Source organism: Paenibacillus cineris (assembly GCF_018333335.1).
GTDB classification, from domain to species: domain Bacteria; phylum Bacillota; class Bacilli; order Paenibacillales; family Paenibacillaceae; genus Paenibacillus_AQ; species Paenibacillus_AQ favisporus.
Genome location: NZ_BORU01000004.1, coordinates 519,042 through 567,055 on the forward strand (window position 1 = coordinate 519,042; position 48,014 = coordinate 567,055).

Below are 48,014 nucleotides of genomic sequence, written 5' to 3' on the forward strand. Positions count from 1 at the left end.
AAGGCGTTATCGATGCCGGATTGGCGCATCAGCTGCGGCGCCTGGCCGACGATGCCAAAGGTGTCGGGGAAATATCCCACCTTGGAAATTTGTCCGTAACGGCGGGCGTCCTTATGGCCGATTTGCATGTTGCGGATGTTGGCCTCGCCGCTGGTCAGGAACGCATCCTGCAGAATATACCACGGGCCGATGAAAATGCGGCCTTCGCGGATGTATTTTTCAAGCCGTTCCTTCTGCTCGGGACGCACCTGAAGGTAATCCTCCAGAATGATCGTTTGCCCGTCCAGGTAAAAGCTCTTGTACTCCGTATCGTTCTCCAACGTATCCATAAGCACGTCCATCAGACGGATGAGACGGACATGATGTTTTTCATAGGGCAAATACCATTCCCGGTCCCAGTGAGTATGGGAGATGATATGCGCCTTTCGTTTCGGCTTGTTTGACATAGAAATCGGGTCTCCTTTCCTTGGGCGGCTTGTTCCTGATCGGAACTCTCATCCCCTGCTTGCAGATCAACATATTGGGCTAAGGTCCAGCTTATAGCCAAACCCTGCCCTGGATAAATTTGCACTGTCATAGATGGCCGGATGCTGGCATGGATGACTTACGGACATCATCATCTCCTTCCGCAAGTGTCCATCCATCGCGTACAAATTAACATTCAAAGTAAGTCTGAAATATAACCTATATATAATAGAAGAAAAAAATTTGGCGATCCGTACATCAGACGATTTCTGCAGGCCTGAACCTTCGATTAAAAGTTTATAAAAAACCCCTGCCGATTGCCCAGTTTTGGTGATCAATCCCAAAGAACTCCCCAAATAGGAGGACGCCATGGGCCCAACATTCAAAAGCCGGCTATTGCTGCCAAAATGCCTTTAGCCCAATAAGACTGCGGGCTTCCTGCCGGAATAACACCGGCCCCTAAAAACAACTGTCCATTCACAGTGGACATAAACCTTACCTCCGATACGGCAGTGAGAAGGGGCAGGATCCCTGGATCCAGCACCAAAATTATCCTTTTCCCCCTGCCCTGCAAGGATTGGTTTGATGCCCATCCCGTTTGCCCCGATGGCTCCACCTTTGCAAAAGTTCCTGACGATCGCCTACCCCTTTATTGTACAAATCAACTCAACGTGTTTAATCTACTTGGATGTCAACCTCGTCCGGCCGGTACACGGCCGTAATGCGGCCCTCCCGGTCGGCGGCAAACAACACGCTGCGGTCGCTCTCGAGCGTAAAGCTGTAGACGGCTCCGGTCTGCGGGTCCTTGACCTGTACCGGGGCATCCCAGCCGTACTCGGAGACGAACACGTACAAGCTGCCGTCCTTGAAGCTGAGCTTCCGGCCGTACACGCCCGGCAGGTCCCCGCCGGCCAACCACTCGAGCTCACGCTCCACGCCGGCTGCGGCAGCCGCGTACCGGTACAGCTCAAGGATCGGCTCGTCCCGGCCGTTCAGCTCGAGCGGCAGCGGGCTCCAGATGAGCCGGCCCTTGCCCAGCGGCACGTCCACGAGCGCGTCCATGCTTGCGCCGGTCCCTGCGGCCGGGATTTCCTTCGCCACCTCGGCGATCCGACGGTGCCCAAAGGATACCGGCAGCAGACGGCCATTCACGCCGAGCATTTCCTCCCGGCGCACATTGGCAAGCCGGCGCTCGCCGAGGACGGCGTCGAGGCGCGTCGTCGGACGCCAGTAGGCGTCCAGGCCGAGCGGGCCGGTGGCGAGCAGCGTCGCGCCGGTCTCCTTGACGAGCTCCAGCAGCTCGTCCAGCGCCCGGCTGTCCATGTTATGCGGGCTCGGCAGCAGGATCAGCTTCGGCGCCTTCTGCCGCAGCGCGTCCAGATGGTATTCCGACGCCGCACGGAACGGCAGCTTCAGGTCATAGGCCAGCAGCCGGGTCAGCCGCGTCGTCGACTGGAACGCAAATGCGCGGTTCGAGAAGTCGTTGGAGTACGGGAAGACGGCGACGATGTCCTCGAGCTCCCGGTCCGTAAACAAGTCCCGCGTGGCCGCGATGAAGCGTCCAAAGTCGTAGGATACGTCCGCTTCCGGCTTCTCCGTGCCATCGGCGCGGAGGGCTCCGATATGCGATTCGTTGGCGTTGTCCATATAGAAGTTCGTATTCCAGATCCAGTGGATCGCACCGGCCCCCCCGGTAGAGAAGGCGTAGGCGTATTTCCGCTCCAGAATGCTGCGCAGCTCGGCTTCGGACCGCTTGGCGCGGCCGTCCGGCGTTTCTACGTACATAATGCCGGTTTCCTGAACCAGGTTCGGTTTATCCGGCGTTTTGGTGAAAATGCCGTCCCATACCAGATAGTCGTTCAGCCACCAGGAGTGCACCGTCGTATAATCGACGGCCTGCTCATAGAAGAACGGAGATGGGCGCTGGGCGCCGAGCGCTTCGTCCTGCCCGACGGTCACCAAATGGTCAGGGCACAGCTCCTTGATCGTGCCGACGAGCTGCTCCGCCCACCGGTTGTGCATATCCATCGAGAACAGGCAGTAATCGAGCCATCTCGTTCCCTTCTTGGCTTTGTGCATATCCTGCACGTCGAAGTTGATCTCTTCCGCTTCCGGAATGGATACCGAAGCAAAGTCGGGCAGCTGGTCCGGTGTCATGTTCCATGCTTCCTGGAGGCTGCGGATATCGCCGTGACGGCGCTCCAGCCACTCCACGAACGCCTGGTGCTCAAACGGATCCCGGGCGGAACGCGGTCCCTCCGAGAAAATCCGCGGCGGATCAAACATCGACGGTTCGTTAATCAAATCCCAGTCCACATGCGTCGTGGCCGTGTGGCGGCTGACGATGCTGCGGATGAAGCGTTTCTGGGCCTCGACGCTCTGCGGGTCGAGATAAGGGTTCAGCCCTTCCCACGTCTCCGGCGTAAAGGAGAAGAACGTAAAGGTCACCTGCAGGCCATGGCGCTTGGCTGTCAGGAAGAAGGCGTCGATCGCGCGCAGCACTTCCTCCGAGGCATGGCCGTCGACCTGCATAATATTCCGGTAAGCCGTCCAGACGCCGGTGCGGATCCAGTTGATGCCCGCTTTGGCCATCTGGGCCATGTCCCGCTCCCATACGTCCACGTTCGGCAGGAAGAGGAACTTACGCGCCACGTCGGAGGTCATGTACGTCATGCCCACAACGGGCAGCGGCCGCCCGTCTTTGATGAAATAGTCGCGGCTGCGGGTAATCGGCGAGCCCTCGGCCAGAAGGAGGTCGTCACGGCCCCAGAAGCCCTGGCGCAGCATGCGAATCTCGCCGTCCGGTCCCTCTGCGCGGCACACGATGCGGTACAGCCCGCTCTTCAAGGCCAGAGGCACCGGAATGCGCACGAAGTTCTGCTCCTTCGTCACCTGCGTCTGGAACCGGTGGGTCCAGGCCTCTCCGCGTCCGCCCTCATGGCTTACTTCCAGCTCAAAGCTCCACAGCTCAGGCGCCGCACTGCGCGATTCCCCGCGCTGCAAAATCTGCGTCTGCAGCGTCAGCACGGCGTGTTCCCCGGCTTCGTACGAAGCATAATTCGGCTTCAGCGACAGCTCGGTCACGCCCCGGGCGCAGAAACGCGCCCAGTCGATCAGGTGCGCAGCACCCTTCCCGCTCCAGAACGCTTCGGTCAGCGGCAGGAACACGAACATCCAGCGCGAGCCGGCGAACGTCACGCGGGAGTTCTCCCACAGCACGATCGGCGCGGCGATCTCGCGCCCTTCGGCGCTGAGGCCGGTAAGCAGCGGATAGATCTGCGTGCTCATCGGGCCGGCTGAGCCCATCTGCTGCGGTAAATCGGCGCTTTTGGTCGTATGCGGTACCAGGTTCCAGGCATCTGCCAGCTCAAACAGACCTTCTTGGCCGTTCAGCAGCGGGATGCGGTCCGAAACGGCGAGTTTCGTGACTTTACTTGTGTCAACCCGCAGCGCTTCGTGAATATAGAGTTCCTGATGATAGGCGGTTTGCTCGGTCTCCGACACCCAGGACCCGTTATCCCGTACCACAGGAATTTTAAAAGGCGCCCCGCCTGCACTGATCAGGCTGCCTCCCCGATGCAGGAAGGCGGAAATTTCCGTCCAGGCAGTCTTTGGAAAATAAGGCGCGTGCAAATTGACAAAACAACCTTGATCCACTCCGCGAAGCGCGTCAGCCAGTTCTTCGGCGCGAACGACCGCCACTTCTGCGGCATGCTGGAAGTCTCCGGCCTGCGGGAGCTTGCCCGCAGCCGGGAAATCCGGATCGCATAGAATGATGATATGCCGGCTCATAGCAGACCGTCCTTCATGGCCTTATACACGAGCTGGGAGAACAGGCTGTTAGACCAGGCGAACCATTTTCGCGTAAAAGTGGTCGGATCGTCAGCGTGGAACCCTTCATGCATGAAACCTGTATCCGCATCGGTCGCTTCCAGCATGGCGATCATCTCCAGCTTCTCTTCAGCCGTCTGCGCGGTCAATCCCTGCATGGACAAGGCCATATGCCAGATATAGCCCTCGGGAGTGTGCGGGCTGCCGATGCCCTTGGCCGCTTTGCCCTCGAAGTAGAACGGATTTTCTTTGCTGAGCGCAAACCGTCTCGTATTTTGATAAATCGGATCGTTCGCCGTTGTGTATCCCAAGTAAGGGATGGACATCAGGCCCGGCGTACCGGCGTCGTCCATCAGGCAGTAGTTGCCGTAGCCGTCGGTCTCGTAGGCGTAGATCGGCCCGAACTGCGGATGGCGGTAAATGCCGTACAGCTGAATACCGTAGTTGACTTCGATCTCCAGCTCTTTAAGCTCAGCGAGCATGTCCATATCGCGGAAGACCCACTCGGCGAACTCCTGCATTTGGCGCAGCGCCACGACCGCAAACATATTGCCCGGAATGTTGTAATGGAAGTCGCAAGCGTCGTCGCTGGAGCGGAAGCCCGACCAGATCATACCTGTGTAGTTAACCGGCATGCCCATTCCGTTATTGCGCAGGGAGTCGGTCAGGATGCCGTTGTTGCGCGTAAAGCGGTACGGAGACTTCTCGAAGTGGTGCTGCTCCGTTTTGAACACGTCGATGATGGCGCGCATGGCCTTTTTGAAATTGGCATCGAAAATATCGGTCAGCTCGGTTTCCTTCCAGTACAGGTACGCCAGACGAATGACGAAGCACAACGAATCGATCTCAAATTTGCGCTCCCACACCCATGGGGACATGTCCGTTTCGTCCGTCGTATTCCAGTGCCAGTCATTGGCCGACTCATTGAACGCATTGGCGTACGGGTCGATCAAGACGTAGTGAACATGGCGTTTGATCAAACCGCCGATAATGCGCTGCAGATCCTGGTCTTCCTTAGCAAAAGGTACGTAATGGACGACCTGCTCCACGGAATCGCGCAGCCAGGAGGCTGGGATGTCTCCTGTAATGACGAAGGTCGTTCCGTCGTCCATCAGCTTAGTCGTCGTTTCCAGCGTATTTGGAAAGCAGTTTTTGAACAGCTGCAGCAGCTTCGGCCGGTGGGCCAGCTTCTGCTCGGCTTCTTTAATTACGTCCTGGATCGCCTGCGGCATCTCCAGCGCCGGCATCGGTATTTTAGGAAGTCTGAATTGTTCCAAAGCGATACGCCCCTTTACTTGGCTGAATTGTAGAGTGTAATGATGTCACATCAAATCATCTATTGTTATACGATCTATACCAAACTTCTATATATTGCGTTAATCAACCTGCTTAAGCAGGACGGTTTTAATTTCATAAGGGGCAAAAGACAGTTGCAGTTTCCCCTCCTGAAGCTGCAGCGGATGGGCCGGCTCCTCCAGCGCGTTGGACAGATAAGCCTCTGTGATGGCACCCGGCCATGTCAGCTCGATCTGTTCGCGTCCACCGGTCGATTCATAGAACCGCAGGATGACGCCGCTTCCGTCTTCGGACGGTTTCACCGTGTCGAGCACGACATGCCCACCGGATAGAGAAATCAGCGATCCCGTAGACGGTCGTGAGCCTTGTGCACCGGACTCCGCCTGGCGAACCGGCATGTCCACGTTCAGCTCCGCCGCCTGACGGACGGTGTGCGACTCCCTCCAGCCGCCTTGATGCGGCAGCAAGGAGTAGGTGAAGTCATGCTCGCCAAGGTCTGCCGTCACGTCCGGCCACTTCGGCGCCCGCAGCAGAGACAGACGGATCGTGCTGCCCTGAACGTCATAACCGTATTTGCAGTCGTTCAGCAGGCTGACGCCGTATCCATGCTCCGACACGTCCACGAAGCGGTGTCCGCATACCTCGTACTGCGCCTGCTCCCAGCTCGTGTTCCGGTGGGTGGCGCGCTCAAGGGAACCAAATGGAATTTCGTAGGTCGCCTTATCGGTGACCACATCGACCGGAAAGCCCACTTTCAGAAGCTTGTGCGCCTCGTTCCAGTGAACATGCGTTTTGAAATCGATCCGCCGGTCATGGTGATAGAAAATCATGTCCTGCGTGATTTCGGATTGGCCGATCTTCCAGTTGAAGCGGAGCACGTCTTTAGTGCGTCCGGCCAGAACCAGCCGCTTCTCGAGCAGCTCCGCCTCACCGGCCGGCTGCTGTTCGTAGCGGGTGTCAATGTCCCAAGCGTCCCACAGCGTCGGACGGTCGTGGAAGAAGTAGAACCGGTTGGCGCGTTCCCCTTGCTTCACGACTTCGCGGCCGGCAGCCTTATCCAGCAAGCTGGTAATTTCGCCACGCTCGTTGAACCGCACAAGGTAAGCGGAAGTCTCCCACGTATCGCCGAATGACTGAATCCCCGCGGAGTCAGCATTCACGGCGGCTTCCGGCTTCACCCACACGGTTTTGTAACCCAGTGCCGGTACGTCGGGAACCCGGACGGAGATGCCGCCTTCGACAGCGTCCGTCTCCAGGCGCGTGCCGTGCTTGTCATAAGCGGCCAAGGCGCCTTCGCCTTGTTCGGCTTCGATATGAACCACAGCGCTCCGGCTCCATCCGAGACTGTTGAAGACAACGTACGGAGTGCCCTCCTTGCCGGAAGTATCGATATCCGACACCAGCGTGTTCAGCCCTTCGTTCAAGGCGTGTTCTCCCTTGGCGAAAATTTCGCCGTATTCCTTATCCGACGTTTCATACGTTTCGGTAATCGCTGAGCCCGGAATGATGTCATGGAACTGGTTCAGCAGGATCAGCTTCCAGCCGTCATGCAGCTGCTGCGTCACCTCTGTACGGTCGGCCGCATCCATGTTCGGCCCAGCCAGCGTGTTCCACAGCTCGGCTTCCCGGTACAGCACCTCCGCCTTGCGGTTGCTGCGTTTGTTGCGGGCATGCGTCGTATACGTGCCGCGGTGCAGCTCCAGGTAGAGATCGCCGCGCCACGTCGGAAGCACCGGACCCGCCTGCTCGATGCTCTCGAAGAACTTGGCCGCCGTACTGTAACGGCTTGCCGGCTGCCCGACCATCAGATCGGACCGGTCGATGTACTCCAGCATCTCGCGGGTGACACCACCGCCGCCGTCCCCGTGTCCGTACAAGAGCATCTGCTCGGGATGCAGCGCCTTTTCCCGATAGGACTGCCAGTGATCGTGAACATCCTTTGGCAGTGTGTGTTCGTTCACGCCATGGTTCAGATAAGACAAAATCGGCGTTCCATCGATGCCGACCCAATGGAACAAATCGTATGGGAACAGGTTGGTGTCGTTCCAACCGAGCTTGGTCGTCATGAAATAATCCACTTTGCCGTGCTTCAAAATTTGTGGCAGCGATGCGCAGTAGCCAAACGTGTCCGGCAGCCATTCGATATTCGACATCCGGCCGAATTCCTCCTGGTAGAACCGCTGGCCGTACAGCATCTGCCGGATCAGTGATTCGCCGCTCGGCAGATTCAGGTCGGGCTCGACCCACATGCCGCCGACCAGCTCCCAGCGTCCTTCCACGATCCGCGCCTTGACCCGTTCGAACAGCTCGGGATCGTTTTCCTTCAGAAAGGCGAAGAGCTGCGGCTGGCTTTGCGTGTACCGGTACTCCGGATATTCCTCCATCAGCCGGTCGACCGTCGAGAACGTGCGGCTCGCCTTGCGGACCGTTTCGCGGACAGGCCACAGCCAGGCGATATCGATGTGCGACTGGCCGACCATATGCTCCAGCCCCTCGGCATTGCCGCCTACTTCCTGGACGTCCGCTCTAAGCGCCGCCTCGATTTCGGCAACGTCCCTGCCATCACGGATGGCCGCCGCATCCAGGTTCACGAACCGGTCCATCGCCCGGTACAGCACTTCCATCAGGCGCACGCGGCGGAAGTCTTCCTGCGGCAGCAGCACCAGCGAGTCACGCACGACGGTGACTGTATACATCAGGCTCAGCACCGCATGATTCGGCCGCACAAGCAGGCTCGTGACCGACGTGATCGGCGGGTTGATGACGGCCTGCTGGTTCAATGGATCGACCGGCTCCGGAACCGGATCAAACAACTCGATTTCGAGTTCCGGCGTCTCTCCGATCACTGCAGGATCGAGCGTTACATACGTATGATTGCGGTCGAGGCCCTGGTAGGAAACCCCGTTGACGCGCAGAAGCCCTTCTCCGCCCGAAGCAAAGACGAGCCCGAACGGCTCGGATGGCCAGCCTTCCGGCAGCTCAAGCCGGGTCCGGAAGAAATATGTCGTTCCTTGCTTGCTTGGAAAAGAGGCCAGCCCCTTCCCTTCCGGGTAAGGAGCCGTATTCTCATATTCGCCAGGCAATTTGTAGTAAGAGCGGGTGATGTCCCAGCTGCGGAGCTCTGTCTGCTCGAGCCAGCGGTTGTCCGATAATTCACGGATAAAGCGTCTGATCCGTTCCATTTATTTACCCTCCCGCACGGCCAACTCCGTGCTTATCGTGTCGTTTACATGTCTGCCGACATGGATCCGGAACAGCCCCGTTTCCACGACGGGCTTCAGGTCCCTGCCCACGTACTGCAGCTGTTCCCTGCCGATCTTAAATTCCACGGTCCGGGACTCACCCGGTTCAAGTTCCACTTTCGTAAACCCTTTGAGCTCCATCAACGGACGGCTTGCGGCGCTCACGCTATCTGAAATGTACAGCTGCACGACTTCCGCTCCGGTACGGCTGCCGGTGTTTGTCACGTTCACCGACACGGTTGCCGTTTCGTCTTCCGTTATCGAATCGGCGCTGATGCGGAGCTGATCGTAACCAAAGGTCGTATAACTGAGGCCATAGCCGAACGGGTAACGCGGCTTCGAGTCCTCTTCCATATACCGCTTGCCCCGCGAGCGTTTGCCGTTGTAATATACCGGCAGCTGGCCGACATGCTTCGGAATTGATACGGTAAGCCGTCCGGACGGATTGACGTCGCCGAACAAAATGTCCGCCACCGCGTGTCCGCCCTCCTGCCCCGGATACCAAGCCTCCAGAATCGCGTCGGCATGCTCGTCCACCCATGGCTCAGCAATCGGACGGCCGTTGATATACACCACGACGAGGCGTTTGCCGAGTTTATGGATTTCCTGAATCAGTTCCAGCTGCACGCCTGCCAATCCCAGCGTCATGCGGTCGATGCCTTCGCCGCACTCCATATCGTTCCAGGAGTTGTCCGACACCTTCGAAGCCCCGGTCTTCAGGTCGATCGTGCCTTCGCCGAAATCGCGGGCGCTCGATCCACCCATCACCATCACCACGGTGTCTGCCTGAGACGCGCAGGACAGCGCCGTGTCAAATCCTTCCCGGGAATCGCCTTTAATCCGGCAGCCCGGCGCATACAGCACCCGGCCGGATTCGGCGCCGAGCTTCGCCCGGATGCCCTTCAGCACGGTCGCCACTTTGTCCGCCGGCTGCGGCGACGTGTAATCGCCCAGCTGGTTATAGCCGTGGTCTGCGTTCGGACCGATCACCGCAATGGTGCCCGCCCGCTTGTCCAGCGGCAGTGCATTCTTCTCGTTCTTCAAGAGAATGATGCCTTCCTCCGCCAGCTTGCGTGCCAGCTGCACATGCTCGCTTTGGCCAATGACCTGCTCAGCCCGCTCCGGATCCACATATGGCCGGTCAAACAAGCCCAGCTTGAACTTGAGTACCAGCACCCGCAGCACCGCCCGGTCCAGGACACCAATGCCAAGCTTGCCCTGGCTGACCGCCTCCAGCAGATACCGGCCGAACATTTCGCCGGACATCTCCATATCGATGCCCGCCTTGATGGCCTGAACGGCGGCGTCCATGCCGTCTTCCGCCACGTCATGTCCCGCGGCCAGCATATCGATGGCCCCACAGTCGGTGATGACCATGCCGTCAAATCCCCACTGCTTGCGGAGGACGTCCTCCAGCAGTTCCGTGTTGACCGTGCATGGCACACCGTCAATTTCGTTATAAGCCGGCATGATGGACACAGCGCCGGCTTCCACTGCTTTCTTGAACGGATACAGGTCCACCTCAAGCAGCTCGCGCCAGCCCATGTGCACGGGGCCGGCGTTGCGTCCGCCTTCGGAGCTGCCGTATCCGACAAAATGCTTCAGCGTCGCAGCAACGCTCGCGTCGCTGTCCAGAGCCTCGCCCTGAAGCCCCTGGACCGATGCGGCGGCAAATTCGCCGATCAGGTAAGGGTCTTCGGCGAAGCACTCCTCCGTGCGCCCCCAGCGGGGATCGCGCACGACGTCCAGCACCGGCGAGTAGGTCACCGCCCCGCCTTGCGCCCGCGTCTCCGCGGCGACGGCGCGGCACATCTCGCGGTACAAATCGACGTTCCACGTGCTCCCGAGCAGCAGCGGCACCGGATACACCGTGCCGTCGATCGCCATATGCCCGTGCGAGCACTCCTCCCCGATCAGGATCGGAATGCCGAGTCGGGAATTCTCAATGGCATAACGCTGAATTTCGTTAACCGCCTCCGCACCTTCCTTGGCGGACAGGCCGTTCTCCAGCGTGACGCCGGTCCACGGATCGGCGCGCAGCACCCCGTACAGGGAACCGACACCGCCATTTTGGACTTGCTGCTTAAAAGACTCCGTTAATTCAATCTTCCCATCTCTATGTTCATAGGTTTGCCAGCCGAACGGCTGCACGAGCTGGCCGACCTTTTCTTCCAAAGTCATCAGACCTAGCAAATGCCGGGCCCTCTCCACAGCTGGTTTCGTCTTGTCTTTGTAAATCAACATCTCGACTTCTCTCCTGTCTCCCTAAAGTGATGTTGTTTATTATTCTTTGACGGCACCTACGGTAAGTCCTTGTACAAAATAACGTTGGAAGAACGGATATGCAAAAATAATTGGCAGCGTAGCGAGCACGACCATCGCCATACGGGACGTATCCTGCGGAATGGACTGCAGTGCAGCCATGCTGAGCGAGCTGTTGGCCGAGTTTTGCTGAATGAACTGAATGCTGGATTCGATCCGCATCAGCATCGATTGCAGCGGCACCAGGTTCGGATTGTCGATATAGAGCAAGGCATTAAACCAGTCATTCCAATACCCTAGCGTACTGAACAGTCCGATCGTCGCCAGACCTGGCAAAGACAACGGCAGCACGATGCGAAGGAAAATGTAGAAATCGCCCGCGCCGTCGATCCGGCCCGATTCGATAATCGCCTCCGGTACGCTGGTGCTGTAGAACGTACGCAGGATCATGATATAAAAAGCGTTCATCGCGAGCGGCAAAATCAGCGCCCACAGGGTATCTTTTAATCCGAGCAATTGCGACACAACCATGTACGTCGGAATCATCCCGCCGTTAAACAGCATGGTAAGAATCGCGAATACGGAGAAAAATCTGCGGTAGCGGAAACTTTTCCGTGAAATCGCATAGGCGTACAGCGAGATCAGGATCAAGCTGACGAGCGTACCCACGACGGTAACGAGGATCGTCACGCCATAGGAACGAAGCAGCGTGTCGCCGCTTTGAAATACGAATTTGTAAGCCTCGAAGCTCCATTTGGCCGGGATCAGACGGTAGCCGTCCGTTGCCAGCGTTTTTTCATCGGTTAACGAGATAATGACGACGAACAGAAAAGGAAATACGCACAAGAAGGAAAAGATTGCCGCAATCGTATGAAGAACAGCGTTCGCGCCGCGCGAAACATGATGAAAATCCCGTTTTTTTCTTTGAATGACCTCCGCCATAACCTGACACTCCCTTCAAAAAATGATTTAGAATAATGCGCTGTCCTTGTCGATTTTGCGGACGACAAAGTTGGACACGATCACGAGTACAAAGCCGACAACCGATTGGTACAGGCCTGCAGCGGTACTCATACCGATTTCGCCAGTTGTTTTCAGACCGCGGTATACGTACGTATCGATAACGTTGGTTACGGAGTACAGCGTACCCGAGTCTCTTGGAACCTGGTAGAACAGACCGAAGTCGGCGTAGAAGATCCGGCCCACTGCGAGCAGCGTCATGATAATGATGATCGGAGAGAGCATCGGAATCGTAATGTTCTTGATTTGCTGCCACTTGCTGGCGCCGTCGATCATGGCCGCTTCATACAGGGATTTGTCGATACCCATGATGGAGGCGAGATACACGACGCTGTTATAACCGACGGATTTCCAAAGACTGACGAAGACAAGGATATACGGCCAATATTTTGGATCGGAATACCACTGAACCGGCTCGGCGCCGAACCAGCCAAGGATTTGGTTGATCATCCCGCGGTCCATGCTCAGGAAGCTGAATGCAAAGTATCCGACGATGACCCAGGACAGGAAGTAAGGAAGGAACATCCCGGTCTGATAAATTTTCGCCATCGTTTTGCCGACCAGCTCGGAGAGCAGAACTGCCATGGCTACGGACAGGATCAATCCAAGGATAATAAAAGCCAGGTTGTACAATAACGTGTTACGCGTAATCGTGTAGGCGTCATTGGTGCTGAACAGGAACTTAAAGTTGTCCCAACCTACCCACTCACTCTTGCTGATACTGGCCCAGAAGCCTTCCCGGTTGAAACGGTATTGCTTGAATGCCACGATCGTACCCACCAGCGGCAGGTAGGAAAAGAAGAAAAACCAAATGGCACCGGGCAGCACCATAAACAGCATGACTTTGTTTCTAATGAGGTTTTTGAAAAATGCGGCCATTCTGTTTCCCTCCCATGATTGATTGGTTATACATTGAAAAAGGACCGGGCGCTAAGTCACCCGCCCGATCCTTTCCGAATTTTTTTCTACATTACTTGTTGTTTGCAGCTTTCCAGGCGTCAAGCTGAGTTTGAGCTTCAGCGATGACCTTGTCCAGGCCGGCTTGCTTGAAGGCCGCAATCGCTTTTGGCAGGTAGGTTTCCGGATCAACGGTACCGGTCATCAGGGATGCCCAGAACTGTTCCTTCACGTTTTGTACAGCTGCCATTTCGGTTGCTACTTTCGTGCTGTCGAAGTTGAAGCTCAGGATTGGAGAATCTTTACCTTCAGCGTTAAATTTCTTGAATTGCTCCCACTTGTCATCCGGGTCATTCGGGTTCAAGTAGAGCAGCATGTTGTTGCCGAGGGAGTACGACGGCATGTCGTAGTTTTTGCCCTCTGGAAGGTTTTCAATGTGCTTGTCGTCAACCTTCTTGTAGTGTGTTCCTTCGATACCGGAATCCACCATGTTGCGAAGAACCGGATCCGTATTCAGCAGGTTCAGGAATTCCATTGCTTTCTCCGGATGCTCGGAGTTTGCGGAAATCGCCATGATCGAGCCTTGAACCGATGTGTTCGTGATGATCGCATCACTTGCCGGTGTCGATTTAACCGGATAGCCATAGCTTGCAGACCAAGTATTGTCAGCCAGCGGCTGGGTTTGCGCACGGTCCATGAACCAGTTACCGGAAGTCATCAGATCGCTAGTGGAGCCCGTTGTTGCTGCTTCCGGAGCCACATAGCCGGCTTGATAATATTTGTGCATCGTTGTCAGCGCCTGCTTCATTTCTGGCGTTTCGAGGATGTCGACGATTTTGTAATCGGTCGTATCCAGCTTCACAGCCATTGGCAGATTCTGAATGATGTAGTCATAAGGAACATAAGGAACGTAGTTCTTGTCCATCGCGAACGGTGTTACGTTCGGTTCTTTTTCCTTAATCGCTTTCAACAGCGGCTCAATGCTATCCAGGGAACGTACATTGGAGGTATCCAGTTTGTACTTGTCCACCAGGTTTTGGTTGAAGCGCCATACTTCTTGCTGAGGAAGCTCTTTGTTGGCCGGAATGCCATAGTTGTGTCCATCGACTTTGGAGCCTTCCAGGAAAGCAGGATCGATGGTATCTTTGATGCCTTTTCCATATTTATCAAGCAGATCGTCGAGTTCCATGAACGCGCCTTTTCTTGCGTTCTGTACGTAATCGAATCCGCCTGCGGATGTGAACATAATGTCCATCGGTTCGCCGGAAGCTACGTTTACCTGCATTTTTTGCTGGTAGTCGCCCCAGTCGATCATTTTCATGGTGACGGTTGCATTAATCTTCTCCTGCGTATACTTGCTGACCTCAGCCATAACCTTGTCAACGTCTTTTTGCGGCGTGCCGATCGTGTACCAGATCAGGTTTACCGGTTTCTCGGAGCTCCCCGAAGATCCGGAACCACTGCTTTCCGCGTCTTTGTTGCCCCCACCGCACGCGCTGAGTACAAGCGCGAAGGCCGTCAACATGGCCAGTGCGAACGAGAAGCTTTTCTTACCCTTGCTCATGTGTGTTCCTCCCTTTTTGTGTTGCAGTCAATGTTGTCTAGCTGTCTGCCCACCAAGCGGCCAAACCGGCTTTTTCTTTTATTGTTTCCGGCTCGGTTTGTTTAACTAAGATAACCTTAACGGATGTAAGCCGTTACAAAAAGAAGATAAACTAAATAAATCCGTGTACAAATTAAAGAAAAGGTTTTCTTTTTGTCTAAATTTGTCATTTTTTCAGTGAAACGCTTACTTTTATTGTTTTTCTTTCATTTTCATTAGGTTTTTTCTGCATCAAACGTCACAAAAAAAACCTAAACCGGATGAGATGGTAGGTGTTTAGTCTCATCTGATTCAGGGTGTCTCCAGCCGGTCAACCCAGCCCCTTGTAATCCGTCGGCGAGATCCCGACATATTTCCTGAACTGTTTATAAAAATATCCGGTCTCCCAGTAGCCTACGTTCCGCGCAATCTCCTGCACCTTGAGGTTCGTGTTCTTCAGCTGCTGCTTCGCCTTTTCGATCCGGAACTTGTTGATGTATTCGGCGAACGTTTCCCCGGTTTCCTTATGAAACAGCTGTCCCAGGTACACCGGATGAATATGATACTGTGCCCCCAGCGTCTTCAGCGACAGTTCGTCCGCATAATGATTGTGAATATGGACCAGCACCTGATTCACCACGGGGTTCTTCATATCCTGAAGCAGCGACTGGACCGCAGCTCCAGCCACTTCCTGCAGAGCAGTAATGAGATCCTGCAGCGAGGAGCTGTCCCGGACCTTGCCTAAGCCGTTCTTAAATATATCCGACTCATCCGTATGCTTGATCTGCTCAAGCTCCATTTTGAAGCGAATCACCAGCTCCAGGGCCGCGTTCAGCAGATCCTCCGGGCGGATATGTCCCGCCTTCTGCATCTGCTCAAAGTCGTCTTGGATTTTTCGATTCAGCCCGGCCTCGTCCCTCGCCAGAATCAGCTTAGCGTATTCGTCCCAAGCGATGGCGATATGCCGCTCCGGGCCGCCGCTATTCTCCTCCAAGCTGGTGTAGTCGATGATCCGCCGATCCGGAAATACCATAAAATACTCCAGTGACTGCTTGGCCTCCTTGTAGCTGACAGAAGCCTCTCCAGGCAGGCTCACCGCCGAACCGACACCGATATGCACCGTGCAGCCCTGCCTCGCTAAATCAGCCTCCAGCTGCTCCAGTGCTGTCATCAGACGGGCCTTCCCCTCCTGCGGGTTCTCCAGACTTCCAATAAGGACCGTATCCCCATCCACATCGCGGAACAGCGTCAGCTCCGTGCTGTCTTCCAGCAAATCGTCAACCTGCCCGAACAACGCCTCATCGGCTGCGGTCCGAAGCACCGCCACGGCCATATAAGGCCGGTCCAAGTTCACGCCAAGCAGATCGGCTCTTTCTATAAATTCCGGAGGGGCGATCTGTCCGTTCATCCAGCGGTAGAGCGTATTGTCCTTCAAAATTTGCACATCAAAAGCGCTGTACAATCCGCTCGCCCTCGTACTGTCCAGCTTGGACACGGTATTGCGGAGCGTCGATTCCAGTTCCTCCACATTGATCGGCTTCAGCAAATAGTTCTCGATACCGAGCCTCATCCCCTGCTTCAAGTAATCGAACTCGTTGTATCCGCTTAGGATGATCACCTTGAGGTCGCTGCGGGTTTTGCGAGCCTCGCCGATCAGACTCAGGCCGTCCATCACCGGCATGGAAATATCCGTAATCAGCACATCCACGGGTGTAGACGCCATGGCCTCGAGCGCCTGGCGTCCATTTTCTGCGTGCCCGACAATCTCCAGTCCCAGCGCTGCCCAATCCAAAATATCGTACAGCCCTTCGATAATGAACGGCTCATCGTCCACAATAAACACTTTATACATCTTCAGCATCCGTCCCTTCCCGGTTAGGGTAACGTACGGTGACAACCGTACCGACTCCAGGCCGACTGTCAATTTCCACCCCGTAAGTCGGACCGTACAAAAACTGCAGCCGGCTGTGCACGCTGCGCAGCCCAAACATTTCGCCGGACTCCTCCGGCTTCCCGAGCTCTTCATGGATTTCAGCCAGGCGCTCAGGCGTGATACCTTTGCCATTATCCGTAATCACAGCCACCAGCATATCGCCTTCTTCCCTCACCCGAATGTCCAGATGATTATCGTCGCGATTGGTCTGGATACCGTGAACGATATAGTTTTCGATAAGCGGCTGCAGCGACAGCCTCATGACCGATTTGCCCTGCAGCGCCGGGTCTGAATCGATCGTATAGCTGAACTTCTCCTTATAACGGATCCGGAACAGCTCCAGATACAAGCGGCATGCCTCCAGCTCATCCTTGAGCGTGTAAATCTTTTTCTGCTTGACCAGGCTTTTGAAGAGCACGGACAAGCTATAGATCATTTCCCCGACATCCTTAGCCCCTTGAGAAATGGCCCGCATCCGAATCACTTCAAGAGTATTATACAGAAAATGGGGATTGATCCGCGCCTGCAGCGCCACCAGCTCTGTTTGTTTCTGTTTAATTTCGGCTTTGTACACCCGCTCGATATACAGGTTCAGCTCGTCCAGCATGTCGTTAAAGCTTCGGGAAATCTGGCCAAGCTCATCTTCTCCCGGGTTATCGATCCGTGCGGACAAATCGCCGTTTTTCACCTTGCGTGTAATTCTAATAATCCGGTTCGTCCGGTTGGCGAAATTAATCACAAAGAAGGCCGGGAAAAAGATCGCAAACAATATACAGATCCCGCTGATCGTTATAATCGTTTTCCGGATGCCCGAATAACTGGCCTCCACGTCCTTTTTCGGAACTGCACCAATCACGACGTATCCGTTGTCAGCCGAAGTCAGCTTGTTGATATACATTCGGCTGCTGACCTCAGCCGGGCGGGTATTCCCACCGTCATACAGCGAATCGGTCACATCCATATACGGATAGGTCTTTCCATAATATTTCCCTTCCGAATCATACAAAACCTTGCCATCCGCTGAAAGCACCGCAATATCCCCTTTGAAGCTGTCCTTATAGCTCGTCAGGGCATCGGTGATGCCGCCCGAATCCAAATAAACGAGAAACTGTCCCGCATTTTTGAGCTGCCTGTTATTGATCGGTACCCGGATGGCGTACAGCTCCGGCGCCCACTGGTCCGCCGCCTTCCGGATCCAGTAATTTGGAGCGGTGATGCCTTTATAGTCCATCGCCATCACGTCCGGAATATAAGAGTGGGTCATATCGGTCGTCAGCTGCTTATACTGCTTGTTTGGCTTGAACACGGACAGAAACTGCTTCTCTGAACTGTACAGCATGATGTTGCGGATATCTCCATTTTCGTCCATCACCTGCTGGAAATACTGCAGCGGGTCCGTCGAGTTGTTGTTCGTTTCGTTAAAAAACTGGTCCATGCGATGCTGTACATATTGCGAATAAGGATGCTCCATCAAAAAAGAAATGTTCGAGAACAGCATTTCGTTCCGGTACATATCCCTGGCAATATTCTCTACCGATTGGTAACGCTGATCCAGATAACGGCTGACATTTTCCATCGCAGCCTTCTGGTTGTTGAGTTCCTTCTCCACGATCGATTGAGATAGGGAAGAGAACATCAGATAGGACAGAATCACGATTGTTAGAATGGCAATGATCGTGAAAATCAGCAGAATCCTCATGAACATGTTATTTTTAAAATAATTCCTGTAGATTCTGCCCAGTCCCATCGTAATCCCCCTTTTCGCCGTTTTTCCATTATATCATACCCTCGTTGATCATTAAGGAACACGCTGTTTACGAAGCCCGTTTGCGAATCAATCCAGCCGGAACTTCACGATCATGAAATTGCCCGGGAAATGGAAAGCTGCGCCCTGCCCTTTCCTACGGGTACGCTTACAACCTTACCGCCTCTGCTCGATGCAGCAATACCCCTATGATAACTTTTTCGTTTCCCGTAAGACAAATGGAATAATTATGAACATGTTCATCACAGCAAAAAAGCCAGCACCTGGGATGTCCAAGGTACTGGCTTTCTCGTTCGCCATGATACAGATTACTCTGTAGTGTATGGCAGCAATGCGATTTGACGAGAGCGTTTGATCGCAATCGTCAGCATGCGTTGGTATTTTGCGCTAGTGCCGGTTACACGGCGAGGCAAAATTTTACCGCGTTCGCTGATAAATTTCTTCAGCAGATCGGTATCTTTATAGTCAATGTGAGTAATTTTGTTCACAGTGAAGAAGCACACTTTACGACGTTTGTTACGGCCGCCGCGGCGAGCCGGTCTTTTATCGTTGTCTCCGCCTTCTCTTTGTTTAAAAGCCATGCTGTTTCAGTCCTTTCCTTATTAAAATGGCAAATCATCATCCGAAATATCAATCGGTTTTCCGTCATCGGAAAAAGGATCCTGATTGGAATTGTTCCGCGAGTAGCTGTTACCGCCACGTCCACCGCCTCCATTGTAGGAAGGCTCCTCACGCGGGGTGCTTCCGCCTCCACCGCCTTCACGGTTGGATTCCAGGAAACGTACGTTATCGGCAATGACTTCGGTGACGTATACACGTTTACCTTCGTTATTCTCGTAATTCCGTACCTGGATGCGCCCTTCTACAGCCGTCAGACGGCCTTTGCGCAGATAATTGGCGCAGGTCTCAGCAAGCTGTCTCCATGTGACCACCGGAATAAAGTCCGCCTCACGCTCTCCGCCTTGCGCCGTAAACGGGCGATCCACAGCGAGCGTAAACTGCGTTACGGCTACCCCTGAAGGTGTATAGCGCAGTTCCGGATCCCGGGTCAACCGGCCGATCAAAATAACACGGTTCAACAATCGAGTCCCCTCCTTTGAGCGAATTTCATCACTAATTCCGTAAACGGATATTAAGCAACAACGTCAAGCGTAATGAGATAACGAATTACTTCGTCAGAAATTTTCATGAGGCGCTCAAGTTCGGCTACAACGTCAGGGTTGGCGCTGAAGTTAACCAGAACAAAAGTACCGTCACGGAATTTGTTGATCTCATACGCAAGGCGGCGTTTACCCATCACTTCATGCTTAGTGATTTCTCCACCGTTGGAGATGATGCCTTGGAATTTTTCGACTGCGGCTTGAACAGCATCTTGTTCAATGTCAGGACGAATAATGTACATCACTTCGTATTTGCGCATATGTTTCACCTCCTTATGGACTTCGGCCCCTGATCATGTCAGGAGCAAGGAACGAGTCTAAACTCGCACCATATTAATATATCAAATTGGCCCAATGATTGCAAGTACAATGCCGTTTTGATCCTGTTCCACACATGATTCTCCGCCAAGGGTACACACTACAGAGGCAGTCCATTTTAACGATTAAAGGAGGCCTTGTCCATGGGTGAAAGAACCGAATTTGAACCAGGCGACAAAGCGCCGAACCCCGGCGTATACATGGAGGTTGGTGAAAACAGCTTCCATACTGAAATCACGGATCCGCAGCGGGTCGAGCTGGCTAAGGGCGATACCTTTCCAGAGACCTCGAAGAAAGACCGCAAATGGAAACGGATGACGAAAGCGCGGGTCCACTAATTTTACAAATGGATGCATAAGCGCACGAAAACTGCGCATATTACAATCAGGCGGTGCTTGAGAGAGGTGTGGTTCCGTTGGACATGATCAACGCAACAAAGCACAGGAAGTCAGAAACAGCACGTTCAAGAAGCGGAGGGAAGTGCTAAAAACACTTTATTGTCTAAAGCAAAGATTTGCTAAAGGCTGACCCGAGTTTCACTTGCTGAAGTGTTGTGTGGATGAATTCCAAAAAATCATGGCATCGCCTGCCAAATCGGAGGACCTTCTGGGTCCTCCTTTGGTTTGTATACAGCAGTAATTGTTCCCCTCTTATTATGAAAGCAAAGGATCATAAAGGGAAACGATCCAACAACTAAGAAAACCTCCAGTTTACTCAACTGAAGGTTTTCACTGTATGTATTCTATGCGCAGTCACTTAAAAAAGGGAATGTGGCGGAAAGAGAGGGATTCGAACCCTCGCACGCCTTGCGACGCCTAACTGATTTCGAGTCAGCCCCCTTAGACCTCTTGGGTACCTTTCCGCAGCAAAATTGATTATAGCACATGTCCATCATTTGTGCAAGCCCTTTGTCCAAAAGCTGTTTATTACTAAGCCTGCTAAGCCTGCCCTTCCATTCCCTCTTCCGATTTCGATCGAAGCACCTTTTTCATATTTTTCTCAAACTTCGCCCGCGGGATCAATACGCTGTGCTGGCAGCCGACGCATTTGATCCGGATATCCATTCCCATGCGGATAATTTCCATTTCGTTACTGCCGCATGGGTGGTTTTTCTTCATTTGGACGATATCTCCGAGTTGAAACACTTTACGTTCCACCGTTATCCTTCCCCCATTTCGTTGTTCCCTTCTTTACCTGCCGCAAGCTCGGCCTGTGCCTGTTTCATCATGTCCTCGTATTCCAAAGCCTGCTTCACATCGGCCTGAATCTGCCGTTCAACATCGCCTTTGGTGTTCGGCATGCACTCGGCTACGATCCGGATAACGTATTCACTCGTGTTCAAGGATTGCACCCCGAGTACATTCGGCACCGAAATGACATTAGGATCCCGCTGCTGAATGCCGGTAAGCGCCTGTTTAATCAGGGCTACGGTTTCTTCCAGATTTCGCTCGTTTTTCATGGGAAGGTCAACAACCGCGAGCGCATTGGATAAGGAGTAGTTCGTTACGCTGGCGATGGAACCGTTAGGCAAAATATAAACTTCCCCGGTAGGGCTTACGATGCGTGTGGTCCGAAGGCCGATCATCTCTACGGTGCCTTTGAAGCTCCCTGTCTGGATAACGTCCCCTACCGCAAATTGGTCTTCTAATATAATGAAGAATCCGGTAATCACATCTTTAACCAAACTTTGCGCGCCAAAACCTATGGCCAAACCAAGCACTCCTGCTCCCGCAAGGAGCGGTCCCAAATGAAAGTTGAACTCCGACAGAATCAGGAGCACCATAATAAAATTACAGGTGACCGCCGTTACGTTTTTCAGCAGCTCGGCTACCGTGGCGAACCTCCGCGGGTTGACGTTCATCCGGCTCTGCTCCTGTCTCGCCAGGGATTTGTCTATAATTTTGGATACAACCCGTATAATGACGCGGGAAACAAAAAACAGAATGATGATACGAATGCCCGAAAACAGCACATTGGTCCACATATCTACATTCGTCACCCAATCCAGAAACTTATCGCCGATACTTACCGCCTGCTTGACAGCCTGCTCTGGATTGGGAATGGTATCCTCCAGCCAAAACTTACTCAATCAACTCTACCTCCTATCCTCGATGCTCTTATATCCCTCTATGCTGTCTTTGAAGTAGATTCCCCGAATCTCCACCTGCTCCTGCTGGATGATCGTCTGTACGCTATCCAGCTGGTCCGGCGGGAACTGGATCGATAATGCACAGCCCGCTGTAATTTCCTTTGGTGTAGGAAATAAATCAATTTCAACCTCCGCATATTCAAGCAGCATCTCTGCGCGCAGCGCCTGCTGTGTCGAATCAAAAGCAATCAGCATCCAGGTTTCCATCTCCGCCACCATCCGCTTCTCCCCCACCTTGATTTGTGCTGCATTCGTCAGAATTACTTTTTCTATGGAATTCCTGCATGAAGTATAAAAACCCTCTTCCTTCCATATACTAGTTACTACCAAATGCAAGGAGAGGAAGATTCTATGACTCAGTGGCCAAAAACGTCTCCCAAACAGGAGCCTACATGCTTAAAAATACCACATACCGACCCTGAAATCCATTCCGCTATTATTCATCGTCTTCTGTTTCATCTCTCTCAAGCCGGGGAAAATCAACAGGTTATCGTTGTATGTATCGGTACCGACCGGTCCACGGGCGACTGCCTCGGTCCTTTGGTAGGCACTGCATTGGCCCGGTATAAAAGTCCATGGTTTCACTTGTTCGGCACGCTGGACGAGCCTGTGCATGCCGTTAACCTCCAGGAGACGCTCTCCTCGATCTATTCGCTGTATGACAATCCATTTGTCATCGGCATCGATGCGTGCCTTGGACAATCCTCCAGCGTAGGCTGCATTCAAGTCGCCAACGGCCCGCTCAAACCCGGCGCAGGCGTACATAAAGAATTACCGCCGGTTGGCGATATCCATTTGACGGGTATCGTTAATGTCGGCGGCTTCATGGAATATTTTGTATTGCAGAACACCAGGCTGAGCTTGGTGATGCGTTTGTCCGAAATTATTGCCTCAAGCCTTCATTCCGCCATTAAGGAATGGAAAGCCCGTACTACGCTTTTTGCAAGGCTAGAGTAATCGCCTCTACCTCTTCCGGCGAAAGGGGATAAGTCGACTGCCCGGCTTCTACCGGCTTGGCATAAACATAGGAGCTGTCACGGCTGTACAGCGCAGTGATGACGACTCCACTTCGATCGGCATCAACGATCGCAATCGAAAAGCTTAGATCGCTCCCTCGTTCGCTGAATGCATTGTAACGTTTAATACCGATATTACCCTTGATCGTTTGAAGCTTGTTCAATGCCAGCGACACGGATTCACGCTGCTGCTGCTGCTCATCCTCCACGCTGTCCACCTGTGTCTTTAGATCGATGAGCAGTGTTTCTAAATCCTCTACCCCGCTGCCGGCCATCATCGTTTCGTATTTGCGGCGAACTTTTCTAAGCTTTGCCCCTTGTGTCAGCACCAACACGAGCAAGATCAAAATGAGGAGTACGATCCCGCCAATGATTCCTGGTAATTGTTCGCTGATTAAATCATTTAAGTCCGACATGCTGTTCATTCCTTTTCCTCAATCTTGACCTACCCGTTCCCAAGACGTATCGTGATCCCATATATTCATGGTCCTTGATACTATACGGTTAAAAATCACAAACATTCATTCTGCCGGTTGTCCCTTCAGCTTTACAGGGGAGAACCGGTTTTGTCTTGCCATCGAGGTTTGATTACTAATAGACTTCGAGGCTTGCGTCAGGCCATCTAGTTAACGAACCAGCTCGCGCATCGCTTCAACCATCCGTTGAACCTCCTGCTCCGTGCTGTTCGCACCCACACTCGCCCTCACTGCTCCGGTCTTATCCGTTCGCACCGCATAGTGAGCCAACGGCGTACAGTGCATCCCCGCTCTGACTGCGATTCCATATTGCCGGTCCAAGCGGAAGGCGATTTCCGTAGAATCCCGGCCCTCGATCGTAAAGGCCACGATTCCGGTCCTTTCCTTCCCTTGTACTGGACCAAGCAGTTTCAGACCCGACAGCTCTTTCAATCCCTCAATCATCATTTGAGTCAGCGCCCATTCATGCTGATAAATCCGCTGCGGGGTTTCCTTTAGTACATACTCCACCCCTGCTCTTAGTCCGGCAATTCCGACCGTGTTCAAGGTCCCCGCTTCATACCGGTCCGGCCTTACGCTGGGCATTTCCTTTTCCTCCGATTGGCTGCCCGTTCCTCCGTGGATCAGCGGCTCCAGTTCGATCTCAGGCGATAAGTAAAGCCCTCCCGTCCCTTGCGGACCGAGCAGCCCTTTATGGCCCGGAAAAGCCAACATGTCGATGCAGCAGGACTCCACATCAATGTCCAACACGCCGGCGCTTTGTGCAGCATCTACCAAAAATACTGCCCCACTGCTGCGTGCCAGCTCACCAATTCGCTGGATTGGCAGAATACTCCCCAACAAATTCGAGCTATGGCTGCAAACCACCAGCTTCGGATTTTTGGATAAGCATGCCTCCAGCTGCTGCATGTCCAGTTCTCCTTGATCATTTACCCCAATGTAATCCACTTGAATATCCAGTGTCCGCATTAAATATTCCAACGGTCTCCGTACGGAGTTGTGTTCGATCATCGTCGCAACGACATAGTCACCCGACTTCAAGATCCCCTTGATCGCCATATTCAATGCCTGGGTTGTGTTATGGGTGAAAATGATGTTATTCGGGTTCTTCACCCGAAACAACTGAGCCAGCATCCGGCGGGTCTCAAAGAGAACCCTGCTCGCTTGCACGGCCATTTGATGGCTCCCTCGTCCTGGATTCGCTGCCGCTTCCTCCATCGCCTTTTGCATGGCTGCCAGAACACCAGGCGGTTTCGGCCAGGAAGTCGCTGCATGATCCAGATATACAACTTCGTTCATATCCCGTTTCACTCCGATCCAAGGAACAAAGAATGACGCATCTTCGGTCCTTTTCAGGAATCACCTAGACGCGTCATCCCATCCACTGATCTTTATTGCAACAACTCCAGCAGCCGTTCCAGGTCCTGTTTGCTGTAATAGTTCAATTCGATTTTGCCTTTATCTTTGTTTTGCTTGATCTTCACTGTCGTTCTAAACCGCTCCCGCAGCGACTCTTCCAAGTTATCGATATAAGGATCGCGCTTTTTGACTTTTACCTTGTTTTTATCCGCTGGTTTCCGGTCGAGCTGTTTCACAGCCTCCTCAAGATCCCGTACGCTCCACTCATTGTTGACGCATTGCTTCGCCAACTGCTTGATGAGGGACGGATCCTTGAGACCAACCAACGCTCTCGCATGGCCCATGGAAATTGTTCCACGTGAAACATAGTCTTTGACTTCATCCGGCAAAGCCAACAAACGAAGGAAGTTTGCTATATGGGATCTGGATTTCCCCACTTTCAACGACAGCTCTTCCTGCGTCAGTGAGTATTGATCCATCAAGCCCTGGTAAGCAACAGCCACTTCCATCGCATTTAAATTCTCGCGCTGCAGGTTTTCAATCAAGGCAATCTCCATCACCTGTTGATCGCTGAATGTGCGAACCACAGCCGGGATAGTGGCCTTGCCGCAGTATTGCGAAGCTCTAAAGCGCCGCTCCCCTGCAATAATTTCATATCCTTTGAGCACGCTGCGTACAATAATCGGTTGAATGACCCCATGCTGACGAATCGATTCGGCCAATTCCTGAATTGATTCCTCATTAAAGTCCTTGCGCGGCTGGTAAGGATTGGCACGAAGTTGGCTGAGTGGGATTTCTACGATTTTGTCATCTTCATTAATCGAAAGTGAAGGAATTAAAGCATCGAGCCCTTTACCCAATCGTTTACTCATACGAAATCACTTCCTTTGCCAACTCTAAATATACCTCAGCGCCTTTCGAACGCGGATCATACGTAATGATCGACTGACCATGGGACGGAGCTTCACTAAGTCGAATATTTCTCGGAATGATCGTTTGGTACACTTTTTCCTGAAAGTATTTCTTTACTTCTTCAATCACTTGAATCCCCAAATTCGTCCGAGCATCCAGCATAGTGAGCAGAACGCCTTCAATCCGGAGCGAAGTGTTCAAATGCTTCTGGACGAGACGAATCGAATTCAGCAGCTGGCTTAATCCTTCAAGGGCATAGTATTCGCACTGGATAGGAATAATGACCGAGTCAGCGGCAGTAAGTGAGTTAATAGTAAGTATACCAAGAGACGGCGGACAATCGATTAAAATATAGTCATAATTTGCTTTCACCAACTGAAGCGACTTTTTAAGCCGAAGCTCCCTTGAAATGGTCGGTACCAGTTCAATTTCCGCTCCAGCCAATTGAATCGTTGCCGGAATAATATGAAGTCCTTCGATTTGCGTTTGCAGGATCGCATCCTTGGGATGTACATCATTGATAATCACATCATAAATGCAGTTCGCTACATCCGCTTTATTGACACCTACCCCACTGGTTGTATTGCCTTGGGGATCGATATCGACGAGCAGCACCCTTTTTCCGAGCGAAGCCAATCCTGCACCGAGATTGACGGAGGTTGTCGTCTTGCCGACTCCGCCCTTTTGATTTGCTATGGCAATAATTTTGGACACTCAATTCACCTCTATGTGTATGAAGACTCTTCTTGTAGGTCGCGGGATTGTGATCATCAGCAAAACAAACGGCTGCAAATACCTGTATGCCCCCGGCGGTAAATCAGAAGTACCGGTGTTTCAAGTATACAGATACGCAGAAACGGCTTCGCCCTGCAGTAGTGCGCTTCCCCTTGCTGGAATAACAAGAAAAACCTTTACTCAATTATTCGGACACCATCAATGAACAACTTTGATTTCAGAACATTGACGAGAAAAATGGGAGATGCGAACTTTCCCCCTCCCCCTCTATTCTTCCATCTTATGAAATTCAGCTACCTGGGACTTATGATTTCATGGTTTAGAGCATAAATTCATTATGACTTCCTAAAAAAAGCGGCCGCTCAGCCGCTAAGCTCCATCGTATTAGCGCTTAGGAATTTTGATCACGATCTCATAATGATCCTCATGGTCGTTTTCCTGCGTTTTAATGGCCATCCCGGATCCAGACACCATATCGATGGATTGGCGAATCGTGTTCAACGCCAACCGGACGTCCTTGGAGTAAGAGATGCGCTTTGCCTTTTTAATTTTTGCCGATTCCTTGTAAAAGGCAACTCTAGCCTCCGTTTGTTTCACGTTCAGCTCTTTGGATACAATCTCAGCCAGCACTTTCAGCTGCAGTTCCTCGGTATCGAGGGACAGTAACGCGCGGGCATGCCGCTCAGTAATTTTGCGCTCCATCAGTGCATTTTTTACTTCCTCCGGAAGATGAAGCAGCCGGATTTTATTGGCAATCGTTGATTGGCTTTTCCCAAGGCGCTGCGCCAAGCTCTCCTGCGTAAGCTGATGAAGGTCAATGAGCTTTTGATAGGCAACGGCTTCTTCGATGGAAGTCAGGCCTTCACGCTGGAGGTTCTCGATCAATGCAATGGAAGCAGCTTGGGAATCATTGAATTCACGGACAATGGCGGGAATGGTCTCCAAACCGAGTTTGGAAACGGCACGCCAGCGCCGCTCACCGGCAATAATCTCGTATTTGGCATTACGGATACGAACAACAATGGGCTGGATCACCCCATGCGTCTTGATCGTTTGACAGAGTTCGTCGATTTTATCGTCATCAAAAATGGTCCGGGGCTGGTAAGGACTGCTTACGATTTCCGCCACCGGAATTTGCTTTACTTCATCCCCATTGCTTCGTTCCGTCAAACCAAACAATTTAGAAAATTGTTCTTTCATTCCGTATATTACCACCTAAATTCGTAATAGCACCGCTAGAGCACCTAACAACAATCTACAGGTCATCGAGACATCCATGTAGGATAAGGGTAACAACTAACCTTGAGCTTTGACAGCTGCAATCCAGACATAGAGAGTCGTCCAATGACTTCAAAATGGAAGATGAGAATTGTCAGATCCGAACGAAATTTATGTATAAGGTTCACATGACTGAACGGACTGACTGTCAGACCACTTACCAACGATCATCCCTCTCTATCATACCATTTGAAGCCAGTTCATAGAATACAGTTTATACTCTATTCTACCACTTTTCTTCATATAATCCTATTCTCCAAAGTTCCCGATTTTTCCTGCCATTTATCCATTTTTTCACATTAATAAAAGCACTTATCGATGGAACATCAAAGAAGACAAACCGCTTCTAGCAGAAGCATTTCTTGCGATTTTACAGTGATTCGGCACCGTTATATTCATCACTCTATAATCTTAGTAAAGCGACTATCGATGTATCTTTATAGAGGACAGACCGCGTATTTCAGAAGTCTTCTTGAAATTATATAGGAGAACAGCATCGCTGAAAATTTATATTTTTATCATCTAAAAAAAGAGGACTGTTCCACGTGAAACAATCCTCTTCATTTTATAAATATGACTTGGTTTCAGACAGTCCGTTGATAGGAAGTCAGTCGACTGCACATTCCATAGGGTCTGATACAGCTTGCTGAAACCAGTTTTTTTCTTATACTAAAGGCGATTTAACCGCAGTTCCGGCCTTTCTCGGATATTTACCTGGGGTAGGCGCAGTCTTACGGATCTGGACAATATGGCGAGCCGATTCTTCTACAGGTAGCAAGAAGCGTTCCACTTCGATCACCTTGCCCCTCAGTTCCTTCAAGCTTTTGGCCGCCTCCTGTACTTCCTCCGCCGGATCGCTTCCTTTCATCGCCGCAAACAGACCGTTCACTTTGACAAAGGGGAGACAGAACTCATTCAGGACGGCCTGCCTGGCCACTGCTCGGGCGGTAACGAGATCGAAATGATCACGGTACCCCGCCTTCCTTCCCCAATCCTCGGCCCGGCCATGGAGAAGTTCAACATCCTTAAGGCCAGTCTCCTGCACAACGTGCTGCAGGAAGGAAATGCGCTTGTTTAACGAGTCGATAATCGTCAGCTTCAAGTGTGGAAAACAAATCTTCAGCGGGATTCCCGGGAATCCCGCCCCTGAGCCGATATCGGCCAGTGTTCCGATCTCCCCCATGTTCACATAAAACGCCAGGGAGATGGAATCATAAAAATGCTTGGTATACACTTGCTCCCGCTCGGTAATCCCGGTAAGGTTCATTTTCTCATTCCATTCGACCAGTTCCTTGAAATAAATTTCAAATTGTTCCAACTGGGATGGTTCGAGCGTAATGCCATGTTCTTTTAAACGCTGCACAAATTGCTCTTGTATCGGATCCATTCGTTAACCTCTTGCCGCTGTAACGCGATTATAGTGTTCCAGATATACCAGCAGAATCGAGATATCCGCCGGCGTCACGCCGGAAATGCGTGAAGCTTGACCGATCGAAATCGGACGGATGCTGCTGAGCTTTTGACGAGCCTCGATGGCGATGCCTTGAACATCGTTATAGTCGATCGATTCCGGAATCTTCTTCTTATCCATCTTTTGCAGACGTTCCACGTGGATCAGCTGCTTTTCGATATACCCTGCATACTTGATTTGAATTTCGACCTGCTCCTTCATTTCTTCCGTAAGTTCATATGGCGAAGGTGAAATTTGTTCAATATGGCTGTGGGTTACTTCTGGACGGCGCAGAATGGTCAGCAGGTTGCTGCCATCCTGAATCGGGGCGGAACCGATCGATTCTAACAGTGCATTCACATGTGAAGGACCCACCTTCGTTGAACGTAGACGTTCGATTTCCAGCTCCACCTTTTCCTTCTTATCCAAAAACTTCGCGAAGCGTTCCTCCGAGATCAGACCGATCTCATGCCCTACCGGCGTCAACCGCAGATCGGCGTTGTCATGGCGAAGCAGCAGTCTGTATTCCGCACGGGAAGTCAGGAGACGGTAAGGCTCATTGGTACCTTTCGTCACGAGGTCGTCGATCAGAACTCCGATATAGCCTTGCGAACGGTCGAGAATGACCGGTTCTTTGCCCTGTACTTTGCGCGCAGCGTTAATGCCGGCCATGATGCCTTGACCTGCAGCTTCTTCGTAACCGGAGGTTCCGTTAATTTGACCGGCGGTGAACAATCCCGGCATCTTCTTCGTTTCCAGAGATGGCCACAGCTGCGTCGGTACCATAGCGTCATATTCAATCGCATAACCGTTGCGCATCATTTCAACTTTTTCCAAGCCAGGGATACTGCGCAGCATCGCCAGCTGAACGTCTTCAGGCATACTGGTGGACAGCCCTTGGACATAATATTCAGAGGTGTTCTTGCCTTCCGGCTCGAGGAAAATTTGATGCTTCGGCTTGTCGCTGAAGCGCACGATCTTATCCTCAATGGACGGGCAGTAACGTGGTCCTGTTCCTTCAATAATTCCGGAGAACATCGGCGCACGGTGCAGGTTCTCGTTAATAATGCGGTGGGTTTCCACCGAAGTATACGTCAACCAGCAAGGAAGCTGCTCATTATCGGAAGACTCGGTTTCATAAGAGAAAAATTTAGGTTTCTCATCTCCCGGTTGAATTTCGGTCTTGGAAAAGTCAATGGTGGACTTGTGTACACGCGGAGGCGTGCCGGTCTTGAAGCGAACGAGATCGAAGCCCAGCTCGCGCAGATTTTCCGCCAGCTTCACCGAAGGCTGTTGGTTGTTTGGACCGCTTTCGTAGGTCAGCTCACCCATAATGACTTTACCGCGAAGATACGTGCCGGTAGTCAGCACCGTAGATTTAGCACGGTACGAGGTGCCGGTTTTCGTCACCACGCCGACACAGACGCCGTCTTCAACAATCAGCTGTTCCACCATGCCTTGACGCATTGTCAGGTTCGGTTCTTTCTCCATCGTTTCCTTCATCGTTTGTTGATACAGGAACTTGTCGGCTTGCGCACGCAGCGCATGCACCGCCGGCCCCTTCCCTGTGTTCAGCATCCGCATTTGAATAAACGTTTTATCAATATTACGGCCCATTTCACCGCCCAGCGCATCGATTTCACGGACGACATGCCCTTTGGCCGGTCCCCCGATCGACGGGTTGCACGGCATAAATGCGACCATGTCCAGATTGATGGTAATCATCAGTGTGTTGCAGCCCATCCGCGCTGCGGCCAAAGCCGCTTCACAGCCGGCATGGCCTGCACCGATGACGATGACATCATAGCTGCCTCCATCATAACTCATTGGACAAACCTCCTTTATTTTTCTGAAAATAAATGCATGAATCTATATGAACGAACGACTTATTTACCTAAACAGAACTGGGAGAAAATTTGATCCAGCAGCGTTTCGGCCGCCGTATCGCCTGTGATCTCACCAAGCTGTTCCCAAGCAAGACGGACATCGATCTGAATCATGTCGATCGGGATGAACTGATCCGCCGCTTCGTAGGCATCCTGAAGCGATTTGTACGCCTTTTTAAGGAGAGCGATATGCCGGACGTTGCTGACATAAGTCAGATCGCCCGACTCCAGCTTCCCGCTGAAAAAGAGCGAAGAAATCGCCTTTTCCAAAAGATCGATCCCCTCTTCGGTCATCACCGACATCGGGACGATCAATTCATCCGGATAGTACCTGGACAGCAGATCCCTGTCCAATTGCGAAGGTAAGTCCATTTTATTCATAATGACGATGGATTGTCTACCACGGATTTGTTCCATTAATTCCAGTTCGTCCTCATGCAGCGGTTCGCTTGCATTCAGTACGAGCAGGATGAGGTCGGCTTCTGTGACCGCATGCTTCGAGCGCTCCACGCCGATTTTCTCCACGACGTCCATCGTTTCCCGAATTCCTGCCGTGTCCAGCAGCTTGAGCGGAATGTTGTTGATCGTGACGAACTCCTCGATGACGTCCCGCGTCGTGCCCGGAATGTCGGTCACAATCGCACGGTTCGTATGCGCCAGCGCATTCAGCAGTGAAGACTTGCCCACGTTTGGACGTCCGACAATCGCCGTGGTGATGCCCTCACGTAAAATCTTCCCTTCTTCAGCGGTCTTCAGCAGCTTCTGAATGCCTTCCATAACTTCGTTGCTTTTCTGCTTAATGAACTCTGCCGTCAGCGATTCCACATCATGCTCCGGGTAATCGATATTGACTTCGATGTGAGCCATCGTTTCCACCAAGGTGTGGCGCAGCTCCCCGATTCTCTGGGACAAGGATCCCTCTACCTGCTTCAATGCGATCGAGAAGGCACGGTCCGACTTGGACCGGATCAGGTCGATTACCGCTTCGGCCTGGGAAAGGTCAATCCGGCCGTTCAAAAAGGCCCGCTTGGTAAACTCGCCCGGTTCCGCCAGACGGATCTCCAGCTGCAGCAGCAGATCCATCACCCGTTTGACCGAAATGACGCCGCCGTGCGTGCTGATCTCCACCACATCTTCTGTGGTAAAAGACCGCGGTGCCCGCATCACGGTGACAAGCACCTCCTCCACCCGCTCCTGGGTGTCCGGGTCGATGATGTGCCCATAATGAACCGTATGCGACTCCGCCTCCGTTAACGCCGTTTTGCTGTGAAAAATCCGTTCGACCTCGGAAATCGAGTCCGGTCCGCTCACGCGGATGACGGCGATTCCCGCTTCCCCTACAGCTGTCGATATCGCTGCGATTGTATCTGTAAGCAAGGCTGTCACCTCTATTTTTTCTATATTAAACGTTCATCCGTTTCTGTTAGCTCTATTGTTGCCATAACAAGACGTATCAAGACCTGCGACGCCTAGGCCCGGCGCTTCCCGGTGACCCCATTCAAGATTCAAAAAAAACAATGACTTCATAAGCTAAAGGTAAGCTCAATAAAGTCATTGTACAGGTCTCTCTTTACTTTATCGTAATGACTACGCGCCGGTTGGGCTCTTCCCCTTTACTGTAGGTCTTCACCTGCGGATGATCCTGCAGCTTGGAATGGATCACCTTCCGCTCCTGCGGGGACATCGGTTCAAGAACAACCTCTTTATGGGTCCGAATCACCCGTCCCGCCAACCGGTCGGCCAAATCCTCCAGCGTCTTCTTCCGGCGCTCCCGGAAGTTTTCTGCATCGAGCACAAGCCGCACGTAACTGCTTGACACCCGGTTCGCCACAATGTTGGCCAAATACTGCAAGGCGTCGAGGGTTTGTCCTCTTCTGCCAATGATCAGTCCCAAATCGGGACCGAAAATATGAAGGGTCGTAGCATCCCTCGCGTGCTGGATTTCAACGCTCACATCCAGTCCCATGCTCTTACCGACGTCAATGATAAACTCGGCAGCCGTTTCATAAGGGTCTTTGTCTTCTTCCTCTAAGGAAGCTTCGGGTTCATGAAAATCTAGTGGCAAAGGTTTCGCCGTCTCCACTGGTTCCGGTGCGGGCTCAGGCAGCAGTGTAAGTTCCACCTTTGCTTCCTTGACACCGATCAGTCCCAGGAATCCTTTTGACGGCTGCGATACGATTTGGACCGTGACCCGGTCGCGGCTTACCCCAAGCTGGGCCAGCCCTTGATTTACAGCATCTTCAACGGTTTTTCCTGAAGCGACGACTTTGCTCATTTAGATTTTTTTGCCCCCTTCTTCCCTTTGCTATTTCCTTTACCGCCTTTGTTGCTGCTGCCTTTGTTGCCAGACTTGGCATTTGCGCTTCCTCCAGCAGAAGAAACGGCGGCTACGTTCGCAGTCGTATTGTTGTTACGATACAGGAAGTAGTTCTGGATAATAGTGTACAGGTTACTGTAAATCCAGTACAGCGGCAGTGCGGATGGGAACTGGTAAGACATGAAGAAAATCAAAACCGGATACACCAGCATCATAAATTGCATGGCACCCTGCTGCGGGCTCGGGTTCATCTTCAACATCATGCGGGACTGCAGGAATGTCGTAGCAGCAGCCAGCAGCGGCAGGATGAACGTATGGTCCGGCTTACCCAATTGGAGCCACAGGAACGAGTGGTCACGAAGATGCGAGTTGTACACGATGGAATTATAGAGTGCGATAAAAACCGGCATTTGGATAATCAGCGGCAGACATCCCGCCATCGGATTAACCCTGTTCTCCTGAAACAGCTTCATCGTTTCCTGCTGCTGTTTCTCCGGCTGATCCTTATACTTCTCTTTTATCTTTGCAAGTTCAGGCTGAATCGCTTGCATCGCCTTGGAACTTCTAACCTGCTTAATGGACAACGGCAGAATAATCGTACGGACGATAATCACCATCACGAGGACGGCTAAGCCGTAAGCTCCGCCAAACCAACCGGCGAACGTATCTAATGCGAGCGAGAAATAATAAACGACGTTAGCCTGCCAAAAGCCGCCTTCCTTCATTTCTTCTGTAGTATGCGTCACAGTGTTGCCTGTTCCGCACCCAGCTAAAACAACCACTGCGAGCATCATCACAGCGATGAGGAGGATCCATTTCCTGCCTCGGCTAGTCTTAAGTAGCGACACTTCATAACCCCTCTCTTAACGCTTCCATTCACCGTAAATCATACCATAATTAATTGGACAAAGAAACCAGCATTCAGCGCCCCGCCGGCTTCAGCAGCGACGCTTTCCGCAGCACGTGCAGAACGCTTTTTTCAAGGTCTTTATAGGACATTTCAACGGCACCTTTTCTTACAATAAATACAAGATCGACATGCTCGATCAGCTTGTCTTCATGGTGGCGCATAATCTCCTTGACCAGTCTTCGCATCCGGTTCCGTACAACGGCGTTGCCGACTTTCTTGCTGACGGATATGCCGACGCGGAACTTCTCTACCTCTTTTTTGCGGAACCAATACACGACAAATTGGTAATTGGCAAATGACTTCCCATGCCTATATACGCGGCTGAAGTCAGCCCGGTTTCGTAAACGTAAACTTTTATGCACGAATATCCCCTGCTTGCTGCCCGCCATCCCGATGTACAGCGGCCTTTCCTTCAAAAATATCAGCATTCGAAATTTTGCTTCATATAATATATAGCGATATTCCACTTCCTAGTATGGTCATCCATTGTGCGATATAAACCACAATAAGAACCGTGAGCACTTCTCTGAGCACGGCCCGTCCTCTTTCATTTCATTGGGATCGGGTCGTAACTACATCTTCTCCTCGGCGTAAAAGCCCGCTTCTCCCTCTTTTTCTTAAAAAATCTGTAGAAGTGAAACGAAAATCTCACTTTTGTACGCCGATAGACGTTTTCTTATGAAAAAAAGACCACCTCGGTGGTCTTCATGTACGAAATTTACGCGCTCAGTACTTTTCTGCCCTTCTGGCGACGAGCAGCCAGCACTTTGCGGCCGTTTTTCGTGCTCATTCTTTTCCGGAAACCATGCACCTTTTTGCGCTTGCTTACATTCGGTTTAAATGTAGGTCTCATGTATTGCACACCCCCTTACAGGATTTCATAACCTTTATGGTTAAATATTCATTTTCATTCAACACAGAAAATGCCTTTATACATTTAATCATGAACAGGCCCAAAAGTCAACTCAAACCTGCTCCCCCACTTTCCGGAATTTGAATCCCTGCGATCGCTCTTCTCCCTCTTTTACTGCTTCCCTCTCCCACTTCTCGCTCCGTCTGATCTGGAACGCCAGTTTCACCGCTTCATCTTCATTTTCAGCAGCAGCTTCATTAAACGCTCCCTCTCTCTCTTCCCAGCCTCGGTTCTGTGGACACTTTCTCCTGGCATTCACTTCATTCGATGGCATTTCGCTAAAACCACATCATCTCATTTTAAAGTCCAGCCTTCCGAGTTTTCCACAGCCCCCGGCCCAACAAACCTGAAAAATCCACAATTCGGATTTATCCACTTGTTCACATCGTTCGCAATAAAATTCTAAGATCCGGCATAACCTGTGCACAACTGATTTTTTATTTTGGGGGATGCTGTCGAAAATTAAACACGTTATAAACAATATATAGTGGTGTGAATAAAAATTATACACAACTTATTGAATTTGTGGATAATTTCAGCCATTTCATTGATAAACGGGCGTTCTTTTGCTATGATTATATTGTTTTTGGATGTGAATATGTGATTTCACCCCATATATTATCAACAAGCTGTGGATAAACTTGTGAACAATTTCAATTTGTCCACTTTTTTTATTTTCCCCCGTTTTTGAAACTGGGGATATATTCTGCACCATTCATCTTTTTTCGACATTTCCACTCATGGCTCGATCCCAGCCACATTTGGAAGATTTAAAGGAGTGACAGTCTGTGGACAGCCATACTTCCGAATTATGGCAGCAAATCCTATCCATTATTCATACCAAGCTCAGCAAGCCGAGTTTTGACACCTGGTTTAAAGCAACCAAAGCGATACAAATGAGCGAGCATTCCATCGTAATTTCCGCTCCAACCACATTTGCTGTCGAATGGCTGGAAAGCCGCTACACAAAACTCGTTAGCTCCACCATCTATGAAGTGTTGGGGAAGCAGGTTGACGTGAAATTCGTCATCGAAGAGAACAAGCCTGCCGAACTCACCCCACAGCAGCCCGCGCCCATGCCTCAGGCGACCCCTGACGAGGCTCTAACCCATATGCTTAACCCGAAATATACATTTGACACATTCGTCATCGGTTCGGGCAACCGGTTTGCTCACGCGGCCTCTTTGGCTGTCGCGGAAGCGCCGGCGAAGGCATACAACCCTTTGTTTTTGTATGGAGGGGTAGGGCTTGGCAAAACTCACTTGATGCATGCGATCGGACACTACATTCTGGAGCACAATCCCGCCAGCCGGGTCGTATATATCTCTTCCGAGAAATTTACGAATGAATTCATCAACTCCATCCGTGACAACCGGGCCGAGAGTTTCCGCAACAAGTATCGGAACGTCGATATTTTGCTGATTGACGATATTCAGTTTCTGGCGGGCAAGGAGTCGACACAGGAGGAATTTTTCCATACGTTCAACGCCCTGCATGAGGAACAAAAGCAGATCATCATCTCAAGCGACCGGCCGCCCAAAGAAATTCCGACGCTGGAGGATCGGCTGCGCTCGCGCTTTGAATGGGGGCTGATTACGGATATCCAGCCGCCGGACCTGGAGACGCGGATCGCGATTCTGCGGAAGAAGGCCAAGGCGGAGAATCTCGATATTCCGAATGAAGCGATGATGTACATCGCCAATCAGATCGACACGAACATCAGGGAGCTGGAAGGGGCGCTGATTCGCGTCGTCGCCTATTCATCGCTGACCAATCAGGACGTGACCACGCATCTGGCTGCCGAAGCGCTGAAGGATATCATCCCGTCCAGCAGACCGAAGATGATCACCATTCAGGACATTCAGCAGAAGGTCGGGGAGTACTACAACCTGAAGCTTGAGGATTTCAAAGCGCGGAAACGGACTAAGGCCGTCGCTTTTCCAAGACAGATCGCCATGTACTTGTCCAGGGAACTGACGGATTTCTCGCTGCCCAAAATTGGCGAGGCCTTCGGGGGAAGAGACCATACGACCGTCATCCATGCCCACGAGAAAATATCCCAGTCTCTGAAAGAGGACCAGGATCTGTTCAAAGTCATCAATAACATCACGGAAAAAATCAAAAACCCAACCTGAACAAGTTCAAAGCCTATGCACAATCTATACACATGTGAATAGGCTTGATTTTATTGAGGTTTTTGAACTTATCCACAAATTCAGTGCGCCTACTGCTATTACTATATTATTTAAATAAAATAATATTCATAAATAGGCTGCACGCAGCCGGCATACCGGAGTAGTCTTGCAATCCGAATTTCCTGCTAGGAGTGAAACTATGAAAATCAGCATCCTTAAAAACGTTCTTAACGAATCCATCCAGCACGTATCCAAGGCGATATCGAGCCGAACCACCATTCCGATCTTGTCCGGCATCAAGCTGGACGTGAATCATTCGGGAGTTACCCTCACAGCGAGCGACACCGATATTTCCATTCAGTCCTTTATTCCGGTGGAGGATAGCGAACGCACCATCGTTACGGTCGAACAACCGGGCAGCGTCGTGCTGCCGGCCAAATTCTTCGTGGAAATTATCAAGAAGCTGCCTTCTCAGGAAATTCAAATGGAGGTCAAAGACCAGTTCCAAACCTTTATCTCCTCGGGAGCCACCGAAATTCAGATGGTCGGACTGGATCCGGAAGAATTTCCGGTGCTGCCTGATATTGAGGGGAACCAAACAATTTCCCTGCCGGGAGCGCTGCTCAAAAACATGATCCGCCAAACCGGTTTTTCTATTTCCACGCATGAGACGACACCGATCCTGACGGGGGTTCTGTGGAACCTGGATCAAAACGAGCTGAAGTTTACCGCTACCGACCGACACCGCCTGGCCACCCGCTCCGCTCATTTGGAAGGGGCCGACGAAGTGAAGTTTCATAATGTCGTTATTGCCGGTAAGACGCTGAACGAGCTGAGCAAAATCATTCCAGACCAGAATACGCTGGTCGATATCGTCGTGGCCGACAACCAGGTGCTGTTCAAGATCGACCGGGTCCTGTTCTATTCCCGCATCCTGGACGGCATTTATCCGGATACTTCTAGGATTATTCCGACAAACTACAAAACAGAACTGGTTTTGGACACAAAAAAATTAAGCGAGTCGATCGACCGCGCTTATTTGCTCTCCAGAGAGGAGAAGACGAATATCGTACGTCTGCAGACGATGGAGCATGGCGGTATCGAAATTTCTTCCAGCTCGTCGGAACTCGGTAAAGTGCGCGAAGAATTGGACGTGATTGATTTTAAAGGGGAACCTCTGAAAATCTCGTTTAACTCGAAATATATGCTGGACGTGCTGAAAGTGGTGGAAAGCGAGCAGCTCAAAATTGCCTTTACCGGCATCATGAGCCCGATCATTCTGAAGCCGGTGGATGACAGCCAAAGCTTGTACGTTATTCTTCCGTACCGGACCACCAACTAAAGCAAAACTTGTCCACAGCGAAAGGATTCCTGATGAACAAAATAGTTATCCACAGTGAATATATTAAGCTTGATCAATTTCTGAAGCTCGCCAACTGCGTATCCACAGGGGGAATGGCCAAAGCCCTGCTGGCGGAGAACATGGTGACCGTAAACGGGGAGCCGGAAGACCGCCGGGGGCGGAAGCTGTATCCGGGCGATCAGGTCAAAGTGACGGACTGCGGCGAATTTGTGGTAGCACAAGAGGCATAAAGTGCCCCCAGGCCGCTGCTGTCAGCGGCGGCCGGCGAAGATGGGGAGGATAAGGCGTGTTTGTTAAAAATATCAGTCTGCAGCATTATCGCAACTACGAGAAGCTGCAGCTGGATTCTTTTGGAGACGTAAATCTGCTGATCGGACAAAATGCCCAAGGCAAAACCAATTTGCTGGAGGCTATTTTTGTGTTGGCATTAACCAAAAGTCACCGGACCTCAAAAGATCGGGAGCTGATTTCGTTTGAAGGAGGAAGCGCGCATCTGTCCGCGGTTGTGGATAAGAAGTACGGTCCGCTTACCCTCGATTTGACGATGTCCCCACAGGGGAAGAAGGCGAAGATTAACGGACTCGAGCAGCGGAAGCTGAGCGATTTTATCGGTGCGCTGAACGTGGTGATGTTTGCCCCGGAAGATTTGGAAATTGTGAAAGGCACACCGGGCATCCGCCGGCGGTTCCTTGATATGGAGATCGGCCAGGTCCAACCGGGATATCTCTATCATTTGCAGCAGTACCAGAAAGTTCTTAACCAGCGGAACAACCTGTTGAAACAGATGTGGGGGAAAGACAGCGTGAAGCCGGGCATGCTGGAAATCTGGGATCAGCAGCTCGTAGAGCACGGTGTTAAAATCATCAAAAAGAGGAAACAATTCATAATAAAGCTGCAGAAGTGGGCGGAAACGATCCACCAAGGCATCACAAGCGGCGGGGAATCGCTGAAGCTTGTCTATCAGCCGTCGTTTGGCGACGCCGAGGAGGAAGATGAAGCTTATCTTTTTGAACAATTTATGTTAAAGTTATCACAAGTGAAGGATCAAGAAGTGCGCCGCGGGATGACCCTTGCCGGGCCTCACCGCGACGACATGGCCTTTTTCATTAACGGCAAGGAAGTCCATACGTACGGTTCACAGGGACAGCAGAGAACGACCGCTCTGTCTCTTAAACTGGCTGAAATCGAACTGATCCAGGAGGAGATCGGAGAGTATCCGGTGCTCTTGCTGGATGATGTGCTGTCCGAGCTTGATCCTTACCGGCAAACGCAATTGATTGAGACTTTTCAGAGCAAGGTTCAAACCTTTATCACGGCGACGGGAATCGAAAGTTTGAATGCCGATAAACTGAAGAACGCGAACATCTATCATGTTCATGCGGGACAGGTCGACTCTTAAGGAATGGGGAATGGTTATGTATATCCATCTGGGCGGTGAAAAAATCATCCGTTCTGCGGAGCTGGTTGCGATCTTTGACATTTCGATCGAGAAATCCTCCAAAATATCCAAGCAGTTTGTTAGCCATGCCCGGCAGGAAAAGAACGTGGAGTACATTGGCGAAGAGGAAGCCAAATCCATCGTCGTGACGAAGAGCACCGTCTATTACTCTCCAATTTCCTCATCCACGCTTAAGAAGCGGGCGAATGTCTTCTTCGCTAACGCTTAGGACACTGTGAACGCAGGTACACTCCAATCAGCAAACGTAGAATATATAGAAGTAGGTGACAGGCATGTCTATGAATCAACCGCAATATGATGAGAGTCAGATTCAGGTTCTGGAGGGTCTGGAAGCCGTCCGCAAACGGCCGGGCATGTATATCGGATCGACCAGCGTCAAAGGACTCCATCACCTGGTCTGGGAAGTGGTGGACAACAGTATCGACGAGGCGATGGCGGGCGTATGCGACCATATCGAAGTCATTGTCCACAAGGATAACAGCATCACGGTTGTCGACAACGGGCGCGGTATTCCGGTTGGTGAGAACGAGAAATTGAAAAAGTCGACCCTTGAGGTCGTCATGACCGTGCTTCATGCCGGTGGTAAGTTCGGCGGCGGGGGATATAAGGTATCCGGCGGCCTGCACGGCGTGGGCGTATCCGTTGTTAACGCATTGTCCACCAAAGTCGTTGTCCAAGTTAGGCTGAATGGGCATGTTTATCAGCAGGAATACCGGCGCGGGGTGCCCCAGTATGACGTCAAAGTCATCGGGGATACCGACGAGCACGGTACGACCGTTACCTTCCTGCCGGATCCGGAAATTTTCACGGAGACTACGGAATATGACTATAATACTCTCTTGACGCGGATTCGCGAGCTGGCCTTTTTGAACAAAGGCATTGCTTTGACGCTGACGGATGAGCGTACGGGGGCTTCCAACTACTTCAAGTACGAGGGCGGTATTATCGAATACGTCAAGTTCCTGAATGAGAAAAAGGAAGTTCTTCATGAAGAGCCGATCTATGTAGAGGGCTCGCGTGACAACATTCAAGCAGAGATCGCGCTTCAGTACAACGAGAGCTACACCGAGAACATTTATTCTTTTGCCAACAATATCAATACGCATGAGGGTGGAACCCACGAATCCGGCTTCAAGAGCGCCTTGACCCGGATTATTAACGAATATTGCCGCAAGAGCGGCCTCGTCAAAGACGGCTCCAATCTGTCCGGCGACGATGTGCGCGAGGGCCTGACGGCTATTATTTCGGTCAAAATTCCGGAGCCGCAGTTCGAAGGCCAGACGAAAACCAAACTCGGCAACAGTGAAGTCCGCGGCATCGTGGAATCGCTCTTCTCCGAGAAGTTGTCCGAGTTCCTGGAAGAGAATCCTGCCGTATCCCGTCGGATTTTGGAAAAGGCGCTGCAGGCATCCCGTGCGCGCGAAGCTGCACGTAAAGCCCGTGAGTTGACGCGACGCAAAAGTGCACTTGAAGTCAGCGCCCTTCCCGGCAAGCTGGCGGACTGCTCCTCGAAGGATGCGTCCATTTGCGAGCTGTACATCGTCGAAGGGGACTCTGCCGGCGGATCCGCCAAGCAGGGACGCGACCGGCATTTCCAGGCGATTTTGCCGATCCGCGGTAAAATCCTGAACGTTGAGAAGGCGCGTCTTGACCGCATTTTGTCTAATTTGGAGATCCGGGCGATCGTAACAGCGATGGGTACGGGCATTGGCGACGAAGACTTCGACCTCAGCAAAGCCCGGTATCACAAGCTCATTATCATGACCGACGCCGATGTCGACGGCGCGCACATTCGCACGCTGCTGCTGACGTTCTTCTACCGGTACATGCGCCAGCTGCTGGAAGCGGGATACGTATACATCGCGCAGCCGCCGCTCTTCAAAATTGAGCGCAACAAGACGGTCCGTTATGCCGGTTCCGAGAAGGAGCGCGATGAAATCATCGCTGAGTTCGGAGAGGGAGCCAAAGTTAATATCCAGCGGTATAAAGGTCTGGGAGAGATGAATCCGGAACAGCTGTGGGAGACAACCATGGATCCGGAGAGCCGCACCATGCTGCAGGTGACGATTGAAGACGCCATGCAGGCAGACCTTATTTTCGACACCCTAATGGGTGACAGCGTTGAACCGCGGCGTGATTTTATTCACGAACACGCAAAAACAGTTAAAAATCTGGACATTTAAGCTTTGAAACCCACCTTAACTTGTTGGTGAATCCAGTCCTAGATGATATAGACAGACAAAACAAGAGAAGTTTCCGGAACCGGAGCTTCTCTTGTTTTTGTTAATAGCTGCCTCTCCTTTTACTTTTGCCGGGGAGCCTCCCGTAGTTGATCGCATACCGTTCTATGCGGCGGTAGATGCTTTTATCCTTGAAAAACTTTTTAAACGGAAAGATGGCCGGGAGCGTGTTTACTTCAAGGATCCAGGGATTGAGCTGCTCGTCGATGGCTACATCAAGACCGATTTCCTTGATGCGGGGGAATTGGGTCTGCAGCTGCTGTGCGGTGGCTACGCCCAGCTCTAACAGCTTTCGTTCCAAGTGAGGGGCTTCTTCAGGGCTTACGTTCCCCTCGAGCAGTTCGTTCAGCAGGCGTACGGAACCTCCGCCGTGGTAATTCGTGATGATCATGTTTTTAGCGGCCACCCGGCCGATGATGCCTGTCGTCTCCCAATTACGGTAGGGTGTTTTTTGGGTCAGAATTCTCAGATCAAACTGCCGCTCCTCGTACTTCAAAGTCACGATTCCCTGTTGAATAATATAAAATTTTCCTCTTGTGTGCCTGAGTATGGCCAGATGCAGCGCATCGAGGTTCGGGTACGTCTCGGAGCGTGTGCCGTAGCGCAAAGTATATTCCACTCCAGTGTGGGGAGAGCCCTCGGGGGGCTGCTCGCCAGCTGGAGCGTCAGGTTCACCGTTCCGCTGTACGTTCATGACCCCGTTGCCGTATGTGCCGCGGTCCGGCTTAATGTATACAAGAGGTGTGTTTTCAAGCATATTACCCAGCGTAGCGCGTGTATATTTTTGCGTTAAAGGAATGTAAGGAGATACCTGTGGATTCTGTAAAAGGACCTGGGTTTTCGCCCATTTGCTTGCAACACGTTGAATCGCCAAGAAATATCATCCTTTCTACGTGATTGGCCTTGTTATGTGCTTGTCGGCCGGAGCTTCTTCTCCGCGGTTCACAGGCGTAAAACATAGGACAAGCAAGCAAAACAATGGTATAATATAAAGATGTGGTGTTTTGTTTGCTCAAAACAGCACTAGGCGTCCCTATTGCCCTACCAGTATATGTGGAAAAGGCACAGAAGGCCGGGCGAATCCCTAGAGAAACGGAACTTGGGCAGCTGCGGAGCCGGCGGCGCTCAAACGTTTAATTGTGCTCTTTTTGTGAAAGTAATATAATAAAGGTTGGTGGGTTTGCGGATTCCCGTCCGTTGATTTCACCTTTTCAGCCCTGCGGTTATGCGCTTTTCGATTCGCTCGGGCAAGAAGGAATTGAACTTTAACAGGCTTTGCATAAGCCTGAAAGTTATGGGAGATTTTGCGGAAGTACGGGCGCTGGGCCCAGCCTGCAAAGACTGTACGTCGATAGACGTTTTTCCTCATATATTGATTTTTTATTTGTTGTACTAAATGAATCGTCTGAAAAGACATGTTAGTGGTTTGATAGAAATTGGAGGAGGTCCACCATGGCGGAAGAAAGAGGCTCGCAAATCAAAGATCGGGACATACGCGACGAAATGCGCGAATCCTTTATGGATTATGCGATGAGCGTTATTGTTTCCCGGGCTTTGCCGGATGTGCGGGACGGGATGAAGCCGGTTCACCGGCGTATCCTGTACGCGATGTCGGAGCTCGGTATGTATCCGGATAAACCATTTAAGAAATCGGCGAGAATCGTGGGTGAGGTCATCGGTAAGTATCACCCGCATGGTGACTCGGCTGTATACGAGTCCATGGTTCGTATGGCACAGGATTTTTCGATGCGTTATATGCTTGTTGAAGGCCATGGAAACTTTGGATCCGTTGACGGTGATTTTGCAGCAGCTATGCGTTACACCGAAGCGCGTCTTTCCAAGATCGCCATCGAGATGCTGCGCGATATCAACAAAGAGACAATTGATTTTACCGAAAACTATGATGGCGAGGAACTGGAGCCGGTTGTGCTTCCTGCACGTTATCCGAACCTGCTGGTCAATGGGGTATCGGGAATCGCGGTCGGCATGGCCACCAATATTCCACCTCATAACTTGAGCGAAGTGATTGATGGTGTACAGGCGCTCATCAAGAACCCCGACATTACGTCACTGGAATTGATGGAATATATCAAGGGTCCTGACTTCCCGACCCGGGGCTTCATTTTAGGCCGGCAGGGAATCCGCCAGGCATATGAGACTGGCCGTGGATCCGTCACAATGCGGGCCAAAGCCGAGATTGAAGAAGTCAACAATAAAGCGCGCATCATTGTGACCGAGCTGCCTTACCAGGTCAATAAAGCGCGTTTGGTCGAGAAAATCGCTGAGCTCGTCCGCGAGAAGAGACTCGAGGGCATTACCGATCTGCGGGACGAATCCGACCGGACCGGTATGCGAATCGTTATCGAGCTGCGCCGTGATGTCAATCCGAGTGTCATGCTGAATAATCTGTACAAACATACGGCACTGCAATCCACGTTCGGCATCAACATGCTGGCGATCGTGAACAAGGAGCCGAAGGTTCTGACGCTGCGCGATGCGTTGTACTATTATTTGCAGCACCAGATTGAAGTTATCCGCCGCCGGACCGAATATGATCTGAAAAAGGCGGAAGCCCGCGCTCATATTTTGGAAGGCTTGCGAATCGCACTTGACCATCTGGATGAAGTCATCTCGATTATTCGTTCTTCTCAGACGACGGAAATTGCCCGTGACCGTTTGATCGAGCGATTCAGCCTAAGCCTCGAGCAAACCCAGGCCATTCTGGAAATGAGACTCCAGCGCCTGACCGGTTTGGAACGCGAGAAAATCGAGGGCGAGTACCAGGAGCTTATGGTGAAGATTGCCGAGTACCGTGAAATTCTCGCGAATGAAGAGCTCGTTCTGGACATTATTATGAATGAGCTTCAAGAAATCAAGGAGCGCTTCGGCGACGAGCGCCGCACCGAAATTACCGTTGGTGAAGAGAGCATTCTGGATGAAGACCTGATTCCGCGTGAAGAAGTGGTTATCACGATCACGCATACGGGATACATCAAACGTCTGCCTGCCAATACCTATCGCAGCCAGAAACGCGGCGGACGCGGGGTGACAGGGCTTGATATGAAGGATGAGGACTTTGTCGAGCATCTCTTCGTTACCAACTCGCATAATTACCTGATGTTCTTCACGGATCGGGGTAAGGTGTACCGCCTGAAGGCGTACGAAATTCCTGAACTCGGCCGTACCGCCCGGGGAACGGCGATTATTAACCTCATTCAGATCGAACAGGGAGAGACGATCAATGCCGTGATTCCGGTCTCTGAGTTTGAGGATGACAAATACCTGTTCTTCGTTACCCGCAGCGGGGTTGTGAAGAAGACGCCTCTCGAAGATTACGTGAATATCCGCAAAGGCGGCTTGATCGCGATCAACTTGCGCGAGGACGACTGCTTGATTGAAGTCAAGCTGACGGATGGTAAGCAGGAAATGATCATGGGTACAGCCCACGGCATGTCCATCCGCTTCTCTGAGCATGATGTGCGGTCGATGGGACGCGGAGCGACAGGGGTTAAAGGGATTACCCTGGATGAAGGCGACTCGGTGATCGGCATGGACGTCATCGATAAAGAGTTGGATGTCTTGATCGTAACGTCCAAGGGATACGGCAAGCGTACCCCTGCCAGCGATTACCGTTCGCAAACGCGTGGCGGTAAGGGGATTAAAACCATCAACGTCACGGACAAGAACGGACCGGTGGTTGGGCTGAAGGTCGTGAAGACCGAGGAAGACCTGATGATCATTACCACCAGTGGCACGTTGATCCGGACCAGCATGGAGGGAATCTCCACGATGGGACGCTACACACAGGGCGTGAAGCTGATTAACATCCGTGAGGATGATTCTGTAGCGACCGTATGCCGCGTAGATAAGAGCGACGATCCGGACGATGAAGACGTAGTCTTGATCGAAGGGCAAGAGGTCGGCAACGGATCGGAAGAAGGCGCGGAGCCTGACGACACCGGAGCACCTGAACCTGAAATGATGGATGCTTCGAATGAGGCACCGGACGAAGAATAATTCCGTCAATACGGCAAAAGCTAAGAGCATGAGTCTGATTCTATCAGATTCATGCTTTTTTTCTTGGCTTCATATGGCAAGCAGGCAATTGTACAGCGTTCTTATCCGTAATATAATTGGTGTATATTACCACCATATGAGTCGGAAATGAGTGAATGGATCAATGGCCAGCGTATCGATTACAGAAATCAAACCCGGTTTAAAATTATCCAAGGATGTTCACACGCCATTGGGCGGATTGCTGCTTCAGAAGGGAACCGTACTGCTGCCGAGAGACCTGGAAATCCTTCGTGCATTTATGGTGCATTCGGTTGACGTTGACAACGGAGAGCAGGAAACGACGAGTTCCGCTGACAGCAGAGCGGCGATACCGCAGCGGAGTGTCCCTTCAGTTCAGGCCCGAAAGGACTCAGTAACAACCGTCCAACGCTCCAGTTTTCTAGAGGAATATGACAGAATGATTCAGCTGGTAAAAAGCACATACCCTTCCGTCATTGCGGCAGAGATCCCGATTTTTGAACTCAGAGGCCAGCTAGAGGCCCTTATTTCACAGATTAAGGACTATAATTTATTAACCTTTTCGCCAAGAAGCATGAGCGAGTATGACTATATTTATCACCACGCGGTCCTTTGTGCGTTGTCATCCTATCAGCTGGCCAAATGGATCGGGTTACAGCAGAAGGATTGGATGCAGGCTGCTTTTGCAGGCTTATTCCATGATATCGGTAACTTCAAAATCGATCCGGCCGTATTGTACAAGCCACAGCCTCTTACCGCAGAGGAAGTTGGAGAGATGAAGAGACATACCACCTACGGCTATCAACTGCTTAAAAATGTAACAGCCATTAATGAGGGCGTACGCTTGGCTGCTCTGCAGCATCATGAAAAGGTAGACGGGTCAGGGTATCCTCTCCGGCTGGATGGAGGTAAGATTCACATCTATGCGAAAATTGTTGGGATCGTAGATATATTCCACGCCATGACGCTGAATCGCATATACCAGAAAGCCCAATCTCCGTACCTGGTGCTGGAACAAATTCATGCAGAGGCTTTTGGTAAGCTGGATCCAGGCATCGTTCGCACATTGATCAGCAAAGTGACAGAATTTCATAACGGTACCGTTGTCCGATTAAGCAATGATCAGATTGGAGAAATCGTGTTCACGGACCGCAATCATCCGACACGGCCCATGGTCTCTGTCAACGGACAGATTATCAATCTGATACAGCAAAGACAATTATGTATCAACGAAATTATTTCTTCATAAATAGTTGACTTCATATTAAAGGCTGTGTTATATTATTTCTTGCCCTCTTAAAGCAGGAATGTTGATAACACAGCTTTTTAAAAGAAATATAAAAAAAGCTTGCAAACTTGCTGAGAGCATGATATACTATAAAAGTTGCTGAGGTGATGAGCTTCCGGTAACGAAACGAAGTTTGATCTTTGAAAACTGAACAACGAGTGAGTATAAACGCGATGGTCTTATGACCGGAGCGATTGAGATTAAATCAATCTCGTCAGATTCAAAATGAGCTACAAACTTTCTTGGAGAGTTTGATCCTGGCTCAGGACGAACGCTGGCGGCGTGCCTAATACATGCAAGTCGAGCGGACTTGATGGAGAGC

The 48,014-nt window shown here is 51.5% G+C and carries 40 protein-coding genes, 1 tRNA gene and 1 rRNA gene (1 of these 42 only partly in view); 11 read left to right on the forward strand and 31 right to left on the reverse strand.

Features of this window, described 5'->3' with window-relative positions; all coding sequences use genetic code 11:
- The 13 genes from KI379_RS29080 to rpsF all read right to left on the reverse strand — a co-directional run.
- Positions 1–446, reverse strand: partial view of an alpha-mannosidase gene (locus tag KI379_RS29080; protein WP_212985747.1) — the 5' portion only. The gene continues 2,299 nt to the left of window position 1, outside the view; only the first 446 of its 2,745 coding nucleotides appear in the window; it begins with the start codon at positions 444–446; its stop codon lies beyond the left edge, outside the window.
- Between the two features lie 694 nt (positions 447–1,140).
- Positions 1,141–4,257, reverse strand: a complete 3,117-nt coding sequence (locus KI379_RS29085; protein ID WP_212985748.1) for a beta-galactosidase — start codon at positions 4,255–4,257, stop codon at positions 1,141–1,143.
- Positions 4,254–5,573, reverse strand: coding sequence for a glycoside hydrolase family 125 protein (locus KI379_RS29090; RefSeq protein WP_212985749.1), 1,320 nt, complete (start codon positions 5,571–5,573; stop codon positions 4,254–4,256). Before KI379_RS29090 ends, KI379_RS29085 begins: the two co-directional genes overlap by 4 nt.
- 99 nt (positions 5,574–5,672) lie before the next feature.
- Positions 5,673–8,774 (reverse strand): alpha-mannosidase, encoded by a 3,102-nt coding sequence (locus KI379_RS29095; protein WP_212985750.1) that lies wholly within the window; start codon positions 8,772–8,774, stop codon positions 5,673–5,675.
- The gene (locus KI379_RS29100) at positions 8,775–11,078 is read right to left on the reverse strand and encodes a glycoside hydrolase family 3 N-terminal domain-containing protein (protein WP_212985751.1); all 2,304 of its coding nucleotides are present in this window, start codon (positions 11,076–11,078) and stop codon (positions 8,775–8,777) included.
- 39 nt (positions 11,079–11,117) lie between these two features.
- A complete protein-coding gene (locus tag KI379_RS29105) occupies positions 11,118–12,038 on the reverse strand; it encodes a carbohydrate ABC transporter permease (RefSeq protein WP_076172477.1) in 921 nt (306 codons plus the stop codon).
- 27 nt (positions 12,039–12,065) lie between these two features.
- Positions 12,066–12,995, reverse strand: coding sequence for an ABC transporter permease (locus tag KI379_RS29110; RefSeq protein WP_076172479.1), 930 nt, complete (start codon positions 12,993–12,995; stop codon positions 12,066–12,068).
- Positions 12,996–13,086: 91 nt separating this feature from the next.
- Positions 13,087–14,577, reverse strand: coding sequence for an ABC transporter substrate-binding protein (locus tag KI379_RS29115; RefSeq protein WP_076172481.1), 1,491 nt, complete (start codon positions 14,575–14,577; stop codon positions 13,087–13,089).
- 349 nt (positions 14,578–14,926) lie between these two features.
- Positions 14,927–16,447 carry a response regulator transcription factor gene (locus KI379_RS29120; RefSeq protein ID WP_212985786.1) on the reverse strand — a complete coding sequence of 507 codons (1,521 nt, stop codon included), beginning with the start codon at positions 16,445–16,447 and terminating at the stop codon, positions 14,927–14,929.
- Positions 16,440–18,275 carry a sensor histidine kinase gene (locus KI379_RS29125; RefSeq protein ID WP_212985752.1) on the reverse strand — a complete coding sequence of 612 codons (1,836 nt, stop codon included), beginning with the start codon at positions 18,273–18,275 and terminating at the stop codon, positions 16,440–16,442. Before KI379_RS29125 ends, KI379_RS29120 begins: the two co-directional genes overlap by 8 nt.
- A 326-nt stretch (positions 18,276–18,601) precedes the next feature.
- Entirely contained in the window at positions 18,602–18,874 is a 273-nt protein-coding gene (gene rpsR / locus KI379_RS29130) for a 30S ribosomal protein S18 (RefSeq protein ID WP_076172485.1), read from the reverse strand.
- A 21-nt stretch (positions 18,875–18,895) separates the two neighbouring features.
- The gene (gene ssb / locus KI379_RS29135; protein ID WP_076172487.1) at positions 18,896–19,375 is read right to left on the reverse strand and encodes a single-stranded DNA-binding protein; all 480 of its coding nucleotides are present in this window, start codon (positions 19,373–19,375) and stop codon (positions 18,896–18,898) included.
- A gap of 50 nt (positions 19,376–19,425) precedes the next feature.
- Positions 19,426–19,713, reverse strand: a complete 288-nt coding sequence (rpsF, locus tag KI379_RS29140; RefSeq protein ID WP_076172488.1) for a 30S ribosomal protein S6 — start codon at positions 19,711–19,713, stop codon at positions 19,426–19,428.
- Positions 19,714–19,914: 201 nt separating this feature from the next.
- On the opposite strand from rpsF, the gene KI379_RS29145 reads away from it, so the two are divergent.
- Positions 19,915–20,109: a YjzC family protein gene (locus KI379_RS29145; RefSeq protein ID WP_076172489.1), complete on the forward strand. Its 195-nt coding sequence runs from the start codon at positions 19,915–19,917 to the stop codon at positions 20,107–20,109.
- A 433-nt stretch (positions 20,110–20,542) separates the two neighbouring features.
- Here the strand turns inward: KI379_RS29145 and KI379_RS29150 are convergent.
- From KI379_RS29150 to KI379_RS29165, 4 genes are all read right to left on the reverse strand, one after another.
- A tRNA-Ser gene (locus KI379_RS29150) sits at positions 20,543–20,633 on the reverse strand.
- Positions 20,634–20,709: 76 nt separating this feature from the next.
- Positions 20,710–20,928 carry a DUF951 domain-containing protein gene (locus KI379_RS29155; RefSeq protein WP_076172490.1) on the reverse strand — a complete coding sequence of 73 codons (219 nt, stop codon included), beginning with the start codon at positions 20,926–20,928 and terminating at the stop codon, positions 20,710–20,712.
- Between the two features lie 2 nt (positions 20,929–20,930).
- Entirely contained in the window at positions 20,931–21,860 is a 930-nt protein-coding gene (locus KI379_RS29160; protein WP_076172491.1) for a mechanosensitive ion channel family protein, read from the reverse strand.
- Between the two features lie 6 nt (positions 21,861–21,866).
- Entirely contained in the window at positions 21,867–22,127 is a 261-nt protein-coding gene (locus tag KI379_RS29165) for a DUF3343 domain-containing protein (RefSeq protein ID WP_076172602.1), read from the reverse strand.
- Between the two features lie 144 nt (positions 22,128–22,271).
- On the opposite strand from KI379_RS29165, the gene yyaC reads away from it, so the two are divergent.
- Positions 22,272–22,877 (forward strand): spore protease YyaC, encoded by a 606-nt coding sequence (gene yyaC, locus KI379_RS29170; protein ID WP_076172492.1) that lies wholly within the window; start codon positions 22,272–22,274, stop codon positions 22,875–22,877.
- Here yyaC and KI379_RS29175 read toward each other — a convergent pair.
- The 13 genes from KI379_RS29175 to KI379_RS29235 form a co-directional block, all read right to left on the reverse strand.
- On the reverse strand, positions 22,852–23,352 hold the full coding sequence (locus KI379_RS29175; RefSeq protein WP_089550452.1) for a DUF4446 family protein: 501 nt from the start codon (positions 23,350–23,352) through the stop codon (positions 22,852–22,854). The genes yyaC and KI379_RS29175 overlap by 26 nt on opposite strands.
- A 210-nt stretch (positions 23,353–23,562) precedes the next feature.
- Complete coding sequence (locus KI379_RS29180; protein WP_212985753.1) at positions 23,563–24,711, reverse strand: aminotransferase class V-fold PLP-dependent enzyme; 1,149 nt, start codon at positions 24,709–24,711, stop codon at positions 23,563–23,565.
- Between the two features lie 92 nt (positions 24,712–24,803).
- Positions 24,804–25,643 carry a ParB/RepB/Spo0J family partition protein gene (locus KI379_RS29185; protein WP_076172494.1) on the reverse strand — a complete coding sequence of 280 codons (840 nt, stop codon included), beginning with the start codon at positions 25,641–25,643 and terminating at the stop codon, positions 24,804–24,806.
- Positions 25,636–26,397, reverse strand: a complete 762-nt coding sequence (locus tag KI379_RS29190) for a ParA family protein (RefSeq protein ID WP_076172495.1) — start codon at positions 26,395–26,397, stop codon at positions 25,636–25,638. The genes KI379_RS29185 and KI379_RS29190 overlap by 8 nt, the downstream gene beginning before the upstream one ends.
- 405 nt (positions 26,398–26,802) lie before the next feature.
- Positions 26,803–27,618 carry a nucleoid occlusion protein gene (gene noc / locus KI379_RS29195; protein WP_076172496.1) on the reverse strand — a complete coding sequence of 272 codons (816 nt, stop codon included), beginning with the start codon at positions 27,616–27,618 and terminating at the stop codon, positions 26,803–26,805.
- A gap of 742 nt (positions 27,619–28,360) precedes the next feature.
- A complete protein-coding gene (gene rsmG / locus KI379_RS29200; RefSeq protein WP_145140300.1) occupies positions 28,361–29,083 on the reverse strand; it encodes a 16S rRNA (guanine(527)-N(7))-methyltransferase RsmG in 723 nt (240 codons plus the stop codon).
- 3 nt (positions 29,084–29,086) lie between these two features.
- Complete coding sequence (gene mnmG, locus KI379_RS29205) at positions 29,087–30,973, reverse strand: tRNA uridine-5-carboxymethylaminomethyl(34) synthesis enzyme MnmG (protein ID WP_076172498.1); 1,887 nt, start codon at positions 30,971–30,973, stop codon at positions 29,087–29,089.
- A gap of 59 nt (positions 30,974–31,032) precedes the next feature.
- Complete coding sequence (mnmE, locus tag KI379_RS29210; RefSeq protein WP_212985754.1) at positions 31,033–32,409, reverse strand: tRNA uridine-5-carboxymethylaminomethyl(34) synthesis GTPase MnmE; 1,377 nt, start codon at positions 32,407–32,409, stop codon at positions 31,033–31,035.
- 193 nt (positions 32,410–32,602) lie between these two features.
- On the reverse strand, positions 32,603–33,307 hold the full coding sequence (gene jag, locus KI379_RS29215) for an RNA-binding cell elongation regulator Jag/EloR (protein WP_212985755.1): 705 nt from the start codon (positions 33,305–33,307) through the stop codon (positions 32,603–32,605).
- The gene (locus KI379_RS29220) at positions 33,304–34,197 is read right to left on the reverse strand and encodes a YidC/Oxa1 family membrane protein insertase (RefSeq protein ID WP_076172502.1); all 894 of its coding nucleotides are present in this window, start codon (positions 34,195–34,197) and stop codon (positions 33,304–33,306) included. The genes jag and KI379_RS29220 overlap by 4 nt, the downstream gene beginning before the upstream one ends.
- 73 nt (positions 34,198–34,270) lie before the next feature.
- Positions 34,271–34,621 carry a ribonuclease P protein component gene (gene rnpA, locus KI379_RS29225; RefSeq protein WP_212985787.1) on the reverse strand — a complete coding sequence of 117 codons (351 nt, stop codon included), beginning with the start codon at positions 34,619–34,621 and terminating at the stop codon, positions 34,271–34,273.
- 356 nt (positions 34,622–34,977) lie between these two features.
- On the reverse strand, positions 34,978–35,112 hold the full coding sequence (gene rpmH / locus KI379_RS29230; protein WP_068778604.1) for a 50S ribosomal protein L34: 135 nt from the start codon (positions 35,110–35,112) through the stop codon (positions 34,978–34,980).
- Positions 35,113–35,224: 112 nt separating this feature from the next.
- Positions 35,225–35,446: a hypothetical protein gene (locus KI379_RS29235; RefSeq protein ID WP_212985756.1), complete on the reverse strand. Its 222-nt coding sequence runs from the start codon at positions 35,444–35,446 to the stop codon at positions 35,225–35,227.
- Between the two features lie 514 nt (positions 35,447–35,960).
- Between KI379_RS29235 and dnaA the strand changes: the two genes are divergently transcribed.
- From dnaA to gyrB, 6 genes are all read left to right on the forward strand, one after another.
- The gene (gene dnaA, locus KI379_RS29240) at positions 35,961–37,307 is read left to right on the forward strand and encodes a chromosomal replication initiator protein DnaA (RefSeq protein ID WP_076172504.1); all 1,347 of its coding nucleotides are present in this window, start codon (positions 35,961–35,963) and stop codon (positions 37,305–37,307) included.
- A gap of 199 nt (positions 37,308–37,506) precedes the next feature.
- Positions 37,507–38,649, forward strand: coding sequence for a DNA polymerase III subunit beta (gene dnaN / locus KI379_RS29245; protein WP_076172506.1), 1,143 nt, complete (start codon positions 37,507–37,509; stop codon positions 38,647–38,649).
- 32 nt (positions 38,650–38,681) lie between these two features.
- Positions 38,682–38,900 (forward strand): S4 domain-containing protein YaaA, encoded by a 219-nt coding sequence (gene yaaA / locus KI379_RS29250; protein ID WP_076172508.1) that lies wholly within the window; start codon positions 38,682–38,684, stop codon positions 38,898–38,900.
- A gap of 56 nt (positions 38,901–38,956) precedes the next feature.
- The gene (gene recF, locus KI379_RS29255) at positions 38,957–40,069 is read left to right on the forward strand and encodes a DNA replication/repair protein RecF (protein ID WP_076172510.1); all 1,113 of its coding nucleotides are present in this window, start codon (positions 38,957–38,959) and stop codon (positions 40,067–40,069) included.
- Between the two features lie 16 nt (positions 40,070–40,085).
- Positions 40,086–40,337, forward strand: a complete 252-nt coding sequence (gene remB / locus KI379_RS29260; protein WP_076172512.1) for an extracellular matrix regulator RemB — start codon at positions 40,086–40,088, stop codon at positions 40,335–40,337.
- A gap of 64 nt (positions 40,338–40,401) precedes the next feature.
- Complete coding sequence (gene gyrB / locus KI379_RS29265) at positions 40,402–42,312, forward strand: DNA topoisomerase (ATP-hydrolyzing) subunit B (RefSeq protein ID WP_163882276.1); 1,911 nt, start codon at positions 40,402–40,404, stop codon at positions 42,310–42,312.
- Positions 42,313–42,412: 100 nt separating this feature from the next.
- Here gyrB and KI379_RS29270 read toward each other — a convergent pair whose 3' ends face one another.
- Positions 42,413–43,243, reverse strand: a complete 831-nt coding sequence (locus KI379_RS29270) for a YheC/YheD family protein (protein ID WP_212985757.1) — start codon at positions 43,241–43,243, stop codon at positions 42,413–42,415.
- A 578-nt stretch (positions 43,244–43,821) separates the two neighbouring features.
- Between KI379_RS29270 and gyrA the strand changes: the two genes are divergently transcribed.
- From gyrA to KI379_RS29285, 3 genes are all read left to right on the forward strand, one after another.
- Positions 43,822–46,386: a DNA gyrase subunit A gene (gene gyrA, locus KI379_RS29275; RefSeq protein WP_212985758.1), complete on the forward strand. Its 2,565-nt coding sequence runs from the start codon at positions 43,822–43,824 to the stop codon at positions 46,384–46,386.
- A 163-nt stretch (positions 46,387–46,549) separates the two neighbouring features.
- Positions 46,550–47,653 carry an HD-GYP domain-containing protein gene (locus KI379_RS29280; RefSeq protein ID WP_212985788.1) on the forward strand — a complete coding sequence of 368 codons (1,104 nt, stop codon included), beginning with the start codon at positions 46,550–46,552 and terminating at the stop codon, positions 47,651–47,653.
- 278 nt (positions 47,654–47,931) lie between these two features.
- Positions 47,932–48,014: ribosomal RNA gene (locus KI379_RS29285) — 16S ribosomal RNA — on the forward strand; the annotation flags it as partial.

Coding starts and splice junctions, on each gene's coding strand:
- KI379_RS29085 (WP_212985748.1), bottom strand. CDS start 4,257: ATGAGCCGGCATATCATCATTCTATGCGATCCGGATTTCCCGGCTGCG.
- KI379_RS29095 (WP_212985750.1), bottom strand. CDS start 8,774: ATGGAACGGATCAGACGCTTTATCCGTGAATTATCGGACAACCGCTGG.
- KI379_RS29100 (WP_212985751.1), bottom strand. CDS start 11,078: ATGTTGATTTACAAAGACAAGACGAAACCAGCTGTGGAGAGGGCCCGG.
- KI379_RS29105 (WP_076172477.1), bottom strand. CDS start 12,038: ATGGCGGAGGTCATTCAAAGAAAAAAACGGGATTTTCATCATGTTTCG.
- KI379_RS29110 (WP_076172479.1), bottom strand. CDS start 12,995: ATGGCCGCATTTTTCAAAAACCTCATTAGAAACAAAGTCATGCTGTTT.
- KI379_RS29115 (WP_076172481.1), bottom strand. CDS start 14,577: ATGAGCAAGGGTAAGAAAAGCTTCTCGTTCGCACTGGCCATGTTGACG.
- KI379_RS29120 (WP_212985786.1), bottom strand. CDS start 16,447: ATGTATAAAGTGTTTATTGTGGACGATGAGCCGTTCATTATCGAAGGG.
- KI379_RS29125 (WP_212985752.1), bottom strand. CDS start 18,275: ATGGGACTGGGCAGAATCTACAGGAATTATTTTAAAAATAACATGTTC.
- rpsR (WP_076172485.1), bottom strand. CDS start 18,874: ATGGCTTTTAAACAAAGAGAAGGCGGAGACAACGATAAAAGACCGGCT.
- rpsF (WP_076172488.1), bottom strand. CDS start 19,713: ATGCGCAAATACGAAGTGATGTACATTATTCGTCCTGACATTGAACAA.
- KI379_RS29145 (WP_076172489.1), top strand. CDS start 19,915: ATGGGTGAAAGAACCGAATTTGAACCAGGCGACAAAGCGCCGAACCCC.
- KI379_RS29165 (WP_076172602.1), bottom strand. CDS start 22,127: ATGGAAACCTGGATGCTGATTGCTTTTGATTCGACACAGCAGGCGCTG.
- yyaC (WP_076172492.1), top strand. CDS start 22,272: ATGACTCAGTGGCCAAAAACGTCTCCCAAACAGGAGCCTACATGCTTA.
- KI379_RS29175 (WP_089550452.1), bottom strand. CDS start 23,352: ATGTCGGACTTAAATGATTTAATCAGCGAACAATTACCAGGAATCATT.
- KI379_RS29180 (WP_212985753.1), bottom strand. CDS start 24,711: ATGAACGAAGTTGTATATCTGGATCATGCAGCGACTTCCTGGCCGAAA.
- KI379_RS29185 (WP_076172494.1), bottom strand. CDS start 25,643: ATGAGTAAACGATTGGGTAAAGGGCTCGATGCTTTAATTCCTTCACTT.
- noc (WP_076172496.1), bottom strand. CDS start 27,618: ATGAAAGAACAATTTTCTAAATTGTTTGGTTTGACGGAACGAAGCAAT.
- rsmG (WP_145140300.1), bottom strand. CDS start 29,083: ATGGATCCGATACAAGAGCAATTTGTGCAGCGTTTAAAAGAACATGGC.
- mnmG (WP_076172498.1), bottom strand. CDS start 30,973: ATGAGTTATGATGGAGGCAGCTATGATGTCATCGTCATCGGTGCAGGC.
- jag (WP_212985755.1), bottom strand. CDS start 33,307: ATGAGCAAAGTCGTCGCTTCAGGAAAAACCGTTGAAGATGCTGTAAAT.
- rpmH (WP_068778604.1), bottom strand. CDS start 35,112: ATGAGACCTACATTTAAACCGAATGTAAGCAAGCGCAAAAAGGTGCAT.
- KI379_RS29235 (WP_212985756.1), bottom strand. CDS start 35,446: ATGCCATCGAATGAAGTGAATGCCAGGAGAAAGTGTCCACAGAACCGA.
- dnaN (WP_076172506.1), top strand. CDS start 37,507: ATGAAAATCAGCATCCTTAAAAACGTTCTTAACGAATCCATCCAGCAC.
- yaaA (WP_076172508.1), top strand. CDS start 38,682: ATGAACAAAATAGTTATCCACAGTGAATATATTAAGCTTGATCAATTT.
- remB (WP_076172512.1), top strand. CDS start 40,086: ATGTATATCCATCTGGGCGGTGAAAAAATCATCCGTTCTGCGGAGCTG.
- gyrB (WP_163882276.1), top strand. CDS start 40,402: ATGTCTATGAATCAACCGCAATATGATGAGAGTCAGATTCAGGTTCTG.
- gyrA (WP_212985758.1), top strand. CDS start 43,822: ATGGCGGAAGAAAGAGGCTCGCAAATCAAAGATCGGGACATACGCGAC.
- KI379_RS29280 (WP_212985788.1), top strand. CDS start 46,550: ATGGCCAGCGTATCGATTACAGAAATCAAACCCGGTTTAAAATTATCC.